Consider the following 57,671-nt stretch of genomic DNA (forward strand, 5'->3'; position numbering starts at 1 on the left):
GCAGTGCGACGTGCACGGAGCTGTGCACCCGCTGCAGCCCGTGATCCCGCCCAGTGTCGAGGCCCTCGGCGTCGTGGTGCGTCGTGCCCAGGTCCCCGTGTGGATGCCCTGGCCGCTGCCCGTCGGCTGGCTGTTCACCGGGGTCGCCAACGCGGGGGACGACCGCACCGGCGGCCGCGCGACCGCCGTCGCCTGCTCGGGCCCCGGTCCCCTCGGCGGCATCGGTGAGCTGGTGCTCGTCGCCGAGGAGCTGGGCGTCGGGCTCGGTGCGCGGTACGCGGGCATCGACGGCCCCGACCCGGGCCCGTACATGGATGTCACGGGACCGCCGCACGCCAAGGTCCTCGCGGCCGGCCGGCCCACCCCGCTGTGGCACGTCTCCGGAGCCCCGGCCGACCGGGCCGTCTTCGCGGGCGAGGCGCGCGGGCTGTGGCTGTGGGCCATCGTGTGGCCGGAGCAGTCCGGGATGCTGATGTACGACGAGCTCGTGCTCACGGACCTGCGGGACGCGGGCGCCGAGGTCGATCTGCTGCCGTGCGGGGCGATGTCCCCGCGGATCCTGCAGCAGGGCGACGAGCGGTAAGAGGCGGCGGTAAGGGGCCTGGCCCCGGTTCGGTGGTGACGGGGCTGTTCGAAATCCCCGTTATCCTTGAGCGTCCCCTTCTGTCACAGGTCGCCGAGTCCTGTCCGTCCGAGCCTGGAGTACGCAGCCGTGCGCATCGATCTGCACACCCACTCCACTGCTTCCGACGGCACGGACAGCCCGGCCGACCTGGTGCGGAACGCCGCCGCCGCAGGCCTGGACGTCGTGGCGCTCACCGACCACGACACCACGCGCGGCCACGCCCAGGCGCTCGCGGCCCTCCCCGAGGGGCTGACCCTCGTCACCGGCGCCGAGCTCTCCTGCCGCCTCGACGGCGTGAGCATGCACATGCTGGCGTACCTCTTCGATCCCGAGGAGCCCGATCTGCTCGCCGAGCGCGAGCTGGTCCGCGACGACCGGGTCCCGCGCGCCAAGGGCATGATCGCCAAGTTGAACGAGCTCGGGGTCCCGGTCACCTGGGACCAGGTCGCCCGGATCGCCGGGGACGGCTCGGTGGGCCGCCCGCACATCGCCTCCGCGCTCGTCGAGCTCGGCGTCGTGCCCACCGTCTCGGACGCCTTCACGCAGGACTGGCTGGCCGACGGCGCCCGCGCGTACGTGCCGAAGCACGAGACGGACCCCTTCGAGGCGATCCGCCTGGTCAAGGCCGCCGGCGGGGTCACTGTCTTCGCGCACCCGGCCGCCGTCAAGCGCGGCCGGACCGTCCCCGAGTCGGCGATCGCGGAGCTGTCCGCGGCCGGCCTCGACGGCATCGAGGTCGACCACATGGACCACGACCCGGCGACCCGGGACCGGCTGCGCGGCCTGGCCGCCGATGTCGGCCTGCTCACCACCGGTTCCTCGGACTACCACGGCAGCCGCAAGACCTGTGTGCTCGGCGAGTACACGACCGACCCCGAGGTCTACGGGGAGATCACGCGCCGTGCCACGGGGGCCTTCCCGGTGCCGGGTGCCGGCGGACGCCGCGCCTGATCACCCGCACGTCCCCTCTTCCGCTCCACTCCCGCAAGGCAAGCCCTCACTGTGTTCGACGTCGCCGTCTTCGGATCCCTTTTTCTCACGCTTTTTGTGATTATGGATCCCCCCGGAATCACCCCGATCTTCCTCGCCCTCACCGCGGGCCGCCCCGCCAAGGTGCAGAAGCACATGGCCTTCCAGGCCGTCTGCGTCGCCTTCGGCGTCATCGCCGTCTTCGGCGTCCTCGGCCATCAGATCCTCGACTACCTGCACGTCTCGGTGCCGGCGCTGATGATCGCCGGCGGTCTGCTGCTCCTGCTGATCGCCCTCGACCTGCTCACCGGCAAGACCGACGAGCCCCAGCAGACGAAGGACGTGAACGTCGCCCTCGTCCCGCTCGGCATGCCGCTGCTCGCCGGGCCCGGCGCGATCGTCTCCGTGATCCTGGCCGTCCAGAAGGCCGACTCGGTCGCGACGCAGCTCTCCGTCTGGACGGCGATCATCGCGATCCACGTCGTCCTGTGGCTCGTGATGCGCTACTCGCTGGTGATCATCCGCATCATCAAGGACGGCGGCGTGGTCCTGGTGACCCGGCTCGCGGGCATGATGCTCTCGGCCATCGCCGTCCAGCAGATCATCAACGGCGTGACCCAGGTCATCCAGAGCTCCTGACGCGCCCGTATGCGCGCGCATACGCGAAGCCCCCGTACGCAGCGTGCGTACGGGGGCTTCGAAGTGTGTGAGTCGATGCCGCTACGAGGCGGACGACTCGGCCGGGCGGATGTAGAGGCGCTGCCCGATGGCGGCGGCCTGCTGAACGATCCGGTTGACGGAGGCGGCGTCCACGACGGTGGAGTCCACGGCGGTGCCGTCGACGTCGTCGAGTCGCATGATTTCGAAGCGCAAGGGCTTCTCCCTTCGTCTGGTCATCCTCCTGAAGGAGAACTGCTGGTGCAGGACAACAGTCTTGTCCTGCCGTACGGCCAGGCGGTTGCCTGCCCGTTAAGAGTGGATTGCGTGGCTAGGGTGCCCCGCGTTCTGTATGGGTACAACGAGTTGCCCCCAGCAAACATTCCCTACGCTAAAGAAATTTTTCGAGAACCTAATTACTTGCGAGTAACGCGGTCGGTTGTGCACGGGGCGTGACGACCAGGACAATGAGCGGCAATGAACGCAACCAACGCGGACGACCCCCTCGCCGCCGTCGGGGTCCGCCTCGACATCACGAACGACCTGCTCAGACGGATGCTCGCCGAGGTCGCGAAGACGCCGTCGACGCACGCGATCTTCGTGGACGCCGGTTACCTGTACGCCGCGGCCGGCCGCCTCGTCGCGGGCACCGAGGACCGCCGCGCCTTCGACCTGGACGCCGAGGGCCTCATCGACGCACTCATCGACCGGGCCCGCACGATCTTCGCGGACAGCCGCCTGCTGCGCGTCTACTGGTACGACGGCGCCCGCCGCCGGATCCACACCACCGAGCAGCAGTCGATCGCCGAGCTGCCCGACGTCAAGGTCCGCCTGGGCAACCTCAACGCGAACAACCAGCAGAAGGGCGTCGACTCCCTCATCCGCAGCGACCTGGAGTCCCTCGCCCGGCACCGCGCCATCAGCGACGCGGCGCTGCTCGGCGGCGACGAGGACCTGGTCTCCGCCGTCGAGGCCGCACAGGGCTACGGCGCCCGCGTCCACCTCTGGGGCATCGAGGCGCCCGAGGGGCGCAACCAGGCCGAGCCGCTCCTGTGGGAGGTCGACAGCCAGCGCACGCTCGACCTCGACTTCTTCAAGCCGTACGTGTCCCGCCGCGCCGTCACGTCGTACGAGCACACGGACGCACCGCGCCCCGCCCGCGAGCAGGTCCGCTTCGTCGGGGCGCAGATCGCCGCGCAGTGGCTCGGGGAGCGCGGGCGCGAGGCGTTCGCCGAGGTGCTGCCCGGCCACCCCTATCTGCCGGGGCCGGTCGACCAGGACCTGCTGGTCGAGGCGGAGCGCCTGCTCCAGTACTCGCTGCGCGGCCAGTCGGATCTGCGGCGGGCGCTGCGCGACGGGTTCTGGGCGCATTTGCGCGCCCAGTTCTAGAGCCTCAGGCCGGATGCCGGTCCCAGAAGGCGGCGAGGGCCGCGGCCGTCTCGCCGGGGCGGTCGGTGTTGGGGGAGTGCTCCGCCCCGGCGATCACCGTCCGCTCGGCCTTGAGGCGGCCCGCCATCTCGTCGAGCAGCGGTACGGGCCAGGCGTCGTCCCGCTCCCCGGACAGTACGTGCACCGGCGGCGCGAGCCCGGCCAGCTCGTCGACCCGGTCGGGCTCGGTGCACAACTGCCGTCCGGTGGCGACCAGTTGGGCGGGGCTGTTGCTCATCCAGCGGCGCCGCAGATCGTCCTCGTCGCCGCGCGCCTCGACGGGCCCCTCGGCCGCCTCCAGCGCCTGGATGGCCTCCCACACCTGCGCCATGTCGAGCGTCGCGAGCGCGCCCTGGAGCAGCTCGACGCGCTGCTGCTGGGACCGGGACACGGCGGCCGGGCCCGACGCCATCAGCGTCAGGGACGCGAAGGGCGCCGGGTCGGCGATGACCGCGGCGCGAGCGACGAGCCCGCCGAGCGAGTGCCCGAGCAGATGCACCCGCGCCGAGCCGAGCGCCGCGGCCTGGGCCAGCACATCCCGCGCCAACTCGTCCTGGGCGTAGGGGAGTTCGTCGTCCTTCGGGCCCGCGGACTCGTACTGGCCCCGCCCGTCGACGGCGACGCTGCGATACCCGGCCGCGCTCAGCGGTCCGTGCAGCGCGATGAAGTCCTCCTTGCTCCCGGTGAACCCCGGAAGCAGCAGCGCGGTGCCCCGCACGGGACCGGACTCCGGTTCACCGACGAGCGCGGCGAAGTCGCCTCTGGCGGTGCGCAGCACGTGGGCACGGGTGCCGGACGGCGGGACAAAGGTCGGGGGCCTGCTCATGCCGTGAGGTTACGTGGCGGGGCGGCCGGGCGCCCGAGGGGGCCACGACGAAGGCCCGGACCCCGCAGTGCGGGACCCGGGCCTCGTGGCGCAGTGCGGATCAGGCTCAGGCCTCGGGGGCCACGGCCTTCTTGCGCGTGCGCTTCGGCTTGGCCTCGGCGGCGGGCGCTTCCTCCGGAGCCGCGGCGACGGCCTTCTTACGAGTCCGCTTCGGCTTCGCCTCGGCGTCCACGGTCTCCACGGCGGCCTCGGCCGGAGCCGTGGCCTTCTTGCGGGTCCGCTTCGGCTTCGTCTCGACGGCCTCGACCGTGTCGACCACGACCTCCGCCTTCTTGCGCGTGCGCTTCGGCTTGGCCTCGGCGGCGGGCGCCTCCTCCGGAGCGGCGGCGACGGCCTTCTTACGAGTCCGCTTCGGCTTCGTCTCGACAGCCTCGACCGTGTCGACGACGGCTTCCGCCTGCGCGTCGACGACGGGCTCCGCCTTCTTGCGCGTGCGCTTCGGCTTGGCCTCGGCGGCGGGCGCCTCCTCCGGAGCGGCGGCGACGGCCTTCTTGCGCGTACGGGCCGGCTTGGCCTCGACGGCCTCCGCCGTGTCGACGGCGACCTCCGCCTTCTTGCGCGTACGGCGACGCGGCGCGGCCGGGGCCTCGACGGTCTCCGCGACGGGCGCCACGGCCTCGACCGTCTCGACGACGGCCTCGGCCTTCTTGCGCGTACGGCGACGGGGCGCGGCCGGGGCCTCGGCGACCGGCTCGGCCACCGGAGCGACCGGGGCGACGACGGTCTCGACCGTCTCGACGACAGCCTCGGCGGCGGGCGCGGCCTGCGCGCCACCACGGGTACGGCGCCGACGGCGCGGCGTGCGCGGCTCGGAGGCGTCCTGCGCGACCGGCGTCACCGGAGCGGCGGCGGGAGCGGCGGCCGCCTCCGCGGCGACCGGCTCGCCGCTGCGCGTGCGACGACGGCGGCGCGGCGTGCGGGCGGAACGCTCCCGCTCCTGGCCGCGATCACGGTCCCGGTCCCGGTCCTGCGAAGGACGGCCACCGCGGCCGCCGCGCGACGAGGCACCCCGGCCACCGGTCTCGCCCAGGTCCTCGATCTCCTCGGCCGCGAGTCCGGCGCGGGTGCGCTCGGCGCGCGGCAGGACACCCTTGGTGCCCGCCGGGATGCTCAGCTCCTCGTACAGGTGCGGCGAGGAGGAGTACGTCTCGACCGGGTCGTTGAAGTCCAGCTCCAGCGCCTTGTTGATCAGCTGCCAGCGCGGGATGTCGTCCCAGTCGACCAGCGTGATCGCGATGCCCTTCTTGCCCGCGCGGCCGGTGCGGCCGATGCGGTGGAGGTACGTCTTCTCGTCCTCGGGCGACTGGTAGTTGATGACGTGCGTGACGCCCTCGACGTCGATGCCGCGCGCGGCGACGTCGGTGCACACCAGCACGTCGACCTTGCCGTTGCGGAACGCGCGCAGCGCCTGCTCACGCGCGCCCTGCCCGAGGTCGCCGTGCACGGCGCCGGAGGCGAACCCGCGCTTCTGCAGCTGCTCGGCGATGTCGGCGGCGGTCCGCTTCGTCCGGCAGAAGATCATCGCGAGCCCGCGGCCGTCGGCCTGCAGGATGCGCGCGACCATCTCCGGCTTGTCCATGTTGTGCGCGCGGTACACGTGCTGCGCGATGTTCCGCACGGTCGCGCCCTCGTCGTCCGGCGACGTGGCGCGGATGTGCGTGGGCTGCGACATGTAACGGCGGGCGAGGCCGATGACGGCGCCCGGCATGGTCGCCGAGAACAGCATCGTCTGACGCTTGACCGGAAGCATGTTGATGATCTTCTCGACGTCGGGCAGGAAGCCCAGGTCGAGCATCTCGTCGGCCTCGTCGAGGACGAGCGCCTTCACGTGCGAGAGGTTCAGCTTCTTCTGCCCGGCGAGGTCGAGCAGCCGGCCCGGGGTGCCGACGATCACGTCGACGCCCTTCTTGAGGGCCTCGACCTGGGGCTCGTAGGCGCGACCGCCATATATGGCGAGGACGCGCACATTGCGCACCTTGCCGGCGGTCAGGAGGTCATTGGTCACCTGCTGGCACAGCTCGCGCGTCGGGACGACGACGAGGGCCTGCGGGGCGTCGGTCAGCTGCTCGGGCTTGGCCCGGCCGGCCTCGACGTCCGCGGGAACGGTGACGCGCTCCAGGAGCGGCAGACCGAAACCGAGGGTCTTGCCCGTGCCGGTCTTGGCCTGGCCGATGACGTCCGTGCCGGAGAGGGCGACGGGGAGGGTCATCTCCTGGATGGGGAAGGGGTTGATGATGCCGACGGCCTCAAGGGCCTCTGCCGTCTCGGGGAGAATGCCGAGCTGACGGAATGTCGAAGTCTGCGTAGTCAGGGTGTTGCCTCTTCTGTGAGGTGCGGTGCGAGGCGAACGCGGGGGTCTTGACCGTGCCAGTGCCGTGCCGTTGGTACGCCGGTCTCGATCCGCTGCTGCGGGTGGACCGGATGGCGCGGGACCACTGCCGACGCTCGAGCGCTCGTGCCGCTGAGGGGCCCCTCCTCGTGCCGTACGTCGCGTGACGTACGAGCCGGAGGGCTGTCGGGTCGGAGCCGATCGGGCCTCCGACCGGGCATCCTCATTCGTGAGGCCCGTCGCAAGTACGCGCAAGCGCCAGGAATCGGGCTTGCACTCGGCGGGCTCATTACCACCATACCCCGGAAACGCGCATGTGCGATGGCCGAATTGGTCACGTAGCCGTCGTCACACTCCTTGACCAGGGACTTCCGTGGGGCGGCGAGCGGGCTATTGTGCGCTTCATGGAGACGCCTGACAACGCCACGCCGTCCGCCGAAGCGACCCCCGCAGCGACCGGGATCGCTGCCCAGGACTGGGCCACCGCGTCCGCGGACGCGAACTACCGCGCCGCCGTCGTCGACCTGCTCGGTGCCCTCGCGTACGGGGAGCTGGCGGCGTTCGAGCGGCTCGCGGAGGACGCCAAGCTGGCGCCGACGCTGGCCGACAAGGCGGAGCTCGCGAAGATGGCGTCCGCCGAGTTCCACCACTTCGAGCAGCTGCGGAACCGGCTCGCGGAGATCGGCGCGGAACCGACCGAGGCGATGGACCCGTTCGTCGAGGCGCTCGACGGCTTCCACAAGCAGACCGCTCCGTCGGACTGGCTGGAGGGCCTGGTCAAGGCGTACGTCGGCGACTCGATCGCCAGTGACTTCTACCGGGAGGTCGCGGCCCGGCTCGACTCGGACACCCGCTCCCTGGTGCTCGCGGTGCTCGACGACACGGGGCACGCCTCGTTCGCCGTGGAGAAGGTGCGCGCGGCGATCGACGCGGACCCGCGCGTGGGCGGCCGGCTCGCGCTGTGGGCGCGGCGCCTGATGGGCGAGGCCCTGTCGCAGTCGCAGCGGGTGGTCGCGGACCGCGACGCGCTCTCCACGATGCTGGTCGGCGGCGTCGCCGACGGCTTCGACCTGGCCGAGGTCGGCCGGATGTTCTCCCGGATCACCGAGGCGCACACCAAGCGGATGGCGGCGCTCGGACTCGCTGCCTAGAACCTTCTTCGCGAGGGGCGGGGCCGCACAGGACACCTGTCCTGTGCGGCCCCGCCCCTCGCTCCGTGGTCAGGCGTTCGGACTCAGCCGACGGGCTCTGCCCCGGTGGGGACCGAGCAGCAGCGACAGCAGCGCCGCCGACAGCACGAGTGCGCCGACGAGCGTGGCGATCGCGTGGCCCGGTCCCAGGGCGCTGTGGGTGACGAACGCCCCGAACAGGGCGCCCGCGACTCCGGTCGGCAGCACGAGCGTGCGCGACGGGAGGCGGTCCGGCAGGCGCAGGCCTGCGGCCCAGGCGAGCGCCAGGCCGAGCAGTGCGGAGCCAAGAGCTTCGAGAAGCATGGTGGGGGTCCCTCCCGCGCGGCCAGTGGGTGCAAATCGGTCGTAGCCGGTCTACCCCTGGCACCCGGAATGCAACCCTCCCCGTATGCATTCGCTGTGCCCGCTCTGTGTACGCCGAAAGGGCCCGACGGCGATGTGCCGTCGGGCCCTTTCTCGTACTTCTCTTGTCGCTCCTCGGAGCGTGCGCAGCCCTACAGCGGGCCGAAGCCCACCTTGCGCACCGCCGGCTCGCCGATCTCCACATAGGCGAGGCGCTCGGCCGGGACCAGCACCTTGCGGCCCTTCTCGTCCGTCAGGGAGAGCAGCTGCGACTTGCCGGACAGCGCCTCGGACACCGCGCTCTCGACCTCCTCGGCGGACTGGCCGCTCTCCAGAACGATCTCGCGGGGCGTGTGCAGCACGCCGATCTTGACCTCCACGGCCTTGTCCCTCCGACGATCCGTGATGTGCGCGGACGACCGCGCGCCGTACGCAGCAAAGATTAGCCCGGTGAAGCGGGGCACCTGGTGCCCCGGCTGCACGCCAAGAGCGAACAGCCGGACGGGAACAAAAGTGCGGTGGCGTTCCGCGTGGTGCTCAGTGCTGTTCCATGCCGTGCAGCGGGAACCCCGCGATGCCCCGCCAGGCCAGCGACGTCAGCAGCTGGACGGCCTTGTCCCGCTCCACCGGGCTCTCGCTGGAGAGCCAGTAGCGCGCGACGACCTGCGAGACGCCGCCCAGGCCCACGGCCAGCAGCATCGACTCGTCCTTCGACAGCCCCGTGTCCTCGGCGATCACGTCCGAGATGGCCTCGGCGCACTGCAGGCTGACCCGGTCGACGCGCTCGCGCACCGCCGGCTCGTTCGTCAGGTCCGACTCGAAGACGAGCCGGAAGGCGCCGCCCTCGTCCTGGACGTACGCGAAGTAGGCGTCCATCGTCGCCGCCACACGCTGCTTGTTGTCCGACGTGGAGGCGAGCGCCGTGCGGACGGACTGCAGGAGCGACTCGCAGTGCTGGTCGAGCAGGGCCAGGTAGAGATCGAGCTTGCCCGGGAAGTGCTGGTAGAGCACGGGCTTGCTGACCCCGGCCCGCTCGGCGATGTCGTCCATCGCGGCCGCGTGGTACCCCTGCGCGACAAAAACTTCCTGGGCGGCGCCCAGGAGCTGGTTGCGTCGGGCACGGCGCGGCAGGCGTGTGCCCTTGGGGCGCGCTGCCTCCGTCTGCTCGATGGCTGTCACGCCGCCTCCCAAATCGTCCGTGTGCGGTGTGCGCCGCGCCGTCATCGTACTTTTGGGTAACCAAGATGTGCGCGGTGCGAGCGCAGAATTTCACGGACCGGACGACTGTGAAAGCCGCCGTAGCACGCCTTCAACCGCAAAGTGGCGCAAACTGTCGCACCCTTTGCCCAACTCGTCACCGGTAATCGTCTTCGTCGAGTGCCACGACCCGCGCCTGCTCGGCCCGGTCGGCCTCGTTCGCACCGTCCGGATCGGCCGCCTCCGCCGGTACGTCGTCCAGGTCGGGAGCGAGTCCCGTCAGTTGCTCGGCGGCGTCCGCTTCCGGGGCCTCCACGCCGATCTCCGGGGGACGGCTCTCCTCGAAGGTCTCGGGATCGCTGGGGTCGACAGTCATGAACGGCTCCCTTCCTCACCTGTGTCTCGCGTGGGCGGGTGCCCTGATATCGAGCGTAGGAGACACCCGATCGGGGCGCTATGCGATCTCCTCATGGACGGACCGATGAGCTCTGGGCAGAGTTATGAGCTGTCTGTGACGGCGAACACACGATCCCCTGCGTGATCGTCTCGTAACATATGCCGCATGTCTTCGACCGAGCCGCCGCGTGTGCCTCCCGCCATCGCCGCCGCGGTGCCCAAGCCGGGCACCGTCAGGGTCGCGGAGGGAGAGAGACTCCGCGCGGTCACTTTGCCCGGGCTCACGCTGTCGGTCCGGTCCCGGCCGGCCACGCGTGACGGGCTGCCGCCCGCGCTCTACGTCCACGGACTCGGCGGTTCCTCGCAGAACTGGTCGGCGCTGATGCCCCTGCTCGAGGACACCGTCGACGGCGAGGCCGTCGACCTCCCCGGCTTCGGCGACTCGCCGCCGCCGGACGACGGCGACTACTCCGTGACCGGACACGCGCGCGCCGTCATCCGCTATCTCGACGCGCAGGGCCGCGGCCCCGTCCACCTCTTCGGGAACTCGCTGGGCGGCGCCGTCACCACGCGCGTCGCCGCCGCGCGCCCCGACCTCGTACGGACGCTGACCCTCGTCTCGCCGGCCCTGCCCGAGATCCGGGTGCAGCGCACCGCACTGCCGACCGGACTGCTCGCCGTGCCCGGCGTCGCCGCGCTCTTCACCCGGCTGACGAAGGAGTGGACGCCGGAGCAGCGGGTGCGCGGCGTCATGGCCCTTTGCTACGGCGATCCGAACCGCGTCACGCCCGAGGGATTCCGGGCCGCCGTGGAGGAGATGGAGCGCCGGCTTCAGCTCCCGTACTTCTGGGACGCCATGGCCCGCTCCGCGCGCGGGGTGGTGAACGCGTACACGCTCGGCGGCCAGCACGGTCTGTGGCGCCAGGCCGAGCGGGTGCTCGCGCCGACCCTGCTCGTCTACGGAGGCCGTGACCTGCTGGTCTCCTATCGGATGGCGGCACGCGCGGCGCGCACCTTCCGGGACTCGCGCCTGCTGACCCTGCCGGACGCGGGGCACGTCGCGATGATGGAATATCCGGAGACGGTCGCGACGGCGTTCAGGGAACTGATCGCCGACACCGCGGCGTTGAACGAACAGCAAGATCTTCAAGCGACGGGCACGACCGTCGCGAGCACTACGGAGCCGGGGAGCTGAGGCGGCGAGTGGGACGGCACAGCCGCCGAGGACCGGCAGACAACGGCGATACCGCCGACATACCTGTAGTACCCACGATCCCCGGACCGGCCGGTCCGGGCGGATCGTCGGGCCCGGGCACCGGGCGCCGGCGCAGGATGCCCGCCGAGGCACCCGCCACCGCGCACGGGACCGCCCGGACCGGGGCATCGCCGCGGGTCCGCGGCGAACACCCCGAGCGGCGGGGGCCGGGCGCGGGCCGGGGCGCGCCCGGTGACCACGAGAGCGCCGGGCGGGGATTCACCGCGCCTGCCGGGCCGCCGCTGGTGCCGCGGCCCCGGCAGGAGTACGTCGACGCCTTCGACGACGCCCCGGGCGATCCGTACGGCTCCGTGACCGACTGGGACGACGAGGCGCCCGCGCCGTCGGGCGACCCGGCCGCGGACCCGGGATCGGCATCGGCATCGGCGGAGCCGGACGGCGCGGGCGCGAAGCGCGGGAAGGGGCTGACGTTCGCGGGGATCGCCGCCGCGGCCGTCACCACCGTGCTCGCCGTCGTCGTCGCGGGGCAGGTCACCGACGGGGGCGGTGGCGCGGCCGGCGACACACAGGCACAGGCCGCCGAAGGTACCCGCGGCCATGACGGCTCGGCCTCGCGCTCGGACGACCGGGCCACCCCGTCGAAGACCGCCCAGGCCGCTCCGGCGACGTACGCGCAGAAGATGGCCAAGAAGTACCCGCTGGCCGCGGACCTGAAGGGCTCGGGGGACTTCGAGGCCGTCCCCGGGCTGGCCAAGGCGCCGGGCCACGGACAGAAGTTCCGCTACCGCATCGACGTCGAGAAGGGGCTCGGGCTCGACGGCGACCTGTTCGCGCAGGCCGTGCAGAAGACCCTGAACGACAAGCGGAGCTGGGCCCACGACGGCGCCCGCACCTTCGAGCGGATCTCCTCCGGGAAACCGGACTTCGTGATCACGCTCGCCAGCCCCGGGACCACGGCCACCTGGTGCGCCAAGTCGGGCCTCGACACGACCGAGGACAACGTGTCGTGCGACTCCGCCGCCACCGACCGCGTGATGATCAACGCCTATCGGTGGGCGCAGGGCGCGAAGACGTACGGAGACGCGATCTACCCCTACCGCCAGATGCTCATCAACCACGAGGTCGGCCACCGGCTCGGCTACAACCACGTGACCTGCTCGCAGAACGGCGCCCTCGCGCCCGTGATGCAGCAGCAGACCAAGTTCCTGAGCTTCAACGGGATCACGTGCAAACCCAACCCCTGGGCATTTCCCAAGGGTTGACGCTCCGTAGCGTTCTGTAGCGGAACGATCTCCTAGCGCGACAGAACGTCACGCGCGCGGGAAAGTTACGACCGTTCACCCCTTTTGGTGGCGCGATGGACAACCGTCCATCGCGCCACCGGCATGTCCGCATACGTTCGTCCCGCTGCGAGCCGCCGGGCCAACGGCGGCTCCCCAGACGGGAGATCGGGGGTGTACTCGTGCGCATCGGACTGCTGACCGAGGGTGGTTACCCGTATGTGAGCGGTGAGGCCAGACTCTGGTGCGACCGGCTCGTGCGCGGGCTCGAGCAGCACGAATTCGACATCTACGCGCTCAGCCTCAGCCAGGACCAGGAGGACGCGGGCTGGCTCGCACTGCCCCCGCAGGTCAGCCGGGTGCGGACCGCGCCGATGTGGACCGGGGGCACGGGCGGCGAGGACGGCGCGCGAGGGGGCGCACTCGGGCGGCGGGCCCGGCGCCGGTTCGCCTCGCTGTACGAGGAGTTGGCCAGCGCCGTTGTCCGTGGCCCGGGCGCTGGGGCGTCCGGCACGGAAGCGGAGGCGGACCGTTTCGCCACGGCGCTGTACGGCCTCGCCGAACTCGCCCGCGACGAGGGCGCCCTGGGCTCCGCGCTCCGCTCCGAGACGGCCGTGCGCATTCTGGAGCGCGCCTGTCGTGCGCCCGGCGCACTGCGCGCCGCCCGCGCGGCCCGGGTCCCCGACCTGCTCGCCTTCGCCCGGTACGTGGAGCGCGCGCTGCGCCCCCTCTCGCTCGACTGGTACGAGGACGCCTCCGTCGGCGCCGGACTCTCCGGCGGCGGGCTCGACTCCGTCGACCTGTGCCACGCGACGTCGGGCGGGGCGGCCGCGCTGCCCGGCCTGATCGCCAAGCGGTTCTTCGGCGTGCCGCTGCTCGTCACCGAGTACGGGGTGCAGCTGCGCGCCCGCTACATCGCCGCGGGCGACGCCGAGCTGAGTGCGCCGGTGCGCGCGCTGCTCGCGGCCTTCCACGGCCTCCTCGCCGCCGAGGTCTACCGCCAGGCCGCAGTGATCACTCCGGGCAACACGCACGCCCGGCGCTGGCAGGAGCGGTGCGGCGCCGACCGCGCCAAGCTGCGCACCGTCCATCCCGGGATGGAGGCCTCGCGCTTCGCGGAGGTCGGCGAGCGGGAGGAGCCCGGGGACCCGGACACCCTCGTCTGGGTCGGGCGCGTCGACCCCTCCAAGGACCTCATCTCGCTGCTGCACGCCTTCGCCGAGATCCGCAAGGAGGAACCGAAGGCGCGGCTGCGGATCGTGGGGGCGATGCCGCCCGCGCCGGCGGGCGCGACCGACCAGGACTGTCCGACGGACCGCGAGGCCGAGGCGTACCTCGGGCACTGCAAGGCCCTGGCCGCGCAGCTCTTCCCCGACGAGGCCACGGGGATCCACGCCGTCGGCGAGAACCCGGTCTCCTTCGAGGAGCTCGGCGGACCCGAGGCGCCCGACCTCGCCGACGTCTACGGAGCGGGCGGCGTCGTCGTCCTGTCCAGCGTCGTCGAGGGCTTCCCGATCAGCCTGGTCGAGGCCATGTTCTGCGGGCGCGCGACCGTGTCCACCGATGTGGGCGCCGTCGTCGAGGTCATCGGCGGTACGGGACTCGTCGTCCCGCCGCGCAACCCGCGCGCCCTCGCCGAGGCCTGCGTGGCGCTGCTGCGCGACTCCGAGCGCCGGGAGCGGCTCGGCGCGGCGGCCCGGGCGCGCGCCCTCGAGCTCTTCACCGTCGAACAGAACGTCGAGGCATTTCACAGCATTTACCTCGAGATCGTCTCGCACTGCCCGGTACGCCGGGAGGCCGTGGACGGCGCCGGCGGCCCACTGCCGTTCGCCCATCCGCCCGAGGCCCACGTGCCGGGGCGGTGGACGGCCACGGCCGTGGGCGGCTCCGGCGGAGCGTGGCTCGCCGGCCGGTCCACCGGGGCGGGAGCCCCCAGCTGGGCGACGGACGCCGGCGCCGCCGATGACACGGCCGGCGGTGACGGCGGCGGTGAGCGGGAGCAGTTGGCCGGAGTGACACAAGGATGCGGGGAGGGTGAGGCATGAGCGGGCGTGAGAGCGCGGGGCGCGGGCCCGGCGGCGGCGTCGGGGCGGATGTGCCCCGGGCGCCGGTGAGCGCCGGAGCCTGGGGAGCCGACTCGGCGCAGGCGCTGGAGGTCCTCGCGACCGACGAACTCGCCGACCTCGACGAGGAGTTGCTCCGCAAACCCGAGGCGTGGCGGGCCGCAGGCGGCGCCGAGGGCATCGAGACCGGTCCCGTCGAGAGCGTTGCGGATCAGGCCGAGGGGGACCGCGGCGCCGACGGCGCGGCGGGGGCCGGGGGCCTGCGCGGCGAGCAGGGGTCTGCCGTGCCCGCCCCGGAGCCGCCCCGCGAGCCTCGTGCGGGCGGCGGCATCCCCGCCTCCCGCACGCCCCCACGCCGCTCGGGCGCCGACCCCGTCAAGGTCCTGATGCACCGGCACCGCGACCTGTGCGAGCGCGCCGTCGACCCGCTGGAGATCGCCGCCGGGCTCGAGGCCCACGGCATGACCGACCGGACCGCCGCCCGCTTCCGCCACAAGGACGTGTTCTCCCTCGCCGAGGAGATGTACGCGCGCGTGCCGCGCGACGGCGACCGGGACGAGCCGACGACCGCCGCGCCTGCCCCCGCCCCCACCACCGGCCGTCGTGGCGCGTGGGCCGGGCTCGCACTGCTGCCGGGAGCCGCCTGCGCACTGACGCTGCCCGCCCTGGACGCCACGACGGGCGCCACCCGGGCGGCCGTCGGCATCGGCGGCGCGCTCGCCGTCGCCGTCGCCCTGCGCACGGCCCTGCGACACGGGCCGCTGCGCGCCGGGGACGGACCGCTCGCCCCCGCGACCCGGCTGTGGGTCTGGTGGCTGCTCGCCTACGCCCTGCTCGGCGACGGCCTGCTGACCGCCGCGCTGGCCGGCGGGCCCGACGCGGCCTGGGACCCCTCGACCGCGTCGCTCCTCGCGCTCGCCGTCGCCGTGGCACCCGCGACCTGGTGCGCCCGGCTCTACGCGGCCGGGGCCCGACGCCGACTTGCCATCAGCCGCGGACTCGCCGAATTCGCCTCCTCGGTACGGCCGTTGCTCCTCGCCTCCGTCGCCCTGTTCGCTCTGTCCCTGGTGACACTGCTCGGCTTGTCCGGAGCCGCGCTCGACCAGCGCGTGGACTACGCCGGAGCGGGAGCCCTGGGCGTCCTCCTGCTGCTCGCCCGCCTCCTCGGTGTGCACGGGCGCACGCACGCCCCCGCGGTCGTGCTCGGCGCGGCCGCCGCCGTCGAGGCCCTGGCCGTCGCCTCCGTCTTCGCCGCGCGACTGCCCGGCTGCGACGCCCTCGGCGCTCCTGTCGAGGCCGCCGTCGACGCCCTGGGCGCGGGCGTCGTACCCGGTGCCGCCTGCGGTGTCGCGGCCCTGGCGCTGCTCGTCCACGCGACCCGCACGCTGACCCGGGCCTCCGCCCATGCGAGCGCCGACGGCGCGACAGGGGGTGCGCCATGACCTGCGCGACACCCGCTGCCGAGCGCGCCGTACCGCCCGCCGCATGACCAGCAACACCCCTCTCCCGCGGGGCCGACACCGCGGGCCCACCCGACGACTCACGGCAACACCCATAAGGAGAAAGCCAGATGACCACCCCTCCTCCCGGAGGCGCCGGATATGCCGGATACTCCGGACCTCACGGGCAGCGCGACACCCACGGTCCGCGCGCACGGCGCGCAGCGCGCGGAGCGCGAACCCTGGGAGGCGTCCGATGAGGGTCCTGCTGATCGGAGCCAACGGGTACCTCGGCCGCTTCGTCGCCGACCGACTCCTGGCAGATCCCGCCGTACAGCTCACCGCGCTCGGCCGGGGCGACGACGCGGACGTCCGCTTCGACCTGGCCACCGGCAGCCCGGGCGCGCTCACCCGCTTCCTGGACGCCGTCCACCCCGGGGTCGTCATCAATTGCGCCGGCGCCACCCGCGGCGGCGCCCGCGACCTCACCCGGCACAACACCGTCGCCGTCGCCACCATCTGCGAGGCCCTGCGCCGCAGCGGCTGCGGCGCCCGCCTCGTACAGATCGGCTGCGGCGCCGAGTACGGCCCGTCGCAGCCCGGCTCGTCCACCGCCGAGGACGCGGTGCCCAGGCCGGGCGGCCCGTACGGCGTCAGCAAGCTCGCCGCGACCGAACTCGTCCTGGGCTCCGGCCTCGACGCGGTCGTCCTGCGCGTCTTCTCGCCCGCCGGCCCCGGCACCCCCGCCGGATCGCCGCTCGGCAGGCTCGCCGAGGCCATGCGCCGCGCGATGCAGGCCGGTGACGGCGAACTGAAGCTCGGCGGCCTGGGCGCACAGCGTGACTTCATCGACGTACGCGACGTGGCGCGCGCCGTGCACGCCGCCTCGCTCTCCGCCGCCCAGGGCGTCATCAACATCGGCTCGGGCCGCGCCGTGCGGCTGCGCGACGCCGCCTCCGTGCTCGCCCGGGTCGCCGGCTTCGGCGGCGCCCTCCACGAACTCGACGCGCCGCCCGCCGGGCTCCGGCAATCCGTCGGCCACCCGCGCTCCGAATCCGACCACGGGATGCCGGTCCCGCCGGCCGCCGCGTACCCGTACCCCGACGGCTGCGGGAGCTGGCAGCAGGCCGATGTGCGCACGGCGCGCGACCGGCTCGGCTGGCGTCCCCGCATCAACCTCGAAGAGTCCCTCGCCGACATCTGGATGGAGGCGGCATGCCGTATCTGACTCCCACCACGACCGGCCTGTCGAGCACCGACGTACGGCTCGGCTTCGGCATCCCCGGTTTCGCCCACCCCCTCGTCGCCCCCGCGGAGTGGGCCGAACTCACCCGACCCGCAACCCCTTTGCACTGGGTCGTCCTGAATGTCGCCAACGGTCCGGGGGCCCGTCCCGACCCGCACTGCCTCGAAGCGGCAGGACGTCTGCGCAACGCCGGGGTGCGTGTCCTTGGTCACGTCGACATGACCTACGGCGCCCGGTCCTTCGGGGAGATCGTCTCGGACGCCCACCGCTTCCTCGACTGGTACCAGGTCGACGGGTTCAGCCTCGACCGCTGTCCCACCGAGCGGGCCGCGCTCCCCGAGGTCCGGCGCACCGTCACGACGCTGCGCGCGCTCGTCGACGACGCGTACATCGTGCTCGGCCACGGCACCCACCCGTACCCCGGATTCGCCGAGACCGCCGACCAGTTGGTGACCTTCTCCGGTCCCTGGAGCGACTACCGCTGGTCCCAGGTCGCCGAGTGGACCGCGGAGTATCCGCCCGAGCGCTTCTGCCACTTCGTCCACGGCATGCCGCGCGGTCACCTCGAGGAGGCGCTGCGCATCGCGCGCTGGCAGGGTGCGGGCACGATCTATTTCACGGACCGCACGGATCGCGGCGGCCCGACGGACCCCTGGGAGTCGATGCCCGGTTACTGGGACGAAATCGTCTCGCGTATCGGACCAGGTGTCTCGGAATGAAGAAGGGCGTGGCAGTGTTACAGACGGAACAACCGTACGTAGATACCGACCAACGGAGTCCCCGTGTCGCTGCCACCCCTGGTCGAGCCAGCTGCTGAGCTCACCGTAGACGAGGTCCGCAGGTACTCCCGCCACCTGATCATCCCGGATGTCGGGATGGACGGGCAGAAGCGGCTGAAGAACGCCAAGGTGCTCTGTGTGGGCGCCGGCGGCCTCGGGTCCCCGGCCCTGATGTACCTGGCCGCGGCCGGCGTGGGCACGCTCGGCATCGTGGAGTTCGACGAGGTCGACGAGTCGAACCTGCAGCGCCAGATCATCCACAGCCAGGCCGACATCGGCCGGTCCAAGGCGGAGTCCGCGAAGGATTCGGTCCTCGGCATCAACCCGTACGTGAACGTGATCCTTCACGAAGAGCGGCTCGAGGCCGAGAACGTGATGGACATCTTCAGCCAGTACGACCTGATCGTCGACGGCACGGACAACTTCGCGACGCGTTACCTCGTCAACGACGCCTGCGTGCTGCTGAACAAGCCGTACGTGTGGGGTTCCATCTACCGCTTCGACGGCCAGGCCTCGGTCTTCTGGTCCGAGCACGGGCCGTGCTACCGCTGCCTGTACCCGGAGCCCCCGCCGCCGGGCATGGTCCCCTCCTGCGCCGAGGGCGGCGTCCTGGGCGTGCTGTGCGCGTCCATCGGCTCCATCCAGGTCACCGAGGCGATCAAGGTCCTCGCCGGTGTCGGCGACCCGCTGGTCGGCCGCCTGATGATCTACGACGCCCTGGAGATGCAGTACCGCCAGGTCAAGGTCCGCAAGGACCCCAACTGCGCGGTCTGCGGCGAGAACCCGACCGTCACCGAGCTCATCGACTACGAGGCCTTCTGCGGCGTCGTGTCCGACGAGGCCCAGGAGGCGGCCGCCGGTTCGACGATCACTCCCAAGCAGCTCAAGGAGTGGATCGACGACGGCGAGAGCATCGAGATCATCGACGTCCGCGAGCCGAACGAGTACGAGATCGTCTCCATCCCGGGCGCCAAGCTGATCCCGAAGAACGAGTTCCTCATGGGCACCGCTCTGCAGGGCCTGCCGCAGGACAAGAAGATCGTCTTGCACTGCAAGACGGGTGTCCGCAGTGCGGAAGTCCTCGCCGTGCTGAAGTCCGCGGGCTTCGCGGACGCCGTGCACGTCGGCGGCGGCGTCATCGGCTGGGTGAACCAGATCGAGCCCGACAAGCCGGTCTACTGAGCGACCGCCGCGTCGTGACCTTCCCGGACGGGCCCCGCGCACTGCGCGCGGGGCCCGTCCGGCATGTCGGGGGCCCGCGACGCGCCGGAACCGGCCACGGTCAGGAGCACACCTTGCCGTCGCGCGGTATTCGCCCCTCCAGCAGATACGTGTTCACCGTCGAGTCGACACAGGAACTGCCGGAGCCGTACGCACCGTGCCCCTCGCCTTTCCACGTCAGGTCGACGCCGACGCCCTTGCCCAGCTCATCGGCCATGCGCCGCGCGCCTTCGTAGGGCGTCGCCGGATCACCGGTGTTCCCGACGACGAGCACCGGCGGCGCACCCGGCGCACTCACGTCCGGGTCGTCCCACTGCCCCGGCACCGGCCAGTCGTGGCACCAGCCCGCGGTGTCCCAGCCCATGAACTCGCCGAACACGGGGGAGATCTGGCGGAATGCCGCCAGCCGTGCCTTCGTCTGCGCCGTCGTCGGCCGTGCCTTGTCGTCCAGGCAGGAGATCGCGCGCTGTGAATGGCTCGCGGTGCCGTAATGCCCGGTCGCGTCACGGTCGTTGTAGGAGTCGGCGAGTTCGAGCAGCGCCGTCCCGTCGCCCTTCTCCGCGTCCTCCAGGGCCCTCGTCAGAGCCTGCCAACTGTTCTTGCTGTACAGGGTGACGGCCATGCCGGTGGTCGCGAGCGACTCGTTCAGCTCGCGACCGCCCGCCGTGGGCAGCGGCCGCGCGTCGAGTCGCTTCAGGAGCGCCGCGATCTCGCGCGAGCCCTCCTTCGGGTCCTTGCCGCGGGACGTGAAGTAGTTGTCGAGGGCGCGCTGGAACCCGCGGGCCTGGTTCTCGGCCTGTCCGACCCGTCCGGCCGTCGGATCGACGACCGCGTCCAGGACGAGCCGGCCGACCTTATGGGGGAACAAGTGGGCATAGATTCCGCCCAGTTCGGTTCCGTACGAGACACCCATGTAGTGCAACTCGTCGTCGCCGAGAGCCTCACGCATCAGGTCCATGTCGCGGGCCGCCTCGACGGTCGACACATGGCCGAGCAGCTCACCGGCCTTCTTGCAGCCCCGGCCGAAGTCGGCGGCGTCCTTGAGGTACGCCCTCTCCTCCGCCGCCGTGTCGGGCGTCAGGTCGACGGACTCGGCGGCCTGCGTGGCCTTGTCGCCGCGGCACCGCACCCCTTCGCTCGCCGAGACCCCGCGGGGGTCGAAACTCACCAGGTCGTAGCGCTCGCGCAGCTTCGCGTACTGCGGGGCGAAGGCCGGCAGCAGATCGACGCCGGAACCGCCCGGGCCACCGAAGTTGAACAACAGGGAGCCGAGCCGCTCGCTCCCCGGGCCCCGGGCCTCGGCGCGGATGAGAGCGAGGCCGATGGTCGGCCCGTCCGGCTTCGCGTAGTCGAGCGGGGCCTTGAGCACCGCGCACTTCCAGGCGGATCCGGGCGCGGGCGTGCTCGCGGTCCCTCTGCAACGGCCCCAGTCGAGCCGCTGGGCCGTGAGCGACCGGGGAAGAGGGGGCAGTGCGGAAGCGGAGGGGGACGTCGGAGCGGTGGAGCGCGAGGCGCTGTCGCCCGTCGACGGCTTCGGGTCGTCCCCGCTGCCGCCGCCCGGGCCGCTGCAGCCCGCGATCAGACCGGTCGTGAGCACGGCGGCCGCCGCCAGCGTGAGCGCACGGACTCCCGTTCCCGCACGTGTGCGTACGCAGGCGCGCGCACGCGAATCCCTTGGTGCCATGGCACCTCCCCCCTCAACTGCCCCCGTTCGAGAGACAGTCAGGCCATCGTAGGAGGCGGTGCGGACATTCGCTCCGGCCTGTGGACAACTCCGCGATCACGAGCAGACCGTTCCCTCTTTCGGGACCTTCCCGTCGAGGAGATAGCCGTTCACGGCGCTGTGCACGCACTTGTTCCCGCTGTCGTAGGCGCCGTGGCCCTGGCCCTTGTACGTCAGCTCGACCCCCACGCCGTCACCGAGCGCGTCCACCATCTTGCGTGCGCCCTCGTACGGGGTGGCCGGGTCACCGGTGTTGCCGACGACGAGGACCGGGGCGGACCCGGGAGCGCTGACGTCCGGGTGGTCGGCGGCGCCGTCGACGGCCCAGCCGGTGCAGCCGAGCATGCCCCAGGCCAGGTAGTCGCCGAACAGCGGGGACGCGGCACGGAACTCGGGCAGCTTCGCCTCGACGTCCTTCGTCGTGTAACGGGGCTTGTCGTCGGCGCAGTTGATGGAGACGTTGGCGGCCTGGATGTTGCTGTACTTGCCGTCCTCGTTCCGCCCGTTCATCGAGTCGGACAGCAGCATGAGGACCTTGCCGTCGCCGTCGTACGCCTGCTGGAGCCCTTCGGTGAGGTACTCCCAGAAGTCCTGTGAGTAGAGGGACTGCGCGATTCCGTTGGTCGCGGCGGTCTGCGTCAGGTCGCGCGGGAAGATCCCGGGGATGGGCTTGTCGTCGAGGTCCTCGAGCAGCTTGGCGATCTTGTCCTTGACGTCCTGGGGCGTGTCGCCGACCGGGCAGTCCTCGACCTTGGACGTGCAGTCCTTCGCGTAGTTGTCGAGGGCGAGCTGGAACCCCTTGGCCTGGCCCAGCGAGCCCTGCTCCGCGTCCTGGGTCGGGTCGACGACCCCGTCGAAGACGGCGCGGCCCACGTTCTTGGGGAACAAGTGGGCGTAGACGCCGCCCAGTTCGGTGCCGTACGAGATGCCGAAGTAGTGCAGCTTGTCGTCGCCGAGGACCTGACGCATCAGGTCCATGTCGCGGGCCGCGTCCGTGGTGCGGACGTGGGGGAGGATCTTGCCGGAGTTCTTCTCGCAGGCTCCGTTGAACGCCTTGATGTTGTCGACGAGCTTCGTCTGCTCGGAGGTGTCGTCCGGCGTCGAGTCCTGCTGGAAGTACTCGTCGAGCTGCTCGTCGTCCTCGCACTCGACGCCGGCGCTGCGGCCCACACCGCGCGGGTCGAAGCTGACCAGGTCGTAGCGGGTGCGCAGCTGGGCGTAGTCGGCGCCGAAGGCCGGCAGCGTGGTGACACCGGAGCCGCCCGGCCCGCCGAAGTTGAAGACGAGCGAGCCGATGCGCCGGTCCTGGTCGCCGCTGGCCTTCGCGCGGATCAGCGCGAGCCCGATCGTCCTGCCCTTGGGGTCGTCCCAGTCGAGGGGCGCCTTCATGGTGGCGCACTGCCACTCGGCGCCGCCCGGCAACGGGGACGGGGCGTCACCGCCGCCCTCGGACTCCGACGGCGCGGGACAGTCCTTCCAGCTCAGCGTCTGGGACGGCAGGTCCACCGCGTCCTCGGAGTCGCTGCAGGCCGCGAGCGAGGCGGACAGCAGGGCGGCGGCGGTGACGGCCAGGGCAGCGGCGCGGGGCCGGGACGGATTGGGCATGCGTCCATCCTGCGGTGACCCCGTGCGGTGCGCTCGGGCTGCGGGCTGTGCGGGTGAGGTCGCTTCAGGCGGCCGCGCCCAGGAGCCGGAGAGCCGCCGCCCTGCCGGTGGCCACACAGGCCGCGACATCCACGCCCGCGAAGGCGGCACCGCAGATGTCGACGCCGGGCAGTTCCCGTACGGCGCTGTGGATCCTGGCGACGCGCTCCATATGGCCGACGTCGTACTGGGGCAGCGCGTTCTCCCACCGCATCACATGCGCGGCCACGGGCTCGCCCACCGCGCCCAGGGCCTGACGCAGCTCTCTCACAGCGGTGCGGATCAAGTGACGGTCGGGGAGCGCCAGTTGACGCTCCTCTTCTATGTGACCCATGGAAATGCGTAACAAGAAGAGGCCCGGTTCGGCCGCGGCGAGGTGCTGCCACTTGTTGGACAGGAAGGTGACCTCCCGTGTGGCCCATCCTTCTATCGGCGGTACGACGTAGCCGTTGCCCTGAGGGATGCGCTTCGGCATCACAGCACGCGAGAAGGCCAGGGTGACCACGGCCGTCCCTGCGTGCCGGATGCTGTCCAGCTCGGCGTCGGCGCCCGGGGCGTGGGGGCGCAGAAGGGCCGCGGCGGCCGGTGCGGGCAGCGCGCAGACCACGGCGTCGGCCTCCACGACGAGCGGGCCGTCCGCGGTGGCGGCGAGGACCCGCCAGCGCCCCGAGGGAGTGCGCCGCAGCTCCTGCGCGCGCGTACCGGTCAGGATGCGCGCCCCGGAGGCCTGCGCGACCACTCGCGGCAGTCGGCTCAGCCCGCCCTGGAGCCCCTGCGCCGCAGCGCCCAGGGGCGGCGGCGCGGACCGGACCGTGCGCAGCGCCCCGATCACGGATCCGCCGTGGTCGGCCACCGCGGCGAGCCGGGGCAGCGCCGCCCGCAGCGACAGCCGGTCGGCCGAGGCGCCGTCGCGGGCGCCGACGAGCGGGGCGACGAGCCGGTCGACGGCCTCCCGGCCGATCCGTCCGGCGAGGTACTCGGCGACCGCGACGTCACGTTCGAGGCCGCGCGCGGGGAGGGCCTCCTCCCGGCGCAGCCGGTCGATCCCGCCGTCGGACAGCAGGCCGGTGCCGGTCAGCCCGGCGGGATCGACGGGGATGCCCATCACGTGTCCGCCGGGGAACGTGCGCAGGGCGCCGTTCGACCAGACGACGGTGGCCGCCCGGGCGGGATCGCGCAGCGCCTCTCCCAGCCCCACCTCGTGGACGAGGCCGACCGCCTCCGGGCGCAACGCCGTCACCGCCTCGGCCCCCACGTCGACCGGAACGCCGGCGAGGCACGCGGAACGCATCTGCCCGCCCACGCACGGGGCGCTCTCCAGGACGGTGACGTCGGTGGTCCCTCGCAGCTCCCATGCCGCGGCGAGCCCGCTGATTCCGCCCCCGATGATGATCGCTGAACGCATGACGCGTACTCCCTGCCGGGCACTCCTGGGCCCACCAGATCACGTTACGTCCGTGCCGGGAGCGGCCCGCGGGCCGAAGGTCCCTCTCCTAGGGACCCTTGTCACGCAACCAAGTCGCCTGTAGAGGCGACCCGTTGGTGAGCGCTCGAAGAGCGCTGGTCAGAGACCTGCGCCACGGCTCGGCTAGAGGGCGCCCTTGCGCGTCAGATGGTTGAAGAACAACCACCCGGGGAGCACGGGCAGCCACAAGGTGAGCAGTCGGTACAGCAGCACCGCCGGAGCGGCCACTTCCTTGGGCAGGCCGACCGCGATGAGACCGACCGTCAGGGTCGCCTCGACGGCGCCGACGCCGCCGGGGGTGGGCGCGGCGGAACCGAGCGCGTTACCGGCCAGGAAGACGACCGCGACACTGGCCAGGCTCAGGCTGGTCGTCTCGTCGCCGAAGGCGCGGATCGAGGCGTCCAGGCACATCACGAAGCAGGCGGTCAGCAGCAGCATGCCGCCGATACCGGTGAGCAGCTTCCGCGGCCGCTGCAGCACGTCGAGCATGCGCGGCACGACACCGGCGAACAGCGACCGCACGCGCGTGACGACGAATTTCCGCAGGAAAGGAATCGACGTCACTACAAGGACGAGCACGGCGACCGTCAGGAGACCCGCGATGACCGTGCGGGACGGCGACAAGGACGGCGTCTTCTCCGTCCCTGTCAGGTAGCCGAAGGTCAGCAGCAGCAGGATGTGGCTGCCCATGCCGAACAACTGCGAGGCACCGACACTGGCGACCGCGAGTCCGGGGCGTACGCCCGAGCGCTGCAGGAAGCGCGTATTGAGCGCCACACCGCCGACCGCCGCGGGAGCCACGATCTTCACGAAGGAGCCGGCGACCTGGGCCGCGACGGTCCGCATGAAGGGCACCCGCTCGGGCACGAAGCCGAGCAGGCTCATCGCCGCCGCCACGTAGCTGAGCGCGGAGAACACCACCGCGAGGCCGACCCAGCCCCACTCCGCCTCGCCGACGATCGCGCCGAAGTCGATGTGCGTGAGCTGCGACAGCAGGAAGTACGCGCCGATCGCGCCGGCGATGAAACTGATCAGCGTGCGGGGGCGGATGCGCTCCAGACGGGCCGGTTCGACGGGCGCCTGCGGCCGGATGCGCAGCACCTGGTGGCGGATCTGGGTGAGCAGATCCTCCTCGCGCGCCTCGTCGAGGGCTACGTCTATGGCCCGCTTCTCGGACTTCTTCTCCGCCTTCTCGGACTTCTTCTCGGCCCGCACGGACTTCTTGCCGTCGCTGTCGGCCTCGGCGCTCTGTTCCAGACGCTCCTGTTTGGCCTTGCTGGACGCCTCCAGGACGGCCTCGCGCTCCCGCTGGGCCCGCTCCCGCCCGAGCCTGCGCAGCGTCGCTCTGGTGGAGCGGGTGAGCGCGATCGGCTGCAGCAACGGCAGACAGTCGGCGACGGTGTCGGGGCCGAGCACGCCGACGGCGGAGGAAACGGCCCGCTCGGCGCCCACCCGCAGGCCCACCGTGGTGAGCATCTGCGCGATGTCCATGCGCAGGACCAGGTCGCCCGCGGCGATCTCACCGCCGCGCAGATCCGTGAGGAACACGGTGCCGGAACGATCCACCAGAATCGCGTCACCCGCGAGCCGCCGGTGGGCGATCCGCCGGGACTGCAGCGCCTGCACCTGGTGCCAGGTGTCGCGCAACAGGTCGTCGGTGATCTCCTCGTCCGGGATCGAGTCCAGGGAGCGGCCGCCGATGTGCTCGTAGACGAGGATCACGGCGTCGGGCCCCAGCTCGGACGTGGCGATCAGCTTCGGCGCGTTCGCCCCGGCCGAGATCGCCGCATAGGCGAGCAGCGCCTCCTGCTCCAGGGCCTGGCGCAGGGACTGCAGGCTGCGCCGCTGGGTGATGCCGCGCAGGGTCAGACGCCGCCACACGCGGTAGAAGAAACCCTGCGCCTGCTGTTCGCGGTCGACGACGGTGACGTCGAGCGGTGGGCCGTCCTCCAGGGTGACGAAGTAGCGCCGCCCCCGGTCGCCGTTCTCCGTGGCGCCTTCGTGGGCCTCCTCGCGGGAGGCGCTGACGGGGTGGAAGCCGACGTGCCGCAGGCCGGCCAGGAGCGTCTGCCCTGTGGGCCGCACATTGGGCGAGCCGACGGCGTAGAGCGTTCCGTAGGCGACGGTCCAGCCGATGAGGATCGTCAGGATGATCGAGAACGGCGTGGTGTAGCCGGTGACCAGCATCGCGAACGCGTCGAGCAGCAGCACCACCCACAGCACCACACGCCATCGTGGTCGCCGGGACATGCCGACGGCCGTCATGTAGGCGATGACCGGCGCCAAGTAGCCGTGCACCGGGTCGGTGAGCGCATGGATGTCGCCCGGCGACACCTTGGTGAGCGCGTCCTGGATGGACTGCGGTGCGGCCTTGGCTACCCAGAGGTCGGTCGCGAGTGTCACGCCGTGCGCGAGGACGGCCGCGAGCACACCGTCGGCGATGCGCAGCCCGTCGCGCTTGATGAGCCGCTCGATGGCGAACGCGACCGGGACGAGCAGGATCGCGATGCTCGACGCGAGCCCCGCGAACTTCGTCAACAGGTCGGGAGCCTGCCCCGTGCCCTTGTTGATGTCCTGCGCGAAGCCCGAGGTCGTGGCGTGCGCGAACGCGGCGATGGCCAGCAGGACGGCGATCGCCAGCACGCCCACCAGCAGACGCATCAGGTCGGAGGGGCGGTGCACGCGCGCGGGGAGCAACGGCTCGTCGCCGTCGACCCGCTCCGCGTGGGTGTCCGCGTCGACACAGTCGGGGTCGTGCAGTGGCTGTTCCTGCTTCACCTCGGCGGCCTCCTCGGCCGCATCCTCAGGGCGCGCCGGTGTCACAGAGGTGCCCTCCGCCTTGTCGGGGTGCACGCTCTGCTCCGTCGTCTCTTCTTGATCTCGTATCACCAGTCACCGCCCGCACGATGGTGGCATGTCCCATCGCCATAGGGGGGTATCAGGGTGCATTCGGGGAGCGCGGAGTCGTCGGCAAGCGCCTTCTTGTACGTCTCTCCAGGGCGCGGCTTGTAGGTCCCTCCATGTTGTCGGTGCCGTGGGGCAGGATGGGCCGGATGAGCGAGGAGAGCGGGACGGCGGGCGAACTGCCCGAGTACGCCGAGCGGGTCCTTGAGGTCGCCGAGCTGATCCCGCCCGGGCGGGTCATGACGTACGGGGACGTCGCCGAGTGGCTCGAGGAGGGAGGCCCGCGGCAGGTGGGGCGTGTCATGGCTCTCTACGGAGGGGCCGTGCCGTGGTGGCGCGTGGTGCGCGCGGACGGCGCGCTGCTCCCGGGCCACGAACTGCGGGCGCTCGCTCACTACAGGGAGGAGAGCACGCCGCTGCGTGAGGCCTCTCGCGCCGCGCAGGGCCACCTGCCGCGCCTCGACATGAAGCGGGCGCGCTGGGACGGCCGGACCCCTACGGAAGCTCACAATTGACAGCTTCGGCCATCTCGCGCGCGGGTGGGGCGCTGGTGGCCCGTACGGGGGAAAAGGGGCGCTCGGGGCACTTCGCCACGACTGTGTCCGTTCGTGAGACAGCGCACACCTGCGCCGGAAGCGGCGCGAGGGAGGCGTCGGAAGCTCAGCTTCCGCCACACTCGACGGCGTAGCGTCGACGGCACCGTCGATGGCAGACACCTCCTTCACCCCGTAGCCACCGCCCCGCGCGGACGGCGCTTCGACCACCAGCACACCCACCAGGACCAGCGATCCACGTGAGCTCCTCTTCGTCCACCCGGTACCTGTCGCACCAGCAAGGTCGACAGGGGATCCCGGGTGCGTATCGGCTGGTGCGTACCCCACCGGCTCCCGTGGACCCCCCTCGTCTGGACGCACCTCAGCGTGCTGTGGTTGACCACGCCCACGGCCCGCTGCTCGTCCTGGCCGGGCCGGGGACCGGCAAAACCACCACCCTTGTGGAAGCGGTGTCGGCACGCATCGCCAAGGGCGTCGAACCCGAGCGCATCCTTGTCCTCACCTTCAGCCGCAAGGCCGCCGTCGAACTGCGCGACAGGATGGCGCTGCGCATAGGAGCCGCCCGCGCCCCCCAGGCGACGACGTTCCACTCCTTCTGTTACGCGCTGGTGCGGGCCCACCAGGACACGAACCTCTTCGTGGAGCCCCTGCGCCTGCTGTCCGGTCCAGAGCAGGACGTCGCCGTACGTGATCTCCTCGCGGGCCAGATCGACCTGCAGCAGGCCGGCCTCGCGCATGTGCGCTGGCCCGACGAACTGCGTGCCTGCCTCACCACCCGGGGCTTCGCCGACGAGGTACGCGCGGTGCTCGCCCGCAGCCGTGAGCTGGGACTGGGGCCCGCCGCCCTGGACGCCTTCGCACGCCGCATCGGCCGCCCCGACTGGCGCGCGGCCGCCACGTTCCTGGCCGAGTACCTGGACGTCCTCGACATGCAGGGCGTGCTCGACTACGCGGAACTCGTGCACCGCGCCGTGCTCCTGGCCCGCCGCCACGAGGTCGCCGACCAGCTCGCCGCGCAGTACGACGCCGTGTTCGTCGACGAGTACCAGGACACCGACCCCGCCCAGGTCCGGCTGCTGCACGCGCTCGCCGGAAGGGGACGCACCCTGGTCGCGTTCGGCGACCCGGACCAGTCGATCTACACGTTCCGCGGCGCCGACGTGAACGGCATTCTCGACTTCCCGGACGACTTCCCGCGCGCGGACGGCACGCCCGCGCCGGTCGAGGTCCTCACCACGTCCCGGCGCTCAGGAGACCGGCTCCTGGAAGCCACCCGCCGCATCACCCGGCGGATGCCACTGACCCGGCTGCCCGCCGAGAAGGTGCGCGCCCACCGCGAGCTCACGCCCGTGCGCGACGGCGGCCGGACGGAGGTCTACACGTACCCGACGTCCGGCACCGAGCTCGACAACATCGCGGACATCCTGCGCCGTGCCCACCTGGAGGACGGCGTCCCGTGGAGCGACATGGCCGTACTGGTGCGCGCGGGCACCCGCAGCATCCCCTCGGTCCGTCGCGCGCTCACGGCGGCCGGCGTCCCCCTGGACATCGACGGCGACGATCTGCCACTGCGCCATGAACCGGCTGTCGCACCCCTGCTCACCGCTCTGAAGACGGTGGCGCAGAGCCCGTCCGAGGACGACACCGAAGGCGCTCCCCGGATCGACACGGAGACCGCTCTCACGCTGCTCGCCTCGCCCCTGGCCGGCATGGACGCCGCCGATCTGCGCCGCCTGGGGCGTGCCCTGCGCGAGGAGGAGCGGGCCGCGGGCAACCACCTGCCCCCGCCCTCCGACGAGCTGCTCGCCCGCGCCCTTGCCGAACCCGAGCGGCTCGCCCTGCACGACCCGGCGTACGCGCGCGGTGCACAGCGCCTCGGCGCGCTCCTCGCGACGGCCCGCGCGAAGCTCGATGACGGCGGCACCGCGGAAGAAGCCCTCTGGGAGCTGTGGAACGGCACGCCCTGGCCCCAGCGACTGGAGCGCGCCGCGCGCCGAGGAGGCGCGGCGGGGCGCAACGCGGACCGCGACCTGGACGCCGTGTGCGCCCTGTTCGCCCTCGCCTCCCGCGCGGAGGAGCGCACCGGCGGCCGCGGAGCCCGTAACTTCCTGGAAGAGCTGGAAGCCCAGGACATCGCCGCCGACACGCTCGCCGGACGGGCGGTACGCCCCGATGCCGTGCGCCTGATGACCGCCCACCGCTCCAAGGGCCTGGAATGGCGGCTGGTCGTCGTCGCGGGCGTACAGGAGGGCCTGTGGCCCGATCTGCGCCGCCGGGGCTCCCTCCTGGAGGCCGACCGCATCGGACGCGACGGGCTGGCCGAACCCCTCACTCCTGGCGCGCTGTTGGCCGAAGAGCGGCGCTTGTTCTACGTCGCGGCCACGCGCGCGAGGGAGCGGCTTGTCGTCACCGCGGTGAAGGCGCCCGCGGACGACGGTGACCAGCCGTCCCGGTTCCTGACCGAACTCGGCGTCGAGCCCAAGGACGTCACCGGCCGTCCGCGCCGCCCGCTGTCCGTGGCGGCCCTCGTCGCGGAACTGCGGGCCACCACGGTCGACCCCAGGGCCTCCGACGCCCTCAGGGAAGCCGCCGCCCGCCGCCTCGCCCGCCTCGCCGCGCTCAGCGACGACGACGGCAGGCCACTCGTGCCGTCCGCCCACCCGTACCGCTGGTGGGGCATGTACGAGCCCACCGAGAGCAAGGTCCCCCTGCGGGACCGCGACAAGCCCGTCGTGCTCTCGGGCAGCGCCCTCGACCAGCTCGCCAACACCTGTGCGCTGCAGTGGTTCCTGGGCCGTGAGGTGAAGGCCGACGCCCCGGCCACCGCCGCCCAGGGCTTCGGCAACGTCGTGCACGTCCTGGCCGACGAGGTCGCCTCCGGGCGCACCCCTGCCGATCTCGCCGTCCTCATGGAACGCCTCGACTCCGTGTGGGACGCCCTCGCCTTCGACGCGCCCTGGAAGTCGGCGCAGGAGAAGGAGCACGCGCGCGTGGCGCTGGAGCGCTTCCTCCAGTGGCACGTCATGGACCGCGCCGGCCGTACCCCGGTCGCCAGTGAGCACGACTTCGACGTGACCCTCGAAGCGGGCTCCTACGAAGTACGCATCCGCGGCTCCATGGACCGCGTCGAGCGTGACGCCGAAGGCCGCGCCTACGTGGTCGACTTCAAGACCGGCAAACAGGCCCCCAGCGCGGCCGACGTGGCCCACCACCCGCAGCTCGCCGTGTATCAGCTCGCCGTGCGCGAGGGCGCCGTCGACGAGCCCTTCGACGGCGCCCGTCCCCACCCCGGCGGGGCCGAACTGGTGCAGCTGCGCCAGGGCGCCCCCAAGAAGGAGGGGGGCGAGACGCTCCCGAAGGTGCAGGCGCAGGAACCCCTCGAAGGGGAGTGGGTCGGCGACCTCCTCGCCACCGCCGCGGGCAAGGTCCTCGACGAACGCTTCGCGCCGACCACCGGACAGCACTGCACGCACTGCGCCTTCCGCGCCTCGTGCAGCGCGCGGCCCGAGGGCAACCACGTCGTGGAGTGACATGCGCCTCCGCTGCGCCGGAACGGACCGGCGCTGTCGGTGGTGCCGGTTAGCCTCGATGAGGTGACCACACGCCTCACCGACCCCGAGCAGCTCAAGGAGCTGCTGGGCATCCCGTTCACCCCGGAGCAGACGGCCTGCATCATCGCGCCGCCCGCCCCGCAGGTGATCGTGGCCGGCGCAGGGTCCGGCAAGACGACGGTGATGGCCGCTCGCGTGGTCTGGCTGGTGGGCACCGGGCAGGTCGCGCCCGAGCAGGTCCTCGGCCTCACGTTCACCAACAAGGCCGCGGGCGAGCTGGCCGAGCGCGTCCGCAAGGCCCTCGTCAAGGCGGGCGTCACCGACCCCGACGCCATCGACCCGGACAATCCGCCCGGCGAGCCGGTGATCTCCACGTACCACGCCTTCGCCGGCCGCCTGCTGACCGACCACGGGCTGCGCATCGGCCTCGAACCCACGACGCGGCTGCTCGCCGACGCCACCCGCTTCCAGCTCGCCGCGCGCGTCCTGCGCGAGGCACCGGGGCCGTATCCGGCTCTCACCCGCTCCTTCGCCGACCTCGTCAGCGACCTGCTCGCCCTCGACGCCGAGCTGGCCGAGCACCTCGTACGGCCCGAGAAGCTCCGCGCGTACGACCGTGACCTGCTGCGCACCCTCGAAGGCGTCAAGCTCAGCAACGCGGATCTGCGCAAGGTCCCCGAAGCCGTCGCCGCCCGACTGGAGCTGGCCGAGCTGGTGGGCCACTACAGAGAGGCCAAGCGATCCCGGGACGTCCTCGACTTCGGCGACCAGATCGCGCTGTCGGCCACCCTCGCCGACACCCGGCCCGAGGTCGGCGAGATCCTGCGCGACGAGTTCCGTGTCGTGCTGCTCGACGAGTACCAGGACACATCCGTGGCCCAACGGATCCTGTTGGCTGGCCTGTTCGGCGGCGGCACCGGCCACGCCGTGACGGCCGTCGGCGACCCCTGCCAGGCGATCTACGGATGGCGCGGCGCATCGGTCGCGAACCTCGACGACTTCCCGCGCCACTTCGCGTACGCCGACGGTCGCGCGGCCACCCGCTTCGCGCTCAGCGAGAACCGGCGCAGCGGCGGCCGCCTCCTCGACCTGGCCAACGGACTGGCCGAGCCGCTGCGGGCGATGCACGCGGGCGTGGAGGCTCTGCGGCCCGCGCCCGGAGCCGAGCGCGACGGCATCGTGCGCTGCGCCCTCCTGGGCACCCACAGCGAGGAGATCGACTGGCTCGCCGACTCCCTCGCCCACCTCGTCGCCACCGGGAAGGAGCCCGGCGAGATCGCGGTGCTGTGCCGCACCGCGACCGACTTCGCCGAGATCCAGGGCGCTCTCGTCGCCCGTGACATCCCCGTCGAAGTGGTGGGGCTCTCGGGTCTGTTGCACCTCCCCGAGGTCGCCGACCTGGTGGCCGTGTGCGAGGTTCTCCAGGATCCCGGGGCCAACGCCTCCCTGGTGCGCCTGCTGACCGGCCCCCGGTGGCGCATCGGGCCGCGCGACCTCGCCCTTCTGGGGCGCAGGGCCCGCTTGCTGGTGTCCCACACGCGCGGGGGAGACGAGGACGACCCGGACCGCCGCCTGGCCGAGGCCGTCGAGGGCGTCGACCCGTCCGAGGTGATATCGCTCGCGGACGCGCTCGACACCTTCCTGGAGACCTCCGTCGACGGCGACGGGGAGGGCGACGCGCTGCCCTTCTCGCCGGACGCGCGCGTGCGCTTCGCCCGGCTCGCCACCGAACTGCGCGATCTGCGCCGGTCGTTGTCCGATCCGCTCATGGACGTCCTGCACCGGGTGCTGGCCGTCACCGGCCTGGAGGTCGAACTCTCCGCGTCCCCGCACGCGTTGGCGGCGCGGCGCCGCGAGACGCTGTCCAACTTCCTCGACATCGCCGCGTCCTTCGCGGCCAACGACAGCTCCGCGACCCTGCTCGCCTTCCTCGGTTTCCTGCGGACCGCGGCCCAGTACGAGAAGGGCCTCGACAACGCGCTCCCGGGCGGCGAGAACACCGTGAAGGTGCTCACCGCCCACAAGTCCAAGGGCCTCGAGTGGGACGTCGTCGCCGTCCCCGGGCTCGTCAACGGCACGTTCCCGAGCACCCAGGGCCGGGAGAAGTGGACGGCGCAGGGCAAGGTCCTGCCGCACGAGCTGCGCGGGGACGCCGCCACCCTGCCCGACATCGAAGCGTGGGACTCCCGGAGCATGAAGGCCTTCCACGCCGACATGAAGGACCACCAGCACACCGAGGAACTGCGTCTGGGATACGTCACGTTCACGCGCCCGCGCACGCTGCTGCTCGGCTCCGGCCACTGGTGGGGCCCGTCCCAGAAGAGGAAGCGCGGCCCGTCCGACTTCCTTCAGTCGCTGTACGACCACTGTGCCGCCGGGTACGGCGAGATCGAGGTCTGGGCGGACGAGCCGGCGGAGGACGAGGAGAACCCGGCACTCCAGGAGGCATCGGCCGAACACGCCTGGCCGCTGCCGCTCGACGAGGAGTCCCTGGCCCGCCGCCGGGCTGCGGCCGACACCGTTCTCGCCTACGTAGAGCGCGCCGCCGACCCGGGGCAAGCTCGCGCGCACACGCAGGCCCACCCCGCCGCCCACGACGAACCGCCCTTCGAGGACCCCGACTGGCCGCCCCCGCCGGACGACGACGAACTCCTCTACGAAGGAGAGGAGTTCGGGGACGGCGCCCCGGACGACTGGGACGGCCTGTCATCCGAGCGCCCCACGGTCCCGCACCCCGCGCCGGAGCCGCCGTCCCACGCGCGCGTGCCGGAACCCCAGGACACGGTCCCCGCCGTCCCGCATCCCGCGCCCGCCCCGGAGGCGGCGCTCACCGCAGAGGAGGCCCGCGCCATCGCCTCCTGGGACCGCGACCTCGACGCGCTCACCGGGGAGCTGCTGCGCGCCCGCTCCGGCGTGCGCGACGTGCCCGTGCCGCACTCGCTCACCGCGTCCCAGGTGCTGCGGATGGCCGCCGATCCCGACGGCTTCGCCCAGGAACTGGCCCGTCCCATGCCACGCCCGCCCCAGCCGGCGGCACGCCGGGGCACGCGCTTCCACGCCTGGGTCGAATCCCGCTTCGAAGAACTGCGGCTGCCCATGATCGACCCGGAGGAGCTGCCCGGAAGCGACGCGGAGATCGCCGACGAGCAGGACCTGGAAGCGCTCAAGGAAGCCTTCGAGCGCACGCCGTACGCGCACCGCACGCCCTACCGGGTCGAGCTCGCCTTCCAGCTCGCCGTCGCGGGCCGCGTCGTACGCGGCCGCATCGACGCCGTCTACAAGCAGGGCGACGGCGACGGGGCGACGTACGAGATCGTCGACTGGAAGACCGGCCACCAGCAGACCGGCGACCCCCTCCAGCTCGCCGTCTACCGGCTCGCCTGGGCCGAGCAGCAGGGCGTGCCCGTGGAGTCGGTGGACGCCGCCTTCGTGTACGTACGCAGCGGAGAGACGGTCCGGCCGCGGCGGCTGCCCGGCCGTGCGGAGCTGGAGCGCCTCCTCACGGAGGATCCGCAGGTCCTGGCGGACTCCGTCGAGGAGCCGCCGGACGAGTACGCCCCGGTGGGGGACTAGGCTCGTGACCATGAGCAAGCCCGTTGACAGCGCCGTCAGCACCGTCCGTGCGTACGTCGAGAACCACCGAGAGGCGTTCCTCGACGACCTCGCCGCATGGCTGCGGATCCCCTCCGTGTCCGCCCAGCCCGCCCACGCACCGGACGTGCGACGCAGCGCGGACTGGCTCGCCGCGCAACTGGCCGCGACTGGCTTCCCGACCACCGAGGTGTGGGAGACGCCCGGCGCCCCCGCCGTCTTCGCCGAGTGGCCCTCGGGCGACCCGAAGGCCCCCACGGTCCTGGTCTACGGGCACCACGACGTGCAGCCCGCCGCCCGCGAGGACGGCTGGGACACCGAGCCCTTCGAGCCCGTCGTCGTCGGGAACCGGCTCCACGCGCGCGGGGCGGCCGACGACAAGGGCCAGGTGTTCTTCCACACACTGGGAGTGCGCGCCCATCTCACCGTCACCGGGCGCACCGCCCCCGCCGTCAACCTCAAGCTGCTGATCGAGGGCGAGGAGGAGTCGGGCTCCCCGAACTTCCGCGCCCTTGTAGAGGCACAGAAGCAGCGCCTCGCCGCCGACGCCGTGATCGTCTCCGACACCGGCATGTGGTCCGAGGACACCCCCACGGTGTGCACCGGCATGCGCGGCCTCGCCGACTGCGAGATCGAGCTGCGCGGTCCCGACCAGGACATCCACTCCGGCTCGTTCGGCGGCGCCGTCCCGAACCCGGCGACCGCCGCCGCCCGCCTCGTCGCCGCGCTGCACGACGAGGACGCGCGCGTGGCCGTGCCCGGCTTCTACGACGGCATCGTCGAGCTCACCGACCGTGAGCGCGAACTCTTCGCGGAGCTGCCCTTCGACGAGGCGCAGTGGCTGCGTACGGCCAAGTCCCACGCCACCCACGGCGAGGCCGGACACAGCACCCTGGAGCGCATCTGGGCCCGCCCCACCGCCGAGGTCAACGGCATCGGCGGCGGCTACCAGGGCCCCGGCGGCAAGACCATCGTGCCGTCCTCCGCCCTGCTGAAACTGTCCTTCAGGCTGGTCGCCGGCCAGGACCCGGACCACATCGAGAAGGCCGTCATCGACTGGGTCGCCGAGCAGATGCCCGCGGGAATCAGCCACACGATCACCTTCGGCGCCGCCACCCGGCCGTGCCTCACCCCGCTGGACCACCCCGCTCTGCAGTCCGTCGTACGTGCCATGGGCCGCGCCTTCGAGCAGAAGATCCGCTTCACGCGCGAAGGCGGCTCCGGCCCGGCGGCCGACCTCCAGGACGTCCTCGCGGCACCCGTGCTCTTCCTGGGCATCTCCGTCCCCTCCGACGGCTGGCACGCCCCGAACGAGAAGGTCGAACTCGATCTCCTCATGAAGGGCGTCGAGACCACCGCTTACCTGTGGGGCGACCTCGCGGAGAGCTGGACGGATGCACACTGAACGAGACACCCCGCAGCCGTCCTGCCGCACGTCCTGCTGAACCGCCCGCCGAACCACCCTTTCCACCGGGGGAGTTGGAAGCACCTGTGACCACCTGGACCGACCGCACCGCCGATCTCGCCGGCGACCGACCGCTCTCGCTCGCCGCGCCGAGCGGGATCGACCGTGCCGCGCACCACCGCCTCGACGAGGCCTGGCTCGCCGCCGCGTGGAGCCACCCCACGACCCGCGTCTTCGTGGTCTCCGGCGGTCAGGTGCTCATCGACGAGACACCGGACGGCGCGACGGAACTGGTCATGACGCCGTCCTTCGAGGCGCCCCTCACCGAGGCCCACCGCTACTTCCTGGGCACCGACGAGGACGGTGTGAGCTACTTCGCACTCCAGAAGGACACGCTCCCCGGACGGATGGACCAGTCCGCGCGCCCCGCCGGGCTGCGCGAGGCAGGCATGCTGCTCTCGCAGCGCGACGCGGGCCTCATGGTGCACGCCGTCGCCCTGGAGAACTGGCAGCGACTGCACCGCTTCTGCTCCCGCTGCGGCGAACGCACCGTCATCGCCGCCGCGGGCCACATCCGCCGCTGCCCGGCCTGCGGGGCCGAGCACTACCCGCGCACCGACCCGGCCGTCATCATGGCCGTCACGGACGCGGAGGACCGCATCCTGCTGGGCCGCCAGGTGCACTGGCCCGAGGGGCGCTTCTCGACGCTGGCGGGCTTCGTGGAGCCCGGCGAGTCCATCGAGCAGTCGGTGCGCCGCGAGGTCTTCGAGGAGGCGGGCGTCCTCGTCGGCGAGGTCGAGTACGTCGCCAGCCAGCCCTGGCCGTTCCCGTCCAGCCTCATGCTCGGCTTCATGGCGCACGCCACCTCCACCGAGATCAACGTGGACGGTGACGAGATCCACGAAGCGCGCTGGTTCTCCCGCGAAGACCTGCGGGCCGCCTTCGAGTCCGAGGAGGTCATGCCTCCCTACGGGATCTCGATTGCGGCCCGCCTGATCGAGCTCTGGTACGGCAAGCCCCTGCCGAAGCCCAGCGACGCGCTGTGAGCGCCCCCGGGTAAGGGCCTCAGACGCCGATCTTCTGCTTGACCTGCGCCAGCGAGGGGTTGGTCAGCGTCGTGCCGTCGTCGAAGAGGACGGTGGGGACCGTCTGGTTCCCGCCGTTCGCCTTCTCGACGAACGCCGCCGAGTCCGGGTCGTGCTCGATGTTGATCTCGGAGTACGCGATGCCCTCGCGGTCCATCTGCTTCTTCAGCCGCTGGCAGTAGCCGCACCACGTGGTGCTGTACATCGTCACAGTGCCCGGCATGTTCCTCGCGCTCCTTTGTGGCTGGGGGTGCGTGTTCGCAATGAGTCGAACGTACGCGACGCGGCGACCATTCCCGCACGTCGGCCGCATTAGTACGACTAGCACTGGCTGCCTGTGGACAACGTGACGCACCCTTCCTCACCGACCTGGCAGCATGGCGGGGTGACAGCAGCAACGCACTCCACCCTGTTCCCGCAGGTCCCGGAATCGGCCGACGCGGTGCTCGACGGGCTCGACCCCGAGCAGCGCGCCGTGGCGACGGCCCTGCACGGTCCGGTGTGCGTGCTCGCGGGAGCGGGCACGGGCAAGACGCGCGCGATCACCCATCGCATCGCGTACGGCGTCCGCGCCGGGATCCTCCAGCCCGCCAGTGTGCTCGCCGTCACGTTCACCAACCGCGCCGCGGGCGAGATGCGCGGCCGGCTCCGCCAGCTCGGCGCCGGGGGAGTGCAGGCCCGTACCTTCCACTCGGCGGCCCTGCGCCAGCTCCAGTTCTTCTGGCCCAAGGCGGTCGGCGGGGATCTGCCCCGGCTCGTCGACCGCAAGATCCAGCTCGTCGCCGACGCCGCGGCGGCCTGCCGGCTGCGCCTGGACCGCGGTGAGCTGCGCGACGTGACCGCCGAGATCGAGTGGTCCAAGGTCACCCAGACCGTGCCCGCGGACTACGTCGCCGCGGCGCACAAGGCCGGCCGTGAAGCCGCCCGGCAGCCCGCCGAGATCGCCCAGATCTACGCCAACTACGAGACGTTGAAGCGTGACCGCTCCGTCATCGACTTCGAGGACGTCCTGCTCCTGACCGTCGGGATCCTCCAGGACCGGCACGACATCGCCGACCAGATCCGGGCTCAGTACCAGCACTTCGTCGTCGACGAGTACCAGGACGTCAGCCCCCTGCAGCAGCGCCTGCTCGACCTCTGGCTCGGCGACCGCGACAACCTGTGCGTCGTCGGCGACGCCAGCCAGACGATCTACTCCTTCACCGGCGCCACCCCCGACCACCTGCTCAACTTCCGCACTCGCCATCCCGGTGCCACCGTCGTCAAGCTCGTCCGCGACTACCGCTCCTCGCCCCAGGTCGTGCACCTCGCCAACGGAGTCCTCGCCAGAGCCAGCGGCCGGGCCGCCGAGCACCGCCTGGAGCTGATCTCGCAGCGCGAGGCGGGGGCCGAGCCGGTCTACGTCGAGTACGCCGACGAGCCCGCCGAGGCCGAAGGCGCGGCGCGGCGCATCAGCGAGCTCATCGCCTCAGGAGTCTCCGCGGGCGAGATCGCGATCCTGTTCCGGACGAACAGCCAGTCGGAGATCTACGAGCAGGCCCTCGCGGACGCCGGAGTGCCGTACCAGCTGCGAGGCGCGGAGCGCTTCTTCGAGCGTGCGGAGGTGCGCAAGGCCGGCCATGCGCTGCGCGCGGCCGCTCGCTTCGGCAGCAACGACGCGGGGCTCGACGAGGCGGTCGACCTGCCCTCCCTGGTCAGAGCGGTGCTGTCCGGCGAGGGCTGGACGACCGAGCCGCCCGCGGGCTCGGGCGCCGTCCGGGACCGCTGGGAGTCCCTCGCCGCCCTCGCCCGGCTCGCGGAGGACTGCGCACAGGCCAGGCCCACCGCCACGCTGGCCGACTTCGTGGCCGAGCTCGACGAGCGGGCGAACGCGCAGCACGCCCCGACCGTGGAGGGCGTCACCCTCGCGTCGCTGCACGCGGCGAAGGGCCTCGAGTGGGACGCCGTGTTCCTGGTCGGCCTCGCCGAGGGCATGATGCCGATCACGTACGCCAAGACCGACGAGCAGATCGAGGAGGAGCGCCGACTGCTCTATGTCGGGGTGACCCGGGCCCGCAGCCACCTGGGCCTGTCCTGGTCGTTGTCCCGCACCCCCGGCGGCCGTCCGAACCGCAGGCCGAGCCGGTTCCTCGACGGGCTGCGGCCGGGCTCGACGGGCTCGGCCGGGCGGTCCGGCGGCAGGGGCCGTGGCGGTGTCGAGCACGGGACGCGGCCTGACGTCCGGGAGCCGCTGGGTGCCGCCCGCCGCAGGGGCGCCAGAAAGGTGGCGCGCTGCCGGATGTGCGGGCGCACGCTGGAGGCGGCCGAGATGAAGCTGATGCGTTGCGAGGACTGTCCCTCGGACATGGACGAGGGGCTGTACGAGCGGCTCATCGAGTGGCGGGCGCGCACGGCGGCCGACCTGGGCCAGCCCGCGTTCTGCGTCTTCACCGACAAGACCTTGATCGCCATCGCCGAGACCGCGCCGGAGGACGAGGGCGAGCTGTCCCGCATCCCGGGCGTCGGGCTGCGGAAGTTTCGGGCCCACGGATCCGATGTGTTGGCTATTTGCGCAGGTCAGGTAGTGGGCGATGAGCTTGGAGGAGTCGACGAGGAGGCCTGATGCGAACTCGTCGAAAAAATAGTTTGCGCATGCCCCAGCAATCCCCATAGGTTCTTAATCACGAAAGCGGCGGCCTTCTCGAAGGCCCTGGTTCCGTGATGTACTTGAAAGCCGTCGGACCGGTTCGCACCGGTCCCCTAGACGCCGAGAGGAGGCGATTCCAGTGATCAGCATCAACACCAGCTCCATCAGCACCGTGAAAATGACCGATCGCTCGGTCGTCGCTTCCTGCCTGCTCGGCTTCTCGAACGTGGGCACCGGTCTGTCTGGCGTCAGCGCCATGCGTCCGGAGTCCGGTCTGTCTCTCGCGGGTCTTCCCATCCGCGAGGGCAATGAGCGACCGACGAAGGCACCGGAAGCAGTAGCGACGGCACAGGCTCAGGCCTATGCCTTTGCCGCGGCCGGTGCCGGATTCCGGAAGCAGACGACGCAGCACCACACGATGTGGGCCTTCCGTGGGCTCGAACCCTGGAGTGATCCAGCCTGATCGACGATCAGGCCGGCGCCTTCAGGGCCGCGGAACCCCATCCGGGATCCGCGGCCCTTCTGTTTTCCCGGAAGACCCAGCGATCTTCCGAGGGACCAGAACGAAGGGGCCTCGGGACAAGAAAAGAACTGGTACCACCGCCACCCGGCCCACCGGCCGGAACGATCCAGACGAGGAAGAAAACACCGTGCAACTCGAAGCGCACGCCCCGTCCGTACCGCCTTCGGACCCTCTTCCCCCGCCCGTGCCCACGGAGGACTCCACCTTGAACCCGCTGACTGCGCTCACCGCGCTCGACGACGCCATCGAGAACCTCGGCGTACCCGTCCCCTGCCGTGCCTACGACCCGGAGGTCTTCTTCGCGGAGTCGCCGGCGGACGTCGAGTACGCCAAGTCCCTCTGCCGTACCTGCCCGCTGATGGAGGCCTGCCTCGCCGGCGCCAAGGAGCGGCGTGAGCCCTGGGGCGTCTGGGGTGGCGAGCTGTTCGTCCAGGGCGTCGTCGTCGCCCGGAAGCGGCCGCGTGGCCGCCCGCGCAAGAACCCGGTCGCGGCATGAACACCCGAGGAACGATCGACCGCCCCCTGACGCACGACCCCAAGAAGCAGGCCCCGATGAAGCCGACCACGAGCGAGCCCGCAGGCTCCGCGATTCCAGACTTCACCACGTCCGGCGCGAACGACCCGCGCCAGAACAGGACCCACCAGATGCAACTCATCCCAGAAGCCCTGGCTCGTGCGCATATGCACGAGCAGCTGCGGGACGCCCACGCCGAGCGCCAGGCCATGCGCCTGGTGGTCGCCCGCCGGATGCAGCGGCGCGCCGAGCGCGCGTCGCTGCGGGCCCGGCGCGCGCTCGCGATGGCCGTCATGCAGTAACAGTCCGTCGGCACACATCGTCGACGTGAACCGCAGCCGTCAGCGGCTGCTCCCGCGGGGGCCGGTCCGGAAGGGACCGGCCCCCGCGGTGCGTGGTGCCCGAAGATCATCGGCCCATGGAGTTATCGTCACGGGGTGACGTCTCTTCCTGGCGGGGACTCCGCGCAGCAGTCCGAGCCTCAGTCCGTCGTGTGCGCCCGGTGCGGCACGACGGCCCAGGAGATGCCGCTGACCTGGACGTGCTCCGTCGAGCGCGGGGTTCGCCGTCACTTCTGCGACGCCTGCGCCCGGGAGAACCTCAGGGCCATCGAGGGCCGGCTGGACTCCGACTGGTGGTGATCATGCCTCCGCGGCCGACTCCTGCTCGCGTTCCTCTTCCTCCTCGGTGACGAACCCCGGTAGCCACGCCTCCAGTTCGTCCCGCAGCCGTACCGTGGCGCCGAGCTGGCACAGCACTCCGATCGTGCTGAGCGTCACCCGGTGGATCAGCAGGTACGACGGCGGCAGGTTGAGCTGCTTGCCCAACTGGTGCGCGGGGGAACGAGGATCGGCGATCCGGGCTGCCTGGTTGCGCATCCAGGAACGGGTGAAGGTGAACTCGTCGACCTGGGCGGGCTCGATGATCGGCAGCAAGTAGTCGAGGACCGCGTCCGGTTCGAGCTCGATCGACTCCTTGACGAAGCCCTCTTCGCGCAGCAGCTCGTAGACCGCGAGCGCTTCGCTGTCGAGTGTCATCCGCAGCGAGCTCCCGATCGGCTCGGGCAGTCCGCCCGGCAGCCGGTCCACGGTGCCGAAGTCCAGTACGCCCAGGCGCCAGCCGTCCTTGCCGTCCGGCAGCAGCCGGAAGTTGCCCGGGTGCGGATCCGCGTGCAGCAGGCCCGTGCGGGCCGGACCCGAGAACAGGAAGCGCGCCAGCAACTGGCCCGCGCGGTCCCGCTGTTCCTGACTTCCGTCGTTGATGATCTCGGCGAGCGGTGTCCCGTCGATCCATTCCGTCACCAGGATCTGCTCGCACTGGTGCACCACGTGCGGCACCACGACATCCGGGTCGTCGTCGAACTCCTCGGCATGTGCCCGCTGAGCCTGTGCCTCCAGCGCGTAGTCCAGCTCCTCGGACACCCGGTCGCGCAGCTCGGCGATCAGCGGCTTGATGTCCATCCCCGGGATCAGCGGCCCCAACAGACGGGCAAAGCGACCCAGTTGGTTGAGATCCGAGAGCAGCGCCTCGCCCGCGCCCGGGTACTGCACCTTCACGGCGACCTCGCGCCCGTCGTGCCACACGGCGCGGTGCACCTGGCCGATCGACGCGGCGGCCGACGGCTTGTCCTCGAACTGCTGGAACAGCTCCCGCCACTCGGCGCCGAGCCGCTCCTCGAGGACCGCGTGCACGGTGCGCGTCGGCATCGGCGGCGCGGCTTCCTGCAGCTTCGTCAGAGCGGCGCGGTACGGGCCCGCGACCTCCTCGGGCAGAGCGGACTCGAAGACGGACATCGCCTGCCCGAACTTCATCGCCCCGCCCTTCAGCTCGCCGAGGACCTTGAACAGCTGCTCCGCCGTCCGCTGCTGCAGCTCACGGCCGACGATCTCGGCGGACTTGCCGCCGATGCGCTTGCCTATGCCCCAGGTCGCGCGGCCGGCGAAGCCGATCGGTAGTGCGGCCAGCTTGGCGGTCCGGGTAACCGCCTTCCGGGGAAGATCAGACATACACCCCTCCAAGTGCCGGACAGCCGCGCCGCGCATGCCCAGGCGTCGTGACGCCATCAGCCATTGCTTACCCCGCCATTGTGTCGTGCGGCCCTTCTTCCACGGAGGTCTCCTGCCCGTTACCTCCCTCACCCGCACCGCACGGGCACATCGGATGCGGCCAGACCGGTCTGGCATGCCAGTCGAGGCCCGGTGCGGACGCCTCCCAGCGGGCTCCCGTGGACGACGGCAGCTCTCCGTCCAGGAAGGCCAGCGCATGGGCCGCCGCGAGTCCCGCGACCGCGGTGGCCAGGCCCAGGTCGCAGGCCTGGATCTGGCGGGAGGCGTGCCCCGAGCGCCACTGGGCCAGCAGCCGTGGCCACGTCGGATCACGATCCGTGCGGTCGAGGAGCAGGCAGTGCGCGCAACCGGTGCCTCCGGGCAGGACCAGCGGCCCCACGATCCCGGTGGCCTCGGCCACGCCCGCGTACAGATGGGGAATGCCCGCCGCGACCAGATCCTCGACGGCGGCCGGGTCGGGGGAGTGGATCGCCAGCCCGTCGCGCGGGGCGATGATCACGAGGGAGAGCGCCGGGTCCTCCTGCTCCCCGTCCGCCAGGGACGGGGCCCTGCGCCGGTCCGGGCGCGGGGGCCTGGCCGGCGCGACGGCGCCCACCAGCTGTCGCGCCGACACGTCCCTGCGCTCGCCCACCGAATCCACCGGCTGCCCGCCCGGCGCCACGTCCCACGGCTCGACGCAGCCACCGTCCCGTACGTCGACATGGCCCACGCCCGCCGCGGCCAGGACCGAGGCCACGACCGCGCCCACCCGCCCGGCCCCTCTCACCTGGACCCGCATGCGGTGCCGGGCCGCCAGCTTCCGCATCCCCTCGGCCGGGTCCGACGTGGTCACCGTCAACGCGGCGTGGTCGGGACGGAGCCGGTCCATCACCCGCGTCTGCCGGCGCAGTGCTTCCACCGGCGGGCCGCCGCCCGTCGCGTCGTCCAGGAGCCCCGCCCCGGTCAACCGCTCCAGGAGCGCGTCCACATGCCCGTCGGGCAGCCCCATCCGCCGGGCCTCGTCGCGCAGCCGAGGCACCCCACGCGTCCCGTCGAGCAGGGTCAGGAAACTGCCCGTGGCCGTGTCGACCGGGCCGAGGACCACGGCGTGCGCCGGTGTCAGCCCGAACTGCACCGTGTTCAGGTCGTGCCAGCCGCGCCGCAGCGCAGGCTTCAGGATCGGATGCATGGCTGTCCCCCGTGCTGTGCCGTCCGTGCCGTTCGCGTCGATCGATGGCCAGCATGCCCGTCCGGCCACAGCCGTGCCGAAGGTTGTCCACAGGCAGTGGGTGATAGTCGTACTGGTCACCCGGCGAGGGAGAGCGGGGCCGCACCGAACAGTTCCGGAGGCGGGACTTCCGCCCTGTCCAGCGGGTAACGTCGGGGCGTGCCCGCCGACCCACCGCACCGTGCCACGAACACGCAGCGCAGCACGACCAGCCCGCCGCCAGGCGGTCCGCGGGCGAGCGCGGTCGAGGTCCGCCGCAGTGCCCGGCGCCGCCGCACGGTCTCCGCGTACCGCGAGGGCGACCGCACCGTGGTCCTCATCCCGGCCCGGATGTCGGAAGCCGAGGAACAGCGCTGGGTGACCGTCATGCTCGACAAACTCGCGGCGCAGGAGAGCAAGCGGGTCCTCGGCGACGCGGAGCTGGTCCAACGCGCCGAGCTGCTCTCGGAGCAGTACCTCGACGGCAAGGCCCGGCCCGCGTCGGTGCGCTGGGTCACGAACCAGAACACCCGCTGGGGCTCGTGCACCCCCGCGGAAGGCAGCATCCGCCTCTCGCACCGCCTGCAGGGCATGCCCGAGTACGTCGTCGACTACGTGCTCGTCCATGAACTCGCACACTTGCTGGTCCCCGGACACGGACCGCGCTTCTGGCGGCTGCTGGAGGCCTACCCCCGCACCGAGAGGGCCCGCGGCTACCTCGAAGGGGTGGTCGCGGCGGACCGGCTGCCGCATCTGCCGACCGCCCGCGGCGAGTGACGGGCGTTCCGGGACGGTTCTGTACCAGGGCTGTACCGACATCTTCCGCCCCTGGCGTTTGCAGTTAGCCTGACGCGACGCAATCACCATCGGGATGGGGGACGGTCGTTACGCATGGCCAGGGAATTCCAACGCGGCCACAAGGCCAAGATCAGTGACCTCACCGCGGGCACGGACCTGTACGTCGGCGTGCAGATCACCGGTCCCGGGCTGACCTTCGACATCAGCTGCTTCGGTCTCGACGCCGAGGAACGGCTCTCCGACGACCGTTACTTCGTCTTCTTCAACCAGCCCAAGACGCCCGAGGAGTCCGTCCAGCTGCTCGGCGCGCAGGCCGGCGACACCGAGTCCTTCCGCGTCACGCTCGACAAGATTCCCGCGACGATCCAGAAGCTGTCGTTCACCGCGACACTCGACGGCGCGGGCCAGATGTCCCAGGTGGCGCCCGGGTACATCCGGATCGTCGCCGGCGGCGAGGAGGTCGCCCGGTACTCCTTCCACGGCGGCGAGTTCTCCACCGAGCGTGCGGTGATGCTGGGGGACTTCTACCTGAAGGACGTGTGGCGCTTCGCGGCCGTCGGTCAGGGGTTCGACGGCGGCCTGGACGCGCTGCTGAGGAACTTCGGCGGAGAGGTCGCGGAGGAAGAGCCCGCCGCGCCGCCGCAGTCGGCCGGAGCCCCCGGTTTCGCGCCGCCCGCACAGGGCTCCGCGCCGCCCGCCTTCGCGGCCCCGGCGGCGCCCGCCCCCGATCCGGCCCCCGCTCCCGCGCCGCAGCACTTCGCGCCGCCCCAGAGCCCGACGCCCCCGCCTGCTCCCACCCCGTCGGCGCCTCCCGTGCACGCCGCGCCGACCATCGTCGCGCCGCTGTCCACCCCGCCGGGCACGGTGCCGCCGCCTCCGGCCCCGGCTCCGTACGGGCAGCAGCCACCGCAGCCGCCCCAGTTCGGGCAGGTCCCGGGCCAGGGCAGTGCGCCCCTGCCGCCCGGGTACGGCCAGCAGCCCCAGACGCCGTCCGCGCCTCCCGGCTACGGTCAGCCGCCCGCCGCTCCGTCTCCGTACGGCGCTCCGCAGGGCGTCCCGCAGCAGGCCGCGGCGCCGGGCGTGGCCGCCGCGCTGGAGAAGTACCGCGAGGCCCCCACCGGGCAGCGCTGGACGCTCCAGAACAAGAAGCTGATCCGCGTCGATCTCGGCGCCGCCGGTGACCAGCCCGTGCTCGCCCGGCAGGGCAGCATGGTGCTCTACCAGGGCAAGGTCGAGTTCAGCTACAAGGGCGCCGGGTTCGCCGGACGCATCGTGGGCAACGCCACCGGCCAGGAGATGCAGCTGATGCGCTGCACGGGCCGCGGCCAGGTCTTCCTCGCGGAGGACGCCAGCCACCTGCACCCCATCGAGCTCCAGGGCGACGCGATCTGCGTCTCCGCCGAGAACGTCCTGGCCTTCGACGAGAGCCTTCAGTACGAAGTGCGCAGGATCGAGGGACACGGCATCCCTGGAGGCGCCCTCTTCGTGATGCAGTTCCAGGGCACCGGGACCGTCGTCGTGAAGACGCACGGCACGCCCGTCGTGCTGCCGGTGACGCCCACGACGTTCGCCGACTGCCAGGCCGTCGTGGCCTGGTCCGCGGCCGCGCAGGCGATCGTCTCCAGCCAGGTCCGGATGCGCCGCAACGCCTATCCCGGGCACAGCGGGGAGAGCGTGAACCTCCAGTTCCGGGGTGCACCCGGCAACTTCATCGTCGTCCAGCCGTACGAGGTCTGAGGGAGCCCGTCATGAACCAGCCGCTCGCGGGCTTCGCCCCGACCCCGGTAGCCGCCCGCATGGAGAACCACGGCAGCAACATGCTGAAGGTCGCCATGCAGACCGGAAACGACCTCTTCGCGCGCGTGGGCTCGATGGTCGCCTACGAAGGCTTCGTCCAGTACGAGCCCAACCCGCCCGCCGTACGCCAGATCGCCCGTGACTGGATCACCGGCGAAGGCGCGCCTCTTATGAAGTGCTCCGGTGACGGCCTGCTCTACCTCGCCGACTACGGGGCGGACGTCGTCGTCATCAACCTCGGTGGCGAATCGATCTCCGTCAACGGCACCAACCTGCTCGCCTTCGACGCGCACCTGCAGTGGGGCGTCGAGCGCGTGAAGGGCCTCGCCAAGTTCGCCGGGCAGGGCCTGTGGAACATCAAGGTCAGCGGTCAGGGACACGTCGCCCTGACCTCGCGCGGCACCCCCATCGTCGTCGACTGCGGCCGCGGCGAGGACGAGACGTACGTCGACCCGGACGCTCTCATCGCCTGGTCACCGAACCTGAAGGTGAAGGGCAAGCGCAGCTTCAAGGCCGGCTCCCTCATCGGGCGCGGCAGCGGCGAGGCCTACCAGATGGGCTTCTCCGGGGAGGGCATCGTCGTCGTCCAGCCCAGTGAAGACAGCACCGACCGCCTCCGAGCCCGGGGCTGAGGGGGAGCGAACACACCATGCAGAGTCCACTTTTCGCGTACACCGAGCAGCAGACCCAGGACCGCTACACGGTGCAGAACCCGCAGATGCTGCGGGTCGCCCTGGAAGGCCACGACGACATCCTCGCCCGTAAGGGCTCGATGGTCGCCTACCAGGGGCTGATGGAGTTCGACGGCGAGATCCAGACGCACGGGCAGCGCCGTTCCCGCGCGCACACCGGCGAGGGCCTCGACCTGATGCGCTGCCACGGACAGGGCACCGTCTACCTCGCGAACCTCGCCCAGTACATCCACGTGGTGGATGTCGACCAGGAGGGGCTGACCGTCGACAGCAGCTACGTGCTGGCGATGGACTCGTCGCTGCACCACGAAGTGATCGCCGTGGACAGCCAGTTCGGCATCTCCGGCTCCGGCAAGTACCAGCTCAACATCACCGGGCGCGGCAAGGTCGCGCTGATGACGTCGGGCCAGCCGCTGATGCTCCAGGTCACGCCCGACCGTTACGTCAACGCCGACGCGGACGCCATCGTCGCGTGGTCGACCGGCCTGCGGGTGCAGATGCAGGCGCAGACGCACTCCTCGGGCGTCTGGCGGCGCCGCGGCAACACCGGCGAGGGCTGGGAGCTCAGCTTCATGGGACAGGGCTACGCGCTCGTCCAGCCCAGCGAGCTGCTGCCGCCGCAGAACACGATGACCGGACAGGGGATCGCGGCCCAGTACGGCATGGGACAGCAGGGAGCCCGGGGGCAGAACCAGGGGAACGTCTGGAGCTGACGCCTACGTAGAGGCACGAGTAAGGGGCGGGCGCATCTAGCGTCCGCCCCTTACACGTACTTACGTACAGAGATCAGTTCAGAGCCGCGCTCGCGTCGCCTCCACCAGGCGCACGACCGACGCGTCGGCCACGCCCGCGACCTCGTCGTACCGGAACCAGCGCAGGTCCAGCGACTCGTCGCTGATCGCCTCCGTGGCGTCCGCCGGGGCGAGCGCCGCGTACTGCGTGTCCAGGTGCTGCGTGCAGGGACCCGGGATCGGATGCCGGTCCAGCCTCACCGGGCCGCCCGGAAGGAGCGCGAGCCCCGTGATGCCGGACTCCTCGGTCGCCTCGCGCAGGGCCGCTGCCGCCAGGGTCGAATCGCCCGGCTCGCAGTGACCGCCCATCTGGAGCCACATCTGCAGCTTCTTGTGAAGCGTCAGCAGCACACGCCCACGCTCGGGGTCGATCACCAGCGCACTCGCCGTCAGGTGACCCGCGGTGCACGGCTTCCACATCGCGGCCTCACCGTGGGCGGCGAGGTGGTCCAGGTAGGCCTGGCGCAGGTCCGGCTGGTCCTCGTAGCCCTTGAGCACGAGGACCGCATCGTCGAACAGGCTCACTTGTCGGTGTCGTCCTCGTCGTCCTCGTCGTCCTGGGAATCCTTGGAGAGGTTCGGCTTCTCACCGGCGCCACCGGCCGCCTCGCCGAGCATCTTGTCCAGCTCCGAGAAGTCCAGCTGCTCGCGGTGCACGAAGCCGTCCGGGTCGTCCAGGTCGGACGCCGTCGGCAGCATGTCCGGGTGCGCCCACAGGCCGTCACGGCCGTCCACACCGCGCGCGTCCGTGAGCGAGGCCCACAGGCGCGAGGCGTCGCGCAGGCGGCGCGGGCGCAGCTCGAGGCCGATCAGCGTCGCGAACGTCTGCTCCGCCGGACCACCGGTCGCCCGGCGGCGGCGCAGCGTCTCCCGCAGCGCGTCGGCGGAGGACAGACGCGGCTTCGCGGCCGCGTGGACCACCGCGTCGACCCAGCCCTCCACGAGCGCGAGAGCGGTCTCCAGACGGGCCAGAGCGGCCTTCTGCTCGGGGGTGTCCTCCGGCTGGAACATGCCCTGCTGCAGCGCCTCCTGGAGCTGCTCCGGGTTCTGCGGGTCGAACTGGCCGACCACGTCCTCCAGCTTCGTGGTGTCGACCTTGATCCCGCGCGCGTAGCCGTCCACCGCCCCGAACAGGTGCGAGCGCAGCCACGGCACGTGCGAGAACAGCCGCTGGTGGGCGGCTTCGCGCAGCGCCAGGTAGAGGCGGACCTCCTCCTTGGGGATGCCGAGGTCCTTGCCGAACGACTCGATGTTCAGCGGCAGCAGCGCGGCCTTGCCGGCCGGGGTCAGCGGCAGGCCGATGTCGGTGGAGCCGACGACCTCGCCCGCGAGGACGCCGATGGCCTGGCCGATCTGCTGCCCGAACATGGCGCCGCCCATGGAGCGCATCATGCCGATCAGCGGGCCCGCCATGGCCTGCATCTCCTCCGGGAGCACATCGCCCATGGCCATGCCGACCCGCTCGGCCACCGGGTCGACGAGCTCCTTCCACACCGGGAGGGTCGCCTCGACCCACTCGGCGCGGCTCCACGCCACCGCGGAACCGGCACCCGAGGGCAGCGACGTCGCGTCGTCCAGCCACAGGTCGGCCAGGCGTACGGCCTCCTCGACCGCGGTGCGGTCGGCCGGGCCGACGCTCGCGTCCTTCACGCCGTCCTGCGTGCCCTGGGAGACGGTCTGCCGGGCGATGTCCTTGGCCATGTCCCAGTTCACCGGGCCGCCCTCGTACGAGAGCATCTGGCCGAGCTGCTGGAAGGCGGCCCCCAGATCGTTCGGATCCATCGAGCCGAACATCGCCGCGAACGGGTTGTCCCCGCCCGCGCCGCCCGGGCCGCCGGCGCCCGGCAGGCCCGGGAACCCGAATCCGAAGGGGTTGGCCGGTCCCTGACCGCCACCGCCCTGCTGGTCCTTCTTCTTGCCCTCGTCGCCGTCCTCCGGCTCCTCCGGCGGAAGGCCGAAACCAAATGGGGTGTCACTCACGGGATTCCTCGGCTGGTAAGGCCGCCGGTTTCTTTCCCGGCGGCGACTGCCCGACTACACACCCAGCGTAGACACCGATACGGGATCGGGCCTCGGTGCTTCGCCGACTCATGGCCTGCGGCAGGATGGATGCCTCCTGGTACGTACGCGTCATACACGTACGTACTGAAGACAACCGCTGGAGACGCCCGGTGAGTTCCCCAGATCCGCAGGTTCGCGCAGCGCGAAACCCCTCAACCAGTCCGGCCGTGCGCGGCCCCGTCGTCGCGGTCACCGGTGCCGCGGCCGGCATCGGCGCCCTGCTCACCGAGCGGCTCGCCGCGTCGGACGAGATCAAGCAGGTGCTCGCCATCGACGAGCGGCGCGGCGAGTGCACGTCCGCGACGTGGCACATCCTGGACGTACGGGATCCGGCCATCGCCGAGAAGCTGCGCGGCGCGGACGTCGTCGTGCATCTGGCGCTCGACCTCGACCTGGAGTCGGACGCCGCGGCCCGCACCGCGTACAACGTACGGGGCACCCAGACCGTGCTGACCGCCGCGGCGGCTGCCGGGGTGCACCGTGTGGTGCTGTGCACCTCGGCGATGGTCTACGGCGCGCTCGCCGAGAACGAGCTGCCGCTCTCCGAGGACGCCGAACTGCGCGCCACGGCGGAGGCCACCGGCGTCGGCGACCTCCTGGAGATCGAGCGGCTCGCCCGGCGGGCCCCGCGCGCGCATCCCGGCCTGAACGTCACCGTGGTGCGGCCCGCCGTGCTCGTCGGCGGCACGGACACCGCCCTGACGCGCTACTTCGAGTCGCCGCGCCTCCTTGTGGTGGCCGGGTCGCGACCGGCCTGGCAGTTCTGTCACGTAGAGGATCTGTGCAGTGCCTTGGAGTACGCGGTCCTGGAGAAGGTCGACGGAGAGCTCGCGGTCGGCTGCGACGGGTGGCTGGAGCAGGAGGAGGTCGAGGAGCTCAGCGGGATCCGGCGCATGGAGCTGCCGTCCGCCGTCGCGCTCGGCGCGGCCGCACGACTGCACCGGATCGGCCTGACGCCGTCTCCGGCCGGAGACCTGGCCTACACGATGTACCCGTGGGTCGTGAGCGGGAGCAGGCTGCACGACGCCGGGTGGCGCCCCCAGTGGACGAACGAGGAGGTCCTCGCCGAGCTCCTCGAAGAGGTCGCGGGGCGGCGCACCGTGGCCGGCCGGCGGCTGGGGCGCAAGGACGCGACGGCGGCCGGAGCCGCGGGCGCGACGGTGGCACTGCTGGGTACGGCAGCCGTCGTACGGCGCGTGCGCAAGGCCCGACGGCGCATCTGAGACGCACCCGAGCGCACGCACACCTGTAGGAGGCTCCAAGACGCCACGCGCGCGTACCGGTCGAAAACGCTATTCACGGTTGTCGCCGGCGTACGGCACGATGAGTCCATGGCACCCACCCAGCACGACCACCCCGGTGAGCAGGCGGCGCAGGACCCGATCAAGCTGCTCGCCGTCCGTGACACGCCCCTGTCCGTCGACGAGATCTTCCAGGCCGTCGGGGACGACGCGGCGGGCGGCACCGCGCTCTTCGTGGGGACCGTGCGCAACCACGACGGGGGAGCCGATGTGGATCAGTTGGGCTACTCGTGCCATCCGACCGCGGAGGCGGAGATGCGGCGCGTCGCGGAGAAGGTCGTCGCCGAGTACCCCGTGCGCGCCCTCGCGGCCGTGCACCGCATCGGCGATCTGACGGTGGGCGACCTGGCCGTCGTGGTCGCCGTGTCGTGCCCGCACCGCGGCGAGGCGTTCGAGGCGTGCCGCAAGCTCATCGACGATCTGAAGCACGAAGTGCCCATCTGGAAGCACCAGAAGTTCTCCGACGGCACCGAGGAGTGGGTCGGCGCCTGCTGAGGTTCCGGTTGCGTAACCGCACCCCTGCGGCGAGCGTTGACAGTGCGGATGATTAATCTGCTGATCAGTCAGTTGCAGTCGCTCATGGGGTCGGGAGGTCGGCATGGCAGCGCTCATGTGGCTGCTGATTCCGGTTGTCGCCGCGGTCGGTGCCGGGTTGTGGGGCACCTGGGCGGGCCGGAACCGGCACAAGACGGGTGACGTGACCGAGCTGAGCGGCTACGCGCGCTTCCGCGAGGCCATGGACAAGTCGCACTCCGGTACGTGAGGCGAGCGTCCGGGTCCTGACACCGCGTCGGCCCCGGACCCCGGACGGCCCGGCCCCACAGGTGCAGGGACAGACACGTCCCGTACTGTCGTTCCATGCCACGCCGCACCGCGACGATGCTCGCCTCGACCCTGATGCTGATCGCGCTGCTCTGCGCGGGGGTGCTCATCAAAGTCCCCTACGCGGAGATGTCGCCGGGCCCGACGGTGAACACGCTCGCGGACCACGACGGCGAGCCCGTGATCCAGATCTCCGGACACAAGACGTACGAGACGTCCGGGCACCTCAACATGACGACGGTCCGCGTCACGAGCGCCGACTACAACATGAACCTGGTGTCTGCCGTCTACGGCTGGCTCGCCCACGACAGCATCGTGGTGCCGCACGACACGCTCTACCCGGACGGGCAGACCGAGGAGCAGTCCTCGCAGGAGAACGCCGAGGAGTTCAGCCAGTCCCAGGAGAGCGCCAAGGTCGCCGCCCTGAACGAGCTGGGCATCCCCGTGAAGTCCTGGGTGATCGTCTCCACCGTCGTCAAGGACAGCCCCGCCGAGGGCAAGCTGCACGCCGGTGACGTCATCAAGGCCGTCGACGGCACCAAGATCACCAAGCCCGACGACGTCGCGAAGCTCGTCACCAAGCACAAGCCCGGCGAGAACGTCGCCTTCACGGTCGTGCCCGTCAAGGAGGCGGCCGCCGCCGAGAAGGAGGGCAAGGAGGCGACCCGCACGGAGAACGTCACGATCAGGACGGACAAGGCCGACGACGGCCGCGCCATCGTCGGCATCCAGGCCGGGACCGACCACACCTTCCCGTTCCAGATCGACATCAAGCTCGCCGACGTCGGCGGTCCCAGTGCCGGCCTGATGTTCTCGCTCGGCATCGTGGACAAGCTCACACCGACCGATCTGACCGGCGGCAAGTTCGTGGCCGGTACCGGCACCATCGACGACGACGGCAAGGTCGGCCCCATCGGCGGCATCGGGATGAAGACCGTGGGCGCCCACGACAAGGGCGCACGGTACTTCCTGACGCCGAAGGACAACTGCGCCGCCGCGGCCAAGGACACCCCGGACGGCCTCACGCTCGTCAAGGTGAACACCATCGACGACGCGATGGACGCCCTGAAGGACATCCGCAGCGGCGACACCGCCGACCTGCCGAAGTGCACGGCAAAGAGCTGACCCCCGCACACGGCTCTACGTAGAGGGGCGCGCCCGGTGATCCGGGCGCGCCCCTCTACGTAGGTGAGGAAGAGCAGCTGCGGGACGTCACTCGGCGAACGTGGCCGCCAGTGCCTCCGCGAGACCGGGGACGAGCTGCCCGCCCGTGAGGACCTCGGTCGGCGAGTCCTTCTCGCGCAGCCGCACCGCCGACTCGCGGGAGCCGTCGCGCAGCACCGCGACCGTCATCCGGACCTCCTGGCGGTCCGGGTGCTCGGCGACCCACTTCGCGAGCTTCTTTTCGCTGAGGCCTTCCGGGACATTCGCCTCGGCGGACGGCGGAAGCATGAGGCGCTCCACCGTCAGGGCGCAGCCCGCGACGGCGTCGGGCCAGGCGATCGTGCCGAGGAACTCGTCCAGCGCCTTGCCGGCGGGAATCTCGTCCTGCTCGATCGGGGTCAGCCCGGCGACCTCCTGCTCGCCCTCCAGACCGAGCTGGGAGGCGAGAGCGGGTTCCTGGGCGCGCAGGGCGGCGGTGTCGACGAGGGCGAAGAGGCGAGCGGGCTGGTCCCAGCCGAGGCCGGAGGCGTACTCGTCGATCTCGAGTACGGCCCGGGTCAGGGGGCTCGCTGCCATAGGAGTGTTGGACATGGTCACAATCCTGCCTCGTTCCTCCCCCGAACCGGGAACTGAGTAAAGCGTGAGTAAGTTGCATAGGTGATGGGTCCGCGATCTCGGGGGCCCGGCCGATCGATTACTCAACTTCGAGGTGCGCACCTTGGCTTTCCAGATGCCGGACCGCGGCGGAGGCCCGACGGGGCCGCGGATCAGAGTGGGCCGCCCGTCCGGGCGTGCCAGGACCCTGCTGCTGACGCTGGGCGTCCTGGCCGTGCTCGGCATGGCCTTCGTCATGTTCGCCGGATTCTGGACGGACTGGCTCTGGTACCGGTCGGTCAAGTACTCGTCCGTCTTCACGACGACTCTGTGGACGAAGATCGGGCTCTTCTTCGTCTTCGGTCTGCTCATGGCGCTCGCCGTCGGGGTGAACGTCTGGCTGGCGCACCGGCTGCGCCCGCCACTGAGCGCCATGTCGATGGAGCAGCAGAGCCTCGACCGCTACCGGATGGGCATCGCGCCCTTCAAGAAGTGGCTGTTGCTCGGCATCACCGCTCTGGTGGGGCTCATCGCCGGCGCTTCGGCGGCCAGCCAGTGGCGTACGTGGCTGATGTTCGTGAACGGCGTGCCCTTCAACCAGAAGGACCCGCAGTTCCACATGGACGTGTCCTTCTACGCGTTCGATCTGCCCTGGTACCGGTTCCTGCTCGGCTTCGGGTTCGCGGCCGCCGTGATCGGCCTGGTCGCCGCCGCGCTGACGCACTACCTGTACGGCGGCCTCCGGGTCACCAGCCCGGGCGCGCGTGCCACCGCGGCCGCCACGGGGCATCTGTCCGTCCTGCTGGGTGTGTTCGTGGCCCTGAAGGCCGTCGCGTACTGGCTCGACCGGTACGGGCTCGCCGTGAAGTCGAGTGACTTCAAGGCGACGGACAACTGGACCGGCCTCAGGTATGTCGATGCGAACGCGTATTTGCCGGCGAAGACGATCCTGTTCTGCATCGCCGTCATCTGCGCGGTCCTGTTCTTCGCGACCCTGTGGCGCCGCACCTGGCAGCTGCCGGTCATCGGCTTCGGCCTGATGGTGCTCTCGGCGATCCTGATCGGCGGCCTGTACCCGGCCATCGTCCAGAAGTTCCAGGTCCAGCCGAACGAGCAGTCCAAGGAAGCCCCGTACATCGAGAAGAACATCGAGGCGACCCGCAAGGCCTACGGCATCGACAAGGCGAGCCCGGTCGACTACAGCGGCAAGAGCTCGGACGACACCAAGAAGCAGCGCACGGACTCGGATTCGGCGGCCAGCTACCGCCTCAACGACCCGAACATCGTGTCGCCCACGTTCCAGCAGCTGGAGCAGCAGCGGAAGTACTACCAGTTCCCGACGACCCTGGACGTGGACCGCTACAACGGCGTGGACACCGTCGTCGGCCTGCGCGAGCTGAACCTCGGCAAGCTGGACAAGCGCAACTGGATCAACGACCACTTCGTGTACACGCACGGCTTCGGCGCCGTGACGGCGAAGGGCACCTCGACGTCGCAGGGCGCCCCGCAGTTCACCGAGTCGGGCCTGCCGACCACCGGTGACCTGGGCGACTACAACCAGCGTGTCTACTACGGCGAGAAGACGACGCAGTACTCGATCGTCGGCGGGCCGCAGAAGGAGCTGGACTACGAGCAGGACGACGGCACGCAGAAGACCACGAGCTACACGGGCAACAGCGGCGTCAACCTCTCGAACCCGATCAACCGCGCCGCGTACGCGGTGGCCTTCAGCGAGCCGCAGATCCTCTACTCGGGCGCCATCGGCGACGGTTCGAGGATTCTGTACAACCGCACGCCGAAGGAGCGCGTCGAGGCCGTCGCCCCGTGGCTGACCATCGACGGCGACGCCTACCCGACCGTGGTCGGCGGCAAGATCAAGTGGGTCGTCGACGCGTACACGACGTCGAACGGCTACCCGTACGCGTCGCGCACGACGCTGGGCGACACCACCGCCGACTCCCTCAACGAGGGCGACAACCAGCGCGCTGTGGTGGCCCAGCAGAACCAGGTCAACTACATCCGCAACTCGGTGAAGGCGACCGTCGACGCGTACACGGGCGAGGTCAAGCTCTACACGTGGGACGACAACGACCCGGTCCTCAAGACCTGGAAGAAGGCGTTCCCCGACACGGTCGAGCCGAAGAGCGCCATCCCGGCCGAGCTGAAGGAGCACCTGCGCTACCCGCAGGACATGTTCAAGGTCCAGCGCGAGCTGCTGACCCTGTACCACGTCACGAACTCGGACCAGTTCTACAACGCGTCCGACGCCTGGCAGGTCCCCAACGACCCGACCAAGAAGGACAACAGCGCGGTCCCGCCGTACTACCTGTCCATGAAGATGCCGGGTCAGACCAGTCAGCAGTTCTCACTGACGACGACGTTCACCCCGAGCGGCCGGCCCAACCTGAGAGCCTTCATGGCGGTCGACGCCGACGCCACCAGTAAGGACTACGGGACCATAAGGCTCCTGAGAGTCACCGAGGACAAGGTCTACGGGCCTGAGCAGGTGCAGAACAAGCTCAACTCCTCGGGTTCCGTGGCGAACTGGGTGCGCGACATGAAGGGCGCGGACTCGACGGTCCTGTACGGCAATCTGCTGACGGTGCCCCTCGACAAGGGCTTCCTGTACGTCGAGCCGATCTACGCCCAGGGGCGCAACGCCGAGTACCCGCTGATGCGCAAGGTCGCGGTCTCGTACGGCGACCGGATGGGCTTCGCGGACTCCCTGTCGGAGGCGCTCAACCAGGCCTTCGAAGTGGACGGGGCATCGCCGGCGGAGCCGGAGAAGCCCGGTGGGGACACGACGAAGCCACCGGCGAACTCCACCGTCAAGGAAGCGCTCGCCGACGCCGAGAAGGCCTTCGAGGACGGCCAGAAGGCCCTCAAGAACAACGACTGGGCCGCGTACGGCGAGGCCCAGGACAAGCTCGAGGACGCTCTGCAGCGCGCCGAGGAGGCCCAGACCGAGGCCGACAAGGACGCCAAGCAGAACACCGACAGCAGCAAGAACGGCGACAAGAACGCCGCCGACGGCTGATTCCGTGACCCACTCCGCGCCGTGGTACGGTTTCCACACAACGGCGCGGGGTGGAGCAGCTCGGTAGCTCGCTGGGCTCATAACCCAGAGGTCGCAGGTTCAAATCCTGTCCCCGCTACTAGTGATCGAAGGCTCGGAAGCATCAGCTTCCGGGCCTTCGGTGCGTCAGTACCCCGACCGTCACGCGCCACTGGCATGTGCGAAGCGTGTACCAACTCCGTACGAACACTGCTCCGCCCGGAGGGAGTTGGGAAAATTGTGTTTCACTTGCCTCCTTGTGGGCATGTCGACAAAACGCTGAAGTGACCTCAATGGCTGCGGTATACCAGGTGTACCCGGGTTGCGGGTGGTGCGACGATGGACGTTATGGGGGACAAGGCAACTCTGTTGGAGACAGGGCGGTTTGTGCAGCCTTCCGGCCGGGACGAATCCGGCGAGGCGGCTGAAGAAGTACGCCAGCGGCTGGCCGCGGAGGCCGGCGACGTCGAGGCGATGAGCGTCCTCGGCGCCATGCT

General features: G+C 71.3%; 49 protein-coding genes and 1 tRNA gene (2 of these 50 only partly in view). 33 read left to right on the top strand and 17 right to left on the bottom strand.

The genetic code is table 11. The features are described from left to right. The 3 genes from ACVHNB_RS05810 to ACVHNB_RS05820 all read left to right on the top strand — a co-directional run. On the top strand, positions 1 to 583 hold the 3' portion of the coding sequence (locus ACVHNB_RS05810) for a DUF6758 family protein (protein WP_428952472.1). Its footprint begins 71 nt before the window's first position; the window shows 583 of its 654 coding nt (coding positions 72-654); its start codon lies off the left edge, out of view; it ends in the stop codon at positions 581 to 583. Positions 584 to 712: 129 nt separating this feature from the next. Further along, positions 713 to 1,576, top strand: coding sequence for a PHP domain-containing protein (locus ACVHNB_RS05815; protein ID WP_428952471.1), 864 nt, complete (start codon positions 713 to 715; stop codon positions 1,574 to 1,576). Positions 1,577 to 1,627: 51 nt separating this feature from the next. Continuing rightward, the gene (locus tag ACVHNB_RS05820; protein ID WP_456227555.1) at positions 1,628 to 2,233 is read left to right on the top strand and encodes a MarC family protein; all 606 of its coding nucleotides are present in this window, start codon (positions 1,628 to 1,630) and stop codon (positions 2,231 to 2,233) included. 81 nt (positions 2,234 to 2,314) lie between these two features. Here the strand turns inward: ACVHNB_RS05820 and ACVHNB_RS05825 are convergent, their stop codons facing one another. Continuing rightward, the gene (locus ACVHNB_RS05825; protein ID WP_306317966.1) at positions 2,315 to 2,467 is read right to left on the bottom strand and encodes a hypothetical protein; all 153 of its coding nucleotides are present in this window, start codon (positions 2,465 to 2,467) and stop codon (positions 2,315 to 2,317) included. 261 nt (positions 2,468 to 2,728) lie between these two features. Here ACVHNB_RS05825 and ACVHNB_RS05830 point away from each other — a divergent pair, with 261 nt between their 5' ends. Beyond that, on the top strand, positions 2,729 to 3,640 hold the full coding sequence (locus ACVHNB_RS05830; protein ID WP_428952469.1) for an NYN domain-containing protein: 912 nt from the start codon (positions 2,729 to 2,731) through the stop codon (positions 3,638 to 3,640). Positions 3,641 to 3,644: 4 nt separating this feature from the next. Here ACVHNB_RS05830 and ACVHNB_RS05835 read toward each other — a convergent pair whose 3' ends face one another. Beyond that, entirely contained in the window at positions 3,645 to 4,505 is an 861-nt protein-coding gene (locus ACVHNB_RS05835) for an alpha/beta fold hydrolase (protein ID WP_428952468.1), read from the bottom strand. A gap of 106 nt (positions 4,506 to 4,611) precedes the next feature. Beyond that, positions 4,612 to 6,774: a DEAD/DEAH box helicase gene (locus ACVHNB_RS05840; RefSeq protein ID WP_456227556.1), complete on the bottom strand. Its 2,163-nt coding sequence runs from the start codon at positions 6,772 to 6,774 to the stop codon at positions 4,612 to 4,614. Between the two features lie 524 nt (positions 6,775 to 7,298). Here ACVHNB_RS05840 and ACVHNB_RS05845 point away from each other — a divergent pair. Continuing rightward, a complete protein-coding gene (locus ACVHNB_RS05845) occupies positions 7,299 to 8,045 on the top strand; it encodes a ferritin-like fold-containing protein (protein ID WP_428952466.1) in 747 nt (248 codons plus the stop codon). A gap of 69 nt (positions 8,046 to 8,114) precedes the next feature. On the opposite strand, the gene ACVHNB_RS05850 is transcribed toward ACVHNB_RS05845, so the two are convergent. The 4 genes from ACVHNB_RS05850 to ACVHNB_RS05865 all read right to left on the bottom strand — a co-directional run bounded on the left by ACVHNB_RS05850 (position 8,115) and on the right by ACVHNB_RS05865 (position 9,999). After that, on the bottom strand, positions 8,115 to 8,387 hold the full coding sequence (locus ACVHNB_RS05850) for a hypothetical protein (protein WP_428952465.1): 273 nt from the start codon (positions 8,385 to 8,387) through the stop codon (positions 8,115 to 8,117). Between the two features lie 191 nt (positions 8,388 to 8,578). Beyond that, complete coding sequence (locus ACVHNB_RS05855) at positions 8,579 to 8,806, bottom strand: DUF3107 domain-containing protein (protein WP_365568750.1); 228 nt, start codon at positions 8,804 to 8,806, stop codon at positions 8,579 to 8,581. Positions 8,807 to 8,963: 157 nt separating this feature from the next. Next, entirely contained in the window at positions 8,964 to 9,605 is a 642-nt protein-coding gene (locus tag ACVHNB_RS05860) for a TetR/AcrR family transcriptional regulator (RefSeq protein WP_428952464.1), read from the bottom strand. Between the two features lie 175 nt (positions 9,606 to 9,780). Beyond that, entirely contained in the window at positions 9,781 to 9,999 is a 219-nt protein-coding gene (locus ACVHNB_RS05865; RefSeq protein WP_428952463.1) for a hypothetical protein, read from the bottom strand. A gap of 186 nt (positions 10,000 to 10,185) precedes the next feature. Here ACVHNB_RS05865 and ACVHNB_RS05870 point away from each other — a divergent pair, with 186 nt between their 5' ends. The 7 genes from ACVHNB_RS05870 (at position 10,186) to moeZ (ending at position 19,224) form a co-directional block, all read left to right on the top strand. After that, positions 10,186 to 11,214: an alpha/beta fold hydrolase gene (locus ACVHNB_RS05870; protein WP_456227557.1), complete on the top strand. Its 1,029-nt coding sequence runs from the start codon at positions 10,186 to 10,188 to the stop codon at positions 11,212 to 11,214. 8 nt (positions 11,215 to 11,222) lie between these two features. After that, the gene (locus ACVHNB_RS05875) at positions 11,223 to 12,497 is read left to right on the top strand and encodes a DUF3152 domain-containing protein (protein WP_456227558.1); all 1,275 of its coding nucleotides are present in this window, start codon (positions 11,223 to 11,225) and stop codon (positions 12,495 to 12,497) included. Between the two features lie 200 nt (positions 12,498 to 12,697). Then, the gene (locus ACVHNB_RS05880; protein ID WP_428952460.1) at positions 12,698 to 14,560 is read left to right on the top strand and encodes a DUF3492 domain-containing protein; all 1,863 of its coding nucleotides are present in this window, start codon (positions 12,698 to 12,700) and stop codon (positions 14,558 to 14,560) included. Continuing rightward, entirely contained in the window at positions 14,557 to 16,020 is a 1,464-nt protein-coding gene (locus ACVHNB_RS05885) for a hypothetical protein (protein ID WP_456227559.1), read from the top strand. Before ACVHNB_RS05880 ends, ACVHNB_RS05885 begins: the two co-directional genes overlap by 4 nt. A gap of 253 nt (positions 16,021 to 16,273) precedes the next feature. Beyond that, positions 16,274 to 17,245 carry an NAD-dependent epimerase/dehydratase family protein gene (locus ACVHNB_RS05890; protein WP_428952458.1) on the top strand — a complete coding sequence of 324 codons (972 nt, stop codon included), beginning with the start codon at positions 16,274 to 16,276 and terminating at the stop codon, positions 17,243 to 17,245. After that, entirely contained in the window at positions 17,233 to 17,982 is a 750-nt protein-coding gene (locus ACVHNB_RS05895) for a spherulation-specific family 4 protein (RefSeq protein WP_428952457.1), read from the top strand. The genes ACVHNB_RS05890 and ACVHNB_RS05895 overlap by 13 nt, the downstream gene beginning before the upstream one ends. Positions 17,983 to 18,045: 63 nt before the next feature. Further along, the gene (gene moeZ, locus ACVHNB_RS05900) at positions 18,046 to 19,224 is read left to right on the top strand and encodes an adenylyltransferase/sulfurtransferase MoeZ (RefSeq protein WP_428952456.1); all 1,179 of its coding nucleotides are present in this window, start codon (positions 18,046 to 18,048) and stop codon (positions 19,222 to 19,224) included. A gap of 100 nt (positions 19,225 to 19,324) precedes the next feature. Here moeZ and ACVHNB_RS05905 read toward each other — a convergent pair whose 3' ends face one another. From ACVHNB_RS05905 to ACVHNB_RS05920, 4 genes are all read right to left on the bottom strand, one after another. Continuing rightward, on the bottom strand, positions 19,325 to 20,947 hold the full coding sequence (locus ACVHNB_RS05905; RefSeq protein WP_456227560.1) for an alpha/beta hydrolase: 1,623 nt from the start codon (positions 20,945 to 20,947) through the stop codon (positions 19,325 to 19,327). Between the two features lie 96 nt (positions 20,948 to 21,043). Continuing rightward, a complete protein-coding gene (locus tag ACVHNB_RS05910) occupies positions 21,044 to 22,591 on the bottom strand; it encodes an alpha/beta hydrolase (protein ID WP_428952454.1) in 1,548 nt (515 codons plus the stop codon). 64 nt (positions 22,592 to 22,655) lie between these two features. After that, a complete protein-coding gene (hemG, locus tag ACVHNB_RS05915; protein ID WP_456227561.1) occupies positions 22,656 to 24,035 on the bottom strand; it encodes a protoporphyrinogen oxidase in 1,380 nt (459 codons plus the stop codon). A 183-nt stretch (positions 24,036 to 24,218) separates the two neighbouring features. Then, positions 24,219 to 26,984 carry a lysylphosphatidylglycerol synthase transmembrane domain-containing protein gene (locus ACVHNB_RS05920; RefSeq protein WP_428952452.1) on the bottom strand — a complete coding sequence of 922 codons (2,766 nt, stop codon included), beginning with the start codon at positions 26,982 to 26,984 and terminating at the stop codon, positions 24,219 to 24,221. 155 nt (positions 26,985 to 27,139) lie between these two features. On the opposite strand from ACVHNB_RS05920, the gene ACVHNB_RS05925 reads away from it, so the two are divergent. The 5 genes from ACVHNB_RS05925 to nudC all read left to right on the top strand — a co-directional run bounded on the left by ACVHNB_RS05925 (position 27,140) and on the right by nudC (position 37,146). Beyond that, positions 27,140 to 27,514 carry an MGMT family protein gene (locus tag ACVHNB_RS05925; RefSeq protein WP_428957558.1) on the top strand — a complete coding sequence of 125 codons (375 nt, stop codon included), beginning with the start codon at positions 27,140 to 27,142 and terminating at the stop codon, positions 27,512 to 27,514. Positions 27,515 to 27,792: 278 nt separating this feature from the next. Beyond that, complete coding sequence (locus tag ACVHNB_RS05930) at positions 27,793 to 31,083, top strand: ATP-dependent helicase (protein WP_456227562.1); 3,291 nt, start codon at positions 27,793 to 27,795, stop codon at positions 31,081 to 31,083. Positions 31,084 to 31,146: 63 nt separating this feature from the next. Further along, positions 31,147 to 34,677 (top strand): UvrD-helicase domain-containing protein, encoded by a 3,531-nt coding sequence (locus ACVHNB_RS05935; RefSeq protein WP_456227563.1) that lies wholly within the window; start codon positions 31,147 to 31,149, stop codon positions 34,675 to 34,677. Positions 34,678 to 34,687: 10 nt separating this feature from the next. Further along, positions 34,688 to 36,100, top strand: a complete 1,413-nt coding sequence (locus ACVHNB_RS05940) for a dipeptidase (protein ID WP_456227564.1) — start codon at positions 34,688 to 34,690, stop codon at positions 36,098 to 36,100. An 86-nt stretch (positions 36,101 to 36,186) separates the two neighbouring features. After that, on the top strand, positions 36,187 to 37,146 hold the full coding sequence (nudC, locus tag ACVHNB_RS05945) for an NAD(+) diphosphatase (protein WP_428952448.1): 960 nt from the start codon (positions 36,187 to 36,189) through the stop codon (positions 37,144 to 37,146). 19 nt (positions 37,147 to 37,165) lie between these two features. On the opposite strand, the gene ACVHNB_RS05950 is transcribed toward nudC, so the two are convergent. Further along, positions 37,166 to 37,408: a mycoredoxin gene (locus tag ACVHNB_RS05950; protein WP_428952447.1), complete on the bottom strand. Its 243-nt coding sequence runs from the start codon at positions 37,406 to 37,408 to the stop codon at positions 37,166 to 37,168. A 162-nt stretch (positions 37,409 to 37,570) separates the two neighbouring features. Between ACVHNB_RS05950 and ACVHNB_RS05955 the strand changes: the two genes are divergently transcribed. The 5 genes from ACVHNB_RS05955 (at position 37,571) to ACVHNB_RS05975 (ending at position 41,489) form a co-directional block, all read left to right on the top strand. Continuing rightward, on the top strand, positions 37,571 to 39,787 hold the full coding sequence (locus ACVHNB_RS05955; RefSeq protein ID WP_428952446.1) for an ATP-dependent DNA helicase UvrD2: 2,217 nt from the start codon (positions 37,571 to 37,573) through the stop codon (positions 39,785 to 39,787). A 163-nt stretch (positions 39,788 to 39,950) separates the two neighbouring features. Further along, positions 39,951 to 40,274: a hypothetical protein gene (locus tag ACVHNB_RS05960; RefSeq protein ID WP_428952445.1), complete on the top strand. Its 324-nt coding sequence runs from the start codon at positions 39,951 to 39,953 to the stop codon at positions 40,272 to 40,274. 187 nt (positions 40,275 to 40,461) lie between these two features. Further along, positions 40,462 to 40,830 carry a WhiB family transcriptional regulator gene (locus tag ACVHNB_RS05965; protein WP_361064445.1) on the top strand — a complete coding sequence of 123 codons (369 nt, stop codon included), beginning with the start codon at positions 40,462 to 40,464 and terminating at the stop codon, positions 40,828 to 40,830. Further along, the gene (locus ACVHNB_RS05970; RefSeq protein WP_428952444.1) at positions 40,827 to 41,150 is read left to right on the top strand and encodes a hypothetical protein; all 324 of its coding nucleotides are present in this window, start codon (positions 40,827 to 40,829) and stop codon (positions 41,148 to 41,150) included. Before ACVHNB_RS05965 ends, ACVHNB_RS05970 begins: the two co-directional genes overlap by 4 nt. Before the next feature lie 135 nt (positions 41,151 to 41,285). Continuing rightward, complete coding sequence (locus tag ACVHNB_RS05975; RefSeq protein ID WP_428952443.1) at positions 41,286 to 41,489, top strand: hypothetical protein; 204 nt, start codon at positions 41,286 to 41,288, stop codon at positions 41,487 to 41,489. On the opposite strand, the gene ACVHNB_RS05980 is transcribed toward ACVHNB_RS05975, so the two are convergent. Both ACVHNB_RS05980 and ACVHNB_RS05985 read right to left on the bottom strand, forming a co-directional pair. Then, a complete protein-coding gene (locus ACVHNB_RS05980) occupies positions 41,490 to 42,854 on the bottom strand; it encodes an ABC1 kinase family protein (protein ID WP_456227565.1) in 1,365 nt (454 codons plus the stop codon). A gap of 67 nt (positions 42,855 to 42,921) precedes the next feature. Then, entirely contained in the window at positions 42,922 to 44,082 is a 1,161-nt protein-coding gene (locus tag ACVHNB_RS05985; RefSeq protein WP_428952441.1) for a TOMM precursor leader peptide-binding protein, read from the bottom strand. Between the two features lie 198 nt (positions 44,083 to 44,280). Between ACVHNB_RS05985 and ACVHNB_RS05990 the strand changes: the two genes are divergently transcribed. The 4 genes from ACVHNB_RS05990 to ACVHNB_RS06005 all read left to right on the top strand — a co-directional run bounded on the left by ACVHNB_RS05990 (position 44,281) and on the right by ACVHNB_RS06005 (position 48,100). Continuing rightward, a complete protein-coding gene (locus tag ACVHNB_RS05990) occupies positions 44,281 to 44,877 on the top strand; it encodes a M48 metallopeptidase family protein (RefSeq protein ID WP_428952440.1) in 597 nt (198 codons plus the stop codon). Positions 44,878 to 44,991: 114 nt separating this feature from the next. Further along, a complete protein-coding gene (locus ACVHNB_RS05995; protein ID WP_456227566.1) occupies positions 44,992 to 46,635 on the top strand; it encodes a TerD family protein in 1,644 nt (547 codons plus the stop codon). An 11-nt stretch (positions 46,636 to 46,646) separates the two neighbouring features. Continuing rightward, positions 46,647 to 47,327 carry an AIM24 family protein gene (locus tag ACVHNB_RS06000; protein ID WP_428952438.1) on the top strand — a complete coding sequence of 227 codons (681 nt, stop codon included), beginning with the start codon at positions 46,647 to 46,649 and terminating at the stop codon, positions 47,325 to 47,327. 17 nt (positions 47,328 to 47,344) lie between these two features. Further along, entirely contained in the window at positions 47,345 to 48,100 is a 756-nt protein-coding gene (locus tag ACVHNB_RS06005; protein ID WP_428952437.1) for an AIM24 family protein, read from the top strand. Between the two features lie 78 nt (positions 48,101 to 48,178). On the opposite strand, the gene ACVHNB_RS06010 is transcribed toward ACVHNB_RS06005, so the two are convergent. Both ACVHNB_RS06010 and ACVHNB_RS06015 read right to left on the bottom strand, forming a co-directional pair. Then, complete coding sequence (locus ACVHNB_RS06010; protein WP_428952436.1) at positions 48,179 to 48,703, bottom strand: NUDIX hydrolase; 525 nt, start codon at positions 48,701 to 48,703, stop codon at positions 48,179 to 48,181. Next, positions 48,700 to 50,157, bottom strand: a complete 1,458-nt coding sequence (locus tag ACVHNB_RS06015; protein WP_428952435.1) for a zinc-dependent metalloprotease — start codon at positions 50,155 to 50,157, stop codon at positions 48,700 to 48,702. Before ACVHNB_RS06015 ends, ACVHNB_RS06010 begins: the two co-directional genes overlap by 4 nt. Before the next feature lie 191 nt (positions 50,158 to 50,348). On the opposite strand from ACVHNB_RS06015, the gene ACVHNB_RS06020 reads away from it, so the two are divergent. The 4 genes from ACVHNB_RS06020 to ACVHNB_RS06035 all read left to right on the top strand — a co-directional run bounded on the left by ACVHNB_RS06020 (position 50,349) and on the right by ACVHNB_RS06035 (position 53,486). Beyond that, positions 50,349 to 51,461: an SDR family oxidoreductase gene (locus ACVHNB_RS06020; protein WP_428952434.1), complete on the top strand. Its 1,113-nt coding sequence runs from the start codon at positions 50,349 to 50,351 to the stop codon at positions 51,459 to 51,461. 108 nt (positions 51,462 to 51,569) lie between these two features. Next, complete coding sequence (locus ACVHNB_RS06025; protein ID WP_428952433.1) at positions 51,570 to 52,034, top strand: molybdenum cofactor biosynthesis protein MoaE; 465 nt, start codon at positions 51,570 to 51,572, stop codon at positions 52,032 to 52,034. Positions 52,035 to 52,137: 103 nt separating this feature from the next. Beyond that, positions 52,138 to 52,302, top strand: coding sequence for a hypothetical protein (locus tag ACVHNB_RS06030; RefSeq protein ID WP_428952432.1), 165 nt, complete (start codon positions 52,138 to 52,140; stop codon positions 52,300 to 52,302). Positions 52,303 to 52,397: 95 nt separating this feature from the next. After that, positions 52,398 to 53,486 carry a YlbL family protein gene (locus tag ACVHNB_RS06035; RefSeq protein ID WP_428952431.1) on the top strand — a complete coding sequence of 363 codons (1,089 nt, stop codon included), beginning with the start codon at positions 52,398 to 52,400 and terminating at the stop codon, positions 53,484 to 53,486. An 87-nt stretch (positions 53,487 to 53,573) separates the two neighbouring features. Here ACVHNB_RS06035 and ACVHNB_RS06040 read toward each other — a convergent pair whose 3' ends face one another. Continuing rightward, a complete protein-coding gene (locus ACVHNB_RS06040) occupies positions 53,574 to 54,116 on the bottom strand; it encodes a PPA1309 family protein (RefSeq protein WP_428952430.1) in 543 nt (180 codons plus the stop codon). 139 nt (positions 54,117 to 54,255) lie between these two features. Here ACVHNB_RS06040 and ACVHNB_RS06045 point away from each other — a divergent pair, with 139 nt between their 5' ends. The 3 genes from ACVHNB_RS06045 to ACVHNB_RS06055 form a co-directional block, all read left to right on the top strand. Further along, positions 54,256 to 57,156 carry a UPF0182 family membrane protein gene (locus tag ACVHNB_RS06045; RefSeq protein ID WP_456228842.1) on the top strand — a complete coding sequence of 967 codons (2,901 nt, stop codon included), beginning with the start codon at positions 54,256 to 54,258 and terminating at the stop codon, positions 57,154 to 57,156. A 44-nt stretch (positions 57,157 to 57,200) separates the two neighbouring features. Further along, a tRNA-Met gene (locus tag ACVHNB_RS06050) sits at positions 57,201 to 57,274 on the top strand. A 239-nt stretch (positions 57,275 to 57,513) separates the two neighbouring features. Continuing rightward, positions 57,514 to 57,671: the beginning of a tetratricopeptide repeat protein gene (locus ACVHNB_RS06055; protein WP_456227567.1), read on the top strand. The gene runs 1,651 nt beyond the window's last position; 158 of the gene's 1,809 nt are visible here — the first part of the coding sequence; the start codon lies at positions 57,514 to 57,516; the stop codon falls past the right edge of the window.

The sequence above is a fragment of the Streptomyces sp. YJ-C3 genome (assembly GCF_053891275.1).

Excerpts from the sequence above, each read along its gene's own strand:
- ACVHNB_RS05830 (WP_428952469.1), top strand. The coding sequence starts at position 2,729 with ATGAACGCAACCAACGCGGACGACCCCCTCGCCGCCGTCGGGGTCCGC.
- ACVHNB_RS05835 (WP_428952468.1), bottom strand. The coding sequence starts at position 4,505 with ATGAGCAGGCCCCCGACCTTTGTCCCGCCGTCCGGCACCCGTGCCCAC.
- ACVHNB_RS05840 (WP_456227556.1), bottom strand. The coding sequence starts at position 6,774 with ATGACCCTCCCCGTCGCCCTCTCCGGCACGGACGTCATCGGCCAGGCC.
- ACVHNB_RS05845 (WP_428952466.1), top strand. The coding sequence starts at position 7,299 with ATGGAGACGCCTGACAACGCCACGCCGTCCGCCGAAGCGACCCCCGCA.
- ACVHNB_RS05850 (WP_428952465.1), bottom strand. The coding sequence starts at position 8,387 with ATGCTTCTCGAAGCTCTTGGCTCCGCACTGCTCGGCCTGGCGCTCGCC.
- ACVHNB_RS05865 (WP_428952463.1), bottom strand. The coding sequence starts at position 9,999 with ATGACTGTCGACCCCAGCGATCCCGAGACCTTCGAGGAGAGCCGTCCC.
- ACVHNB_RS05870 (WP_456227557.1), top strand. The coding sequence starts at position 10,186 with ATGTCTTCGACCGAGCCGCCGCGTGTGCCTCCCGCCATCGCCGCCGCG.
- ACVHNB_RS05885 (WP_456227559.1), top strand. The coding sequence starts at position 14,557 with ATGAGCGGGCGTGAGAGCGCGGGGCGCGGGCCCGGCGGCGGCGTCGGG.
- ACVHNB_RS05890 (WP_428952458.1), top strand. The coding sequence starts at position 16,274 with ATGAGGGTCCTGCTGATCGGAGCCAACGGGTACCTCGGCCGCTTCGTC.
- ACVHNB_RS05895 (WP_428952457.1), top strand. The coding sequence starts at position 17,233 with ATGCCGTATCTGACTCCCACCACGACCGGCCTGTCGAGCACCGACGTA.
- ACVHNB_RS05905 (WP_456227560.1), bottom strand. The coding sequence starts at position 20,947 with ATGGCACCAAGGGATTCGCGTGCGCGCGCCTGCGTACGCACACGTGCG.
- ACVHNB_RS05910 (WP_428952454.1), bottom strand. The coding sequence starts at position 22,591 with ATGCCCAATCCGTCCCGGCCCCGCGCCGCTGCCCTGGCCGTCACCGCC.
- hemG (WP_456227561.1), bottom strand. The coding sequence starts at position 24,035 with ATGCGTTCAGCGATCATCATCGGGGGCGGAATCAGCGGGCTCGCCGCG.
- ACVHNB_RS05925 (WP_428957558.1), top strand. The coding sequence starts at position 27,140 with ATGGGCCGGATGAGCGAGGAGAGCGGGACGGCGGGCGAACTGCCCGAG.
- ACVHNB_RS05940 (WP_456227564.1), top strand. The coding sequence starts at position 34,688 with ATGAGCAAGCCCGTTGACAGCGCCGTCAGCACCGTCCGTGCGTACGTC.
- ACVHNB_RS05950 (WP_428952447.1), bottom strand. The coding sequence starts at position 37,408 with ATGCCGGGCACTGTGACGATGTACAGCACCACGTGGTGCGGCTACTGC.
- ACVHNB_RS05970 (WP_428952444.1), top strand. The coding sequence starts at position 40,827 with ATGAACACCCGAGGAACGATCGACCGCCCCCTGACGCACGACCCCAAG.
- ACVHNB_RS05980 (WP_456227565.1), bottom strand. The coding sequence starts at position 42,854 with ATGTCTGATCTTCCCCGGAAGGCGGTTACCCGGACCGCCAAGCTGGCC.
- ACVHNB_RS05985 (WP_428952441.1), bottom strand. The coding sequence starts at position 44,082 with ATGCATCCGATCCTGAAGCCTGCGCTGCGGCGCGGCTGGCACGACCTG.
- ACVHNB_RS05995 (WP_456227566.1), top strand. The coding sequence starts at position 44,992 with ATGGCCAGGGAATTCCAACGCGGCCACAAGGCCAAGATCAGTGACCTC.
- ACVHNB_RS06000 (WP_428952438.1), top strand. The coding sequence starts at position 46,647 with ATGAACCAGCCGCTCGCGGGCTTCGCCCCGACCCCGGTAGCCGCCCGC.
- ACVHNB_RS06005 (WP_428952437.1), top strand. The coding sequence starts at position 47,345 with ATGCAGAGTCCACTTTTCGCGTACACCGAGCAGCAGACCCAGGACCGC.
- ACVHNB_RS06025 (WP_428952433.1), top strand. The coding sequence starts at position 51,570 with ATGGCACCCACCCAGCACGACCACCCCGGTGAGCAGGCGGCGCAGGAC.
- ACVHNB_RS06030 (WP_428952432.1), top strand. The coding sequence starts at position 52,138 with ATGGCAGCGCTCATGTGGCTGCTGATTCCGGTTGTCGCCGCGGTCGGT.
- ACVHNB_RS06035 (WP_428952431.1), top strand. The coding sequence starts at position 52,398 with ATGCCACGCCGCACCGCGACGATGCTCGCCTCGACCCTGATGCTGATC.
- ACVHNB_RS06040 (WP_428952430.1), bottom strand. The coding sequence starts at position 54,116 with ATGTCCAACACTCCTATGGCAGCGAGCCCCCTGACCCGGGCCGTACTC.
- ACVHNB_RS06045 (WP_456228842.1), top strand. The coding sequence starts at position 54,256 with ATGCCGGACCGCGGCGGAGGCCCGACGGGGCCGCGGATCAGAGTGGGC.